The organism is Mesorhizobium sp. M1217, assembly GCF_040318275.1.
GTDB lineage: Bacteria > Pseudomonadota > Alphaproteobacteria > Rhizobiales > Rhizobiaceae > Mesorhizobium.
The window spans coordinates 167,334-224,512 of sequence record NZ_JAMYMA010000008.1 but is presented as its reverse complement, the minus strand read 5'-3'; the positions used below and the strand labels follow the sequence as shown (position 1 = coordinate 224,512).

Here is a 57,179-nt window from a genome sequence, read left to right as displayed (position 1 = left end):
GGCGCGACGATCACCGCGTCGCCCCAGCCCATATTGTAGAGGAACGAGCCTTGCGGGTTCTTCAGCGTGACCTTCACCGTCGCGGGATCGACGACCTCGACATTGCCGATGGCGGCGAACAGGCCCTTTTGCGCGTTGACGGAATTGTCGGCGCGGGCACGATCGAGCGAGAATTTCACGTCGTCGGCGTTGAAGTCGCTGCCGTCATGGAATTTCACGCCTGTATGCAGCTTGAAAGTGTAGACCTTGCCGTCGTCGGAAATGCTCCAGCCTTCGGCGAGATCGGGCAGCACTTCGCCGTTCGGTCCGATGCGGGTCAGGCCCTCGAAGACATTGGCGTAGAGCACTTCGTCGATCGCAGCCGCGGCACCCGCGGTCGGATCGAGATGCGGGGGTTCGAGCGGAATGCCGATGACCAGGTCGGTTCGCGCGGCCATCGCCGAGGTTCCGGCGGCCAACGCCAGCGCCGCTGCGGCCAGAATGGTTTTCCACAATTTCATCGTGCAACTCCCCATATGCTAAAACACGTGCTGAAACCCGGCGGATAGAAGCGTGAATTCGCTGCCGAGTAAATTGCGTTTCGTACGGTCCGCCGCCGCCGGGAGGAATGTTTTTCCGCCCATGGCCGGATCATTGCGGGCCGGCCCCCCTCAGCAGAACGCCGAGGCCGATTGCCATCACCTTTGCCGAGTCCAACATATCGGCAATGCCGACCCATTCGTCGGGTCGGTGGGCAAGGTCGAGAATGCCCGGCCCATAAGCGATGCAGTCATAGATGTGGCCGATGCGGGCGACGTGTTTCTGGTCGTAGGTGCCGGGCGAGATCACGTAATCCGGCTCGCGGTCGAATATCTCCATGATGCCTTGCGCGACCGCCTTCACCACCGGTGCGTCGCGCTCGGTCATCAGCGGCAGCACTTCCATCAGATCGCGGATTTCGTAATCGAATTTCTTGCGCTCGCGCTTCAGCCGCTCGAGGATATCGATCACTTCGCTTTTGACCGTGCCGAGATCCTCTTCGAGCAGGAAACGGCGGTCGATGGTCAGCCGGCAGGAATCAGGCACGTTGGGCGAGGGCAGGCCGGGCCGGAAATCCTCCGTCTGGCCGCCATGGATCGAGTTGATGTTCATGGTCGAGCGTTTTGCGCCTTCGGGCACGACCGGCATGCGCGTCATTTTGCGGTCGAGCGCCGGAAACAATTCGTCCTCGAAGGCCCGCAGCACGGCGCCCATATGGCGTACCGCATTGTCGCCGAGGAACGGCATCGAGCCGTGCGCGATCTCGCCTTTGGTCTCGATCTCCGCCCACCAGACGCCGCGATGGCCGAGGCAGATGCGGTCCTTGTTGAGCGGCTCGGGAATGATGACGTGGTCGACCTTCGGCCTGGAGAAATAGCCGAGCTTCGCCAGATGCGCGACGCCGCCAAAGCCGCCGGACTCCTCGTCGACCGTCCCCGAAATCTCGATGGCGCCGGGAAAATCGGGAAAGACCTCCATGAAGGCTTCAGCGGCGATGATCGAGGCGGCAAGCCCACCTTTCATGTCGCAGGCACCGCGGCCATAGACCTTGCCATCCCTGACGATGCCGGCGAACGGATCGAGGCTCCAGCCGTCGCCGGGCTCGACCACGTCGATATGCGAATTGAAGTGCACGCAAGCACCCGGCGCGCGGCCATCGAAGCGGGCGACGACGTTGACGCGCGGATAACGGTCAGTGTCGCCGGGCGTGCCTTCGGCACGGATGAATTCGATCTCAAAACCGCGCTTCTTCAGCCGCGCGCCGATAAATTCGGCACACGGCTGATAGGCTTCGCCGGGCGGGTTGATGGTCGGAAAGCGGATCAGATCCGCGGCCAGCGCAACCAGATCATCAGCTCGGTCATCGATCGCCTTGAGGAGCCGTTCGTTCGGTTCGTTCATTCGGCGAATTGAGCAGCGGATGAGGCGGTTTTGCAAGCCCGATGGCGAATTGCGAGGCGATTGCGTGTCGTTACGGCAACTATTGCGGGAAATCGTTCAAATTCGCTGCTTTGGATTGGTGAAATCGTCAGGGAGTAGGTGTTAGCTCGCTGGCTTGCCATCAAAATGCTGGAGAACAGCGTGAGGGCAGGCAGGCAAGGGGCATCAAAGGGGTTTGATCGCATGAAAAACACTGTTCTCATGGCAGCAGCATTGGTAGCGATGCTGTTCGGTTCGTCGTTCGAGGGCCGGGCGGCCAGCCTGGTCGCGAACATTGATATTTCCTCACAGACGATGACGGTAAGATACGGGCTTTCGTATTACCGGTGGAGCGTTTCCACCGCCCGCAAAGGCTACATCACGCCGCGCGGCAGCTATCGTCCGCAGCGGACGGCCAGGATGTGGTATTCGCGCAAATACGATATGTCGCCGATGCCCTATTCGGTGTTCTTCCGCGGCGGCTATGCCATCCACGGCACCGGTGCCGTCCGGCAATTGGGGCGCCCGGCATCGCATGGCTGTGTGCGCCTCCACCCCAGCAACGCCGCGGCCTTCTATTCGATGGTGCGCAAAGCCGGCTTCGGCAACACGCGGATCCTGGTGACGAATTAGGCCTGTCACTGGGCCCGAAAATAAAAAACCCGCCGGAGCGGCAGGTTCGTCGGCGCCAAGTAGCACCATACCGAAGTTAGTAGCATAGCTGCCGGCACAAAGCAAGAACAAAATACGTCAGTAGCGGAAAATGTTTGCTATGATTTCCGCTCAGGCGGCTTTGTCGCGCAATTTCAACGGCCGCCGCTTTCTGCGCTTGCTGATCTCCCAGCGCTTGTGGAACCACATCCACTGGCCAGGGTCTTCGCGCACCCAGCGCTCGACCACATCGTTGAGAAGCTGAGTGGTGGCGGGGACGTCGACATTGCCGCCTGCGGTGTGCGGCAAGGTGAGCTTGTCCTCGATTTCGAGCCGGAAACGATTGTTCGGCAAGCGCACGCAGCGCGCCGGGTAGACATCGCAATCGTAATGCCGGGCCAGCGTGCCTAGTACGCGGTTGCTCTCGCAGGGGCGGCCGAAGAATGTCGTCTCGAGCCCGCCCGTGAATTTCTGGTCGACCAGCACGCCGATATTGCCGCCGTTCTCCAGGATGGCCGCAAGCGCGAACGAGGCGCCGGTCGAAGACGGCAGCAGCGATCCCATGCTCGAGCGGCGGGTCGAGAGGATGTAGTCGGCGAGGTAAGGGTTGTTGGGCGGGCGAAACAGCGCCGTGATGTTCATGCCGAAGGTGGCAGCAGCCACCGGCAGCAGCTCGAAATTGCCGAGATGCCCGGTGAAGACGATATGCGGCTTGTCCTCGCCGGCGATGCGCACGAAATGCTCCACGCCCTTGACCTCGACACGGCCCGGCTTCGTCGCAGCAGGATCGTAGTCGAACAAAGCATCGAGGAAGATATATTCGGCCGCGAGGCGAGCCATGTTGCCCCACATGTCGGAGGCGATCGCCTCGATCTCTGTATCGCTCTTTTCCGGATAGGCCTTGCGCAGATTGTCGATCGCAACCTTGTGGCGCTGCACCCAAGGGCCGATGTGGCGGGCGGCGCTGTCGGCGAAATTGAGCGCCCTGTCGGGCGGCAGCAGGCGCAGCGCGGAGATGACGATCATCGCGACCCGCGCGACCAGCCAGTAGTTGAACCGTCGAAGCCGCCGGCCATGGCGGAATCCCAGGTCCCGGCTGATCTTCCTGAAAGTCTTGCCGACCATTCTCAGCCGACGCGCAGGATGATCTTGCCGAACACGTCGCGGCCTTCCATGCGCTTCAGCGCGGCATCGATGCCGTCGAAGCCGACCTCGGTGTCGATCACCGGCGCGACAAGACCCGCCGCCATCTTCTGCATGGCGTCGGCCATATTTTCCATGCGGCAGCCGAACGAGCCGAGCAGCTTCAGCTGCTGCTGGAACAACTGCATCAAATTGATTTGCGTCGACACACCGGAGGTCGAGCCGCAGGTGACCAGCCGTCCGCCGCGTTTCAGGCACAGCATCGAGGCGGCAAAGGTGTCGGCGCCGACATGCTCGAACACCACGTCGACGCCCTTCTTCTTCGTCAGCTTGCGCACGACGCCTTCGAAGCGGTCCTCGCGGTAATTGATGACGTGGTCGGCGCCGAGCGCCTTGGCCTTGTCGATCTTTTCGTTCGAGCCGACGGTGGTGATGACCGTGCAGCCCATCTTCTTGGCCAGCTGAATGGCGGCTGAGCCGATGCCGGAGCCGCCGGCATGGACGAGTATCGTCTCGCCGGGCTGCAGCCGGGCATTGTCGAACAGCATATGCTCGACCGTGCCGAAGGTAACCGGCGCCACCGCCGCGCCGATCTCGCTCACGCCGGGCGGCGCGGGGACCAGAAGGCGCGCCGGCAGGTTGATCTTTTCCTGCGCAAAGCCGTCGAGATGGAAGCCGTGCACGCCCGAAACATGCTCGCAGAGATTGTCGCGGCCTTCGCGGCAGGCGCGGCAAAGACCGCAGGTGCGGGCTCCATAGATCGACACCAATTGCCCGGGCACAAGGCTGGAAACGCCGGGGCCGACCGCCTCGACCTCGCCGGAAGCCTCGGCGCCGACGACCAGCGGCAGCTTGCGCTTGGCAAAAGCCATGCCGCGCCAGCCCCAGACGTCGATGTGGTTCAGCGCCACGGCCTTGATGCGCAGCGTCACCTCGCCGAGCGAAGGCGGCGGCGGTGGTGGCAGGTCCACCGTTTCAAGCCGGCGATCCTCGATAAGTTGCAATGCGCGCATGCCAGATCCCAGGTTGCGCATGACCCGAGAACCGTTTCGGAAAGGACCATGCGCACGACAACAGTGCTAGAGCGGAACGGTCGCTTAGACCGGTTCCCGCGCCATGACAAGGCAGGTGTTCTGGCCGCCGAAGCCGAAGGAGTTCGACAGGACCGTGCCGACCTCGGCGTTGCGCTTGGTGTTCGGCACCACGTCGAGCACGATCGCCGGGTCGGGATTGTCGTAGTTGATGGTCGGCGGAATGACGCTTTCGCGCATCGTCATCAGCGAAAATGCAGCCTCGACGGCACCGGCTGCCGATAGGGTATGGCCGATCATCGACTTGTTCGACGAGACCGGCATTGACGAGATACGCTCGCCGAACACCGTCGACAGCGACAAATGCTCCATCTTGTCGTTTTCGGGCGTCGAGGTGCCATGGGCGTTGACATAATCGATCCCGTCCTCGCTCAGGCCGGCATCGGCAAGGGCGGCGCGCACCGCCGCGATCGCCGGCGAACCGTCCGGCTTGGAGCGGGTGCGATGGAAGTCGTCGGCCTTTTCGCCGCAGCCGCGCAATATGCCGAGAATGGTGGCGCCGCGGGCAAGTGCTGCCTCCAGCGATTCCAGCACAAGGGCGCCCGAGCCTTCGGCCAGCACGAAGCCGTCGCGATCCTTGGAGAACGGCTTGGATGCCTTTTCGGGGATGTCGTTATGGGTGGAGAGCGCCGACAGAAGCGAGAAGCGGATCAGCGCCTCCGCGGTTGCCGATCCGTCGGCGCCGATCGACAGCGCCCGGTCGCATTCGCCGCGGCGGATCGCCTCGACGCCGAGCTGGATCGCCGTGGCGCCCGAGGCGCAGGCGGTCGACAGCGTGATCGGCAGGCCGCGCGTGCCGAAACGATCGGCAAGCCGGTCGGCGATCGAACCGAACTGGGTGGTCTCGAAAATGTCGAGTTCCCTCAGGCCGCGCGCCACCCGCAGGAGCCTCTCTGCACCGGTATCGTGCGTGTCGGAATTGTAGAGCGAAAAGCGCTCGCTCCAGTCGAGTTCGACCGGCGGCGAAGCGAGGAAAAGCGGTCCGCCGAAATCGCCGGCATCGAGGCCTGCCTCAGACATCGCTTCCTGGGCCGCGGTTTCGGCAAGCTCATAGGTGAGGAGACTGGCGCCCTTGGAACTCGACGGCAGGAAATCGACCATGCCGGAGATGCGGGTGTTGAGATGATCGACCGGGAAGCGGGTGATCGGATGGATGCCGGACTTGCCGGATGTCAGCGCCGCCCAATTATCGGCCTTGCCGACACCGAGCGAGGTCACCACGCCGATGCCGGTGACGGCGACGATCGGCCTGCCCATGTGGTCGTTCAGATTGGCCATTTGTTGTCCAAAAACCTGTTTCTCTTGGAGCATCGGATCGCCCGAAAACCGCGTCACGTTTTCGGTCCGATGCTCTAGGCGGCTTTGATCAGCGCCATGCCCTCGAATTGGTGATAGCCGATCGCCGTTGCAAGGACGGTCTTCGGGACGCCGGCAAACGGTTTTTCGACTGTGGCGTCGAAGACAGGGTAGGCGGCCTCGCGGTCGACAGCCAGGGCCGCCAGCGCGACGGCGAAGGGGAACTGCGCTTCCTTCATGTGGCCGGTGAGCGTCGAAAAGCCGCGTGCGGCGATCGCCGGATTGGCCTCGAGCGCCGATTTCTCGGCGGCGGTCGCGGCATGGGCGCCCGAAGCGCCGGAGATCGCCAGCAACTCGCCGTCCGGCAATGCGGCTTGCTTCAGCAGCATGGCGATCTCTCCATCGAGTTCGCCCCGCCGGCGCCTGGCGCGACCGGACAGGACCGGGCCAAGTTCCGCATAGATCTTCCGGCCACGGCTTGTCGCGTGCTCGCGCTGCTCCAGGACGAGAAACGCGCCGCCGGATCCGGTCACCACGCCGCCGCCCTCGGCACCTTGCCTCTGCCAGACCGGCCGCCACGGACCGCGATGCAGGTAGCCGGCCAGTTCATAGCCGAGCAGCATGTCGGAATGTTCGGTCTGGAAAGCGCCGCCGACCAGTATATGCGTCGACTGACCGGAACGGATGCGCGCGGCCGCGGTCTCGACGGCGGCGACGCCCGCACCTTCCTCGCCCATGAAGGTGCGCGACGACCCCGTCACCTTGTGGACAATCGAGATGTTGCCGGCGAGCAGGTTGGAAAGCTGTGCCAGAAACAGCGTCGGGCGCAATTCCGTGGTCAGCTTCTCGTTGAGCAGCACGTCGCGGTCATTGCGGCTTTCCGATGCCGCGAGAATGGCCGCGTCGACCGCTTCGTCGCGCTCGCCGCCGCCGGCGGCCACCACCATGTCCATGGTCGCGCAGAGTTCGTCATTGCCCTTGATGCCGGCATCATCGAGCGCAAGGCCGGCCGCATAGGTGCCGAGCCTCTGCCAGGTCTCCATCTGCCGCTGGTCGCCACGCTTGGAGATCTGCAGGTTCCAGTCGACCTCCGGCAGCGGGTGGACTGTATAGGGCGAGAAGCGCGAGGCCTCCAGAACCGGCTCAAGGCGCGGCTGGACGAGCTTTTGCCAATGCGCATCCGGACCCTCGCCCAGCGACGAGACTAGGCCGATGCCTGATATGACGACGTCGTGGGGGTTCATGGGCGGCTGTTCGGGTGAAGGCGCGTCAAGCGCTGTGCTTACGTGGCGTTCTTGGCGGCGACGAGCGCGTCGATCTTGGCGCACAGGTTCTTCATGACGAAATAGTCGTCGGTCGACGCCTTGCCGTCATTGACCTCCTGCGTCCACTTTTCCAGCGGCACCTTGATGCCGAATTCCTTGTCGATGGCAAAGACGATGTCGAGGAAGTCGAGGCTGTCGATGCCGAGATCGTCGATGGTGTGGCTTTCGGGCGTGATCGTCTCGATGTCGATCTCGCTGGTGTCGGCGATAATCTTGGCGACTTTGTCGAACGTGGTGGACAAGGGCTTTTCCTTCGATTGCGGGCGGAATCTGTCCGCATGTGTTTTGGGCTGTCTAATCGGTTTTTCCGGGCAGGAAAAGGCCTGATGCGCCGGCGGCAACTGGGATTGCTGTTCTGGCAGAGCAATAGGGGTCGCTGGCAACTCCTCCCGGCGATATGCCGAAACCGTCCCATCTCTGGTCATTGCGTGTACCAATGTACCACGAAGATCTATGACCATAGAACGCGTGCAGACCGGGTGCGCCTGGAAAAACGATTGGTGAAGGTGCTCAAGGCCTTGGCTAAGCATGGCGACATGAGCATGGGTGGGCGGCTGGCGCACCGCATCCGCTATGTTCGCGTTACGCCGGATTCGCGTGTCGGATTGTCGAGGTGGCCTGCCGACCGACCACTAACGGAGGCACGGAGGCGTCGATTACCTATGCGTTCACTGCCTGAGCCCGGCAGGAGCATCGTATCTGTCCGAACTGACGGAGGACGCGTTCGCGGACATGATCGAGGGATGGAAGCTCCATGTCGACGCTTGGCTGGTAGCGGTGAAAATCTGACGCCGGGTAACTTGAACGAATTGCCACCAACGGTGGAATGTTACCTTCGTCTCGTAGATGGGAACCAGCAAGTAGCGGACAAAGCGGTCGCTCAGTGAGTTTTCCTTCGTTCTGTGCCTTGATGGGACAATTCTTCGCCGCTGATCGGAGCAACACCCGTGGTCATGCATTCCTTCCACATCCACATCCCGGATGAACAGATCGAGTACCTCCAGCGTCGTATCCAAGCGACAAGATGGCCGTCGTCGATCTTCGCATACGGATGGGAGGACGGTACTGACGTTGATTTCCTCAGAAAGCTTTCACGTTACTGGGAATACGATTTCAGGTGGCGCGATCACGAAAAACGTCTGAACCTGTTGCCTCAGTTTAGGGTCACGATAGACGGGTGCGACATCCATTTCGTTCACCAGAAAGGAAAGGGGTCATCGCCCTTGCCGTTGATCCTCACTCATGGCTGGCCCGGCTCCTTCGCCGAGTTCGAGCATGTCATTCCGCTGCTCACGGAACCTGCCAAATACGGCGGGGATGCCGATGACGCCTTCGATGTCGTCGCACCGTCGCTTCCGGGTTTCGGCTTCTCGTCCCCGCCGCGTCAAGCCGGCGTTAGCTCAAAGCATGTCGCGAAGCTGTGGCGGGGGCTGATGCGCGAACTGGGATATGATCGCTTCGCCGCACAAAGTGGCGACATCGGCGCCGGCGTCTCGACCTGGCTCGCTCAGCTTTACCCGGAGGACCTTATCGGATTGCACCTGAATTACATTCCGGGCAGTTTCCGCCCGACCCTCGGTCGCGGCGACCCACCTGTCACGCCGGAGGAGAAGGCATTCCTCGACAGTGCGGCGAATTTCGTCGCGACGGAGGGGGCCTACGCTTTTCTGCAGGGGACCAAGCCCCAGACGCTAGCCTTTGCACTGACAGATTCCCCAATCGGGCTAGCCGCATGGATTGCCGAGAAGTTCCGCAGTTGGAGCGACTGCGAAGGCGAACTCGAACGCGCCATCCCTCTAGACACGCTGCTTACCGACATCTCGCTCTACTGGTTCGGTAACACGATCGAGGCCTCGCTCCGGATTTACAAAGAGAACCGGCTCTGCCCCCTGATCTTCGGGCCAAGGGAGCGAATAACACCGCCCCTCGGCGTTGCAGTCTTCCCCCGAGAGCTCCCTATGCCACCTCGCTCCTGGGTCGAACGAGTCTTCCGTGTCGAGCGCTGGACCGACATGCCGAAAGGAGGACATTTCGCGGCGATTGAGCAACCCGAACTCCTGGTCGAGGACATCCGGGCCTTTTTTCGGCCGCTGAGGCTCCGGCCGGCAAAGTAGAGGACGAAAACCTCGCCCGTTGTCACGGCTCGGAAGGCCTAATGAGACGTACCATCGCATTCGCTTTCGTTGAAAGCGCTCGTTGGTCCTGACTAAGGGTCAATGTCGACCTTGGACTCGATCAAGACCTCATCGCGGGTCGGAACCGGTATTCCGCTTAAGGTACCAAACGCTAGATTTCACTACTAGCGAACGCTTCAACCGGCTCCGGCGCAGTCAGAAAGTGACGCGGCCGAGTACTCGCAGGCCGTCGCCCTGCGGCTCGACGACCACCGCCTCGCCTTCACGCGGCGAGATCCCGGTCAATTCCTGGATGTTTTCGAGATGCGTGACCATGACCAGATTGTCGGAGCCGGAATAGCCGCGGATCTCGGCAAGGATCGCGGCAATTTGGTCGGCCTTTTCCTTTTCGTCGGTCTTCAGCAGGTCAAGCGGTGCGAACGGCTCCGGCTCGCTTTCGAAAGCGATGCGGGCGGTCTCGAGGCAGCGGCAATAGCGGCTGGACAGCACGCGCTCGACCGGTGCGGCGCGGGCGCCAAACAGCGCGCCGATCTTGCGCGCCTGTTGCTTGCCGCGCTCAGAGAGATTGACCTGGGTCGCGCATTTGCCGAGGTCGAAATTGGCCGCATCGGTGGTGCCGGTGACCATGGCATGGCGAAGCAGGACCACATGCCCGCCGTCGCGGAGCAGCGCCCAGCCGGCTTCCGTCGCATGGGCTGTGGCGGAAACGGCAAGCAACAGCAGCGCCAGCACAAATCGAAGCATCAGACATCCTTTCGGGTGACCGGCAGGCAGGTCCCCGGTGACCGGCATATAGGGACGGCAAAGCCGGCTGAAAGACAAGCCGAGTGCAACCTGCGGCCGAGACGCCTATTTCTTCGCTATCTGCTTCTTCACCAGATCGATCTTGCGGTCGGTCAGCGGGATGGGGAGTGTGTAGCCGGCTTCGGTAAAGCCTTGCTTGGCGTTCTCGAAGAATTCGATCGCCTTTTGGTATTCGGCATTGCCGCCGCCATAGCTGCCGCGGTTCCAGTGGACGTCGCCGAGATTGTTCTGCTCGAAGGCCCATTGCATCGGCTGGCCTTCGCGGGTGAAGACCTTGAGCGTCGCCTCGAAGGCGGCTTCGGCGTCGTCCAGATATCTGCCGGTCCGTTCGAGATTGCCCAGATTGATCAGGCTCATGCCGATGCCGTTCTGCGCGTTTGCCCAATCGACGGGGGAGGTCTCGAAGGTCAGCACCTGTAGCGCCGCCCGGCGCGCGGCGATAGAAGCGGCCAGTTTGCCGGGATCGGCCTCGCTCATGCTCAGCCATTGCAGCGCCGAGCCGAGGCCGGCCTGCGCCAGCGCCCATTGCCGCGGCGTCGTCTCGCGCTTGTATTCGCGCAGTGCATCGCGATAGGCCTCGATCGCGTCTTCGTAGTGCACCGGCTTGTCGGTCACGCCGCCGAGCAGTTGCAGCGTGTTGCCGAGATTATAGTGGGTCATCGCCCAGTCGAGCGGAAAGCCCTTCTTGGTATAGACGCGCCGTGCCGCCCGGTATGCGGCGGCCGATTGCTCAAGCCTGGCAGCATCGCGGGTGCGCTGGCCGAGCGTCTGGTAGATCGAGCCGAGATTGTTCTCAGCGGAAGCCCAATCCATCGGAAAGCGCTGGCGGGTGAAGATGGTCAGCGCATCGCCGTAGGCGGCAGCCGCCTCTTCGAGCAGGCCGGTGCCGAGATCGAAACGAGCAGCACTGCTCAGCGCGTTGCCGAGATTAAGGCGGCTGGTCGCCCAGGAGACCGGAAAGGTGGCGCGGGTGCGGATCTTGAGCGCAGCGCGAAAGGCATCGGCCGCTTCGTCGATTTTCGCCTTGTCGTTGCGTTGCGTGCCGAGAGACACCAGCGTGTTGCCCAGATTGTTCTGAAGCATCGCCCACTGAACGGGTGCTTTTTCGCGCGTGTACTCTTCAAGCGCCAGCCGGTAGGCAGTCTCGGCCTCGGTCAGGCGCTCGCCATTCGGTTCCCGTTCCGAAAGCGCATAAAGCGCAAGGCCGAGATTGTTTTGCGAGGCGGCCCAGTCCAGCGGGACTTTGTCCCGCGGACGCTTCTCCAGCGTGGCGCGCATCGCCACCACCGCCTCGTTCAGGCGTTTCGGGTCGCTCTCGCGCTCGCCGATCTTAAGCAGCACATTGGCCAGGTTGTTCTGGGCGGCGGCCCAGTTGAGGTCGTCCTTCTCGCGCTCGAACACGACAAGCGAATCGCGAAAGATCTTCGCTGCCTCTTCCAGCCGGTCGGTTTCGCGCTCGCGCTCGCCGATCGTCTGCAGCACCACCGCCATGTTGTTGCGGGTGATCGCCCAGTCGCGGTTCTGCTCGCCATTGGGGATGAAATTCAGGATGACGCGGTAGGCGTCGATGGCGCGCTGCAGCGCTTGCCTGTCGCCGGTGGCATTGCCATGGGCATTCAGCGCTTCCGCCTCCTGGTTCTTGTAGTTCCAGCGCAGTCTGTCGTCCCATTTCTCGACCAGCGAGAAGGCCTTGCCGTAATCGTTTGCGGCCGACAGATAGTCGAAGACCAGCGCCGAAGCGTCGGCGCGCCTGGTATAAATCGCCGCGTCGGCAAGACGTTTTTGCCTGACCAATTCCTCCGCCTGGTCGACGGCGCCGCTGGCCTGCTCGACCCGGCCCACCGCTTGGTCGAGGAAGTTGCGCGCGGTGACGATGGCGCCCTGGCCTATGGCCTTGTCGGCCGAGGCGACGAGGCGGCTTATCTCGGGGTCGTCGGTGCGCAGCGCGTCGCGCTCGGAAATCATCTTCTTCAGGCGCTCGGCCTGGGCGTCGAGCAGCTTTTGCAGGTCGGTGGGGTCTTCCGGCATCTTTTCGGTGCCGAGCGCCTTCAGCACGCCATAAAGCGCGTCGAGCGGCACGCCGTCCTGCAGCGAGGCCAGTTCCACCTGTGCCCGCTTGGGGTCCGGCAACTCGGCAATCGTCAGCAGCAATTGCCGCCGCTCGCCGGTGATCAGCCCGTCGTCGCCGGTCGGTTCCTGCGGTGCTACGCCGAAATAGAGCAGCCGGCGCAGGCTTTCATTGACCCATGGCCGCTGCTTTGCCTTGGTGTCGAGATAGACCTCCTCGGTCACCATGCGCATGACCGAGCCGAACTCCGTGCCCTTCATCGCCGCGAGATGGCGCAGAAGTGCCGCTGCGTAGGGGCTGTTTTCGCCGACGATACCGTCGAGTGCCGGCCGCCCCGGCTCGGCGGCAAAGCCGATCACCGTTCCCAGATTTTCCGTCGCGGTCGCGTCCGCCAGTGCCTTGGCGCCGCGCACCGGCTCCAGTCCGCCGGCGCCGATCGGCGAGGCCGAGGCCGTGGGCGTCCGGCGCAGCACCGCGTCCGCCGGAAACGGGTTGGTGCGGCAGGCATCGAGCAGCATGATCGTTACCGGCACGGTCGTCTTCAATTCGTCCATGACGGCGGAGATCGGCACCAGGGCCTGATCGGCGTCCTTCAATGAAGAAACGTCGGCGTCGACCGGCACCAGATAGTTTTCGCCGCCGGCCTCGATGCCGTGGCCGGAATAGTAGATCAAGGCGACGTCGGCGTCCTCGGCATCCTCGGCGAAACGCTCGAGATCACGCTTCAGCTTTGCCGCGTCGCGGTCGGTGACGCTGCGCGCGTCGAAGCCGAGATCGGTCAGCAACTTGGCGATGTCGCGGGCGTCGTTGGCGGGGTTGGGAAGAGCCGTTATGTGCCGGTATTTCGACTGGCCGACGATCAGCGCCACGCCCTTGAGGCTTGCTGGCTCCGCGGCATGAGTCGAGGTCACCACGAGACAGAGCAGGGCGGCGACGAAAGCCGTCAGCCACGCCTGCTTGAAGAAGTGCTGATTTCCGACAAGGCCCATTCGCCGCGTGTCCCCCGACAACCCTGTATAGCGCTGCCATCCAACCATGAGCAAATTCGGGCAAGATCCGAGCGGCCGGATTGTTGGCTGGTACATTCGCGAGGGAAGGGCGATTGCGCCGCGATCAGGGCTCGCCTATCACGGCAAAAATGTCTCCGCTTACCGAAACCGTCCTCTTCGTCTTCAGTCTCGTCGGGCTCGGCTATCTTGCCGGGTTGACCGGCTATTTGAAGCCGGCGAGCGGCGAGGGCGTATCCGAATTCGCCATCAACGTGGCAATGCCGCTTTTGCTGTTCCAGACCATGATAAAGGCGGATTTCCACGGCGTGGCGCCGTGGTCGCTGTGGGGCGCCTATTTCGCAGCGGTGGCGCTTACCTGGGCTGCCGGCCATCTGGTCATTACGCGCATCTTCGGACGAGACGCACGCGCCGGCGTCGTCGGCGGCGTGTCGTCGTCCTATTCCAATGTCGTCCTGCTCGGTGCTCCCTTCATCATCGGCGTGTTCGGCCCGGCCGGGTTCGAAGTGCTGTCGCTGCTGGTTTCCATTCACCTGCCGGTGATGATGATGGCCTCGATCATCCTGTTCGAAATGTTCGGCCGCGGCGGCAGCGAGCCTGTGCATCCGCTCCGCGTCATCACGAGCTTTCTCAGGAGGGTATTCATCAACCCGCTGATCATCGGCATACTGGCCGGGCTCGCGTGGCGCTTCACCGGTACGCCGCTGCCAGCGCTTGCGACGCGGTTGAGCGACGCGCTGGCCGGCACGGCCGCCCCGGTGGCGCTGTTTGCCATGGGGCTAAGCCTGCGCCGTTTCGGTATTTCCGGCAATGTCCGCCCGGCGCTGGCGCTGTCGGCGCTGAAACTGTTCCTGATGCCAGCACTGGTTCTTTGCCTGGTCTGGCTGATCGGCCTGCCGCCATTGACCGCCAAAGTGGCGGTCATGGTTGCGGCGTTGCCGTCCGGCATCAATTCCTATCTCATTGCCGTGCAGTTCAACACCGGCCAGGCGCTGGCATCGAACCAGATGACCATCGCCACCGCCAGTGCGGTCGTGACCACTGCGTTTTGGCTGACAGTGGTCGTCCATATTTTTGGATAAGAGCCCGGCGGGATCGCTCTCGCTTTGGCTGGCCTAAACCCTATATGCCATCTTGTGATTGCTTGCGGGGCTTGCCCTGGGCTAAGAGCAGTGGCTCTAGCGATGCTATCGCGCACGTCCATTCACGAAATCAGCGACCGGCCCGCCAGGTGCCGAACGGAGGCGAGATCATGCTTCAGAAAACCAGCCATTTCATGCGGCAGGCCAATCTCATCAATGGCGAATGGGTGCAGGCCGATTCAGGCCAGACGGTCGACGTCAACAATCCTGCCACCGGCCTCAAGATCGGCACCGTGCCAAAATCGGGCAAGGCCGAGACCCGCCGCGCCATCGAAGCCGCCGACGCTGCCTTCAAGACATGGCGCAAGACCACCGCGCTCGAACGCTCGAAGCTGCTGCGCAAGCTGCATGACGCGATGATGGACAATCAGGACGTGCTGGCCGAACTGCTGACCATCGAGCAGGGCAAGTCGCTGTTCGAATCGAAGGGCGAGATCGGCTCGGCCGCGTCCTACATATTGTGGTTCGCTGAAGAGGGCCGCCGCACCTATGGCGACGTCGTTCCGTCACCCTGGGCGGACCGCCGCATTCTGGTGACCAAGGAGCCGGTCGGCGTCATCGCCGCCATCACGCCATGGAATTTTCCATCCTCGATGCTGGCCCGCAAGCTTGGTCCGGCGCTTGCCGCCGGCTGTACCGCCGTGGTCAAGCCGGCGTCGCAGACGCCTTATTCGGGGCTTGCCTGGGGCGCACTTGCCGAGGAAGTCGGCTTCCCCAAAGGTGTGATCAACATCCTGACCGGCGCCGCCGGCGAGATCGGCGACGAGGTCTGCGCCAATCCGCTGGTCAAGAAGATCACCTTCACCGGCTCGACCGAGGTCGGCAAGATCCTGATCCAGAAGTCGTCGGTGACCGTCAAGAAAGTGTCGATGGAACTCGGCGGCAATGCGCCGTTCATCGTCTTCGACGACGCCGACATCGAGCGGGCAGTCGCTGGTGCCATCACCGCCAAATACCGCAATTCCGGCCAGACCTGTGTCTGCACCAACCGCTTCCTGGTGCAGGCAGGCATCTACGACCAGTTCGTCCAAAAGCTGGCTGCTGCGAGCAACGGGCTGAAGGTCGGTTCCGGCCTCGAAGACGGCGTCCAGCAGGGACCGCTGATTGATGAGAAGGCGGTGGAGAAGGTCGAGGAGCTGATTGCCGACGCTACTGCCAAAGGCGGCAAGGTCGTCGCCGGCGGCGCGCGCCACGCGCTCGGCGGCTCGTTCTTCCAGCCGACGGTGATCGCCAATGCGACGCCGAAGATGCGCTTCATGAAGGAAGAGATCTTCGGCCCGGTAGCGCCGGTGTTCAAGTTCGAGACCGAGGAAGAGGCCGTAGCACTCGCCAACGACACGGAGTTCGGCCTGGCCTGCTATTTCTACACCGGCGATCTCGGCCGCGCGTTCCGGGTCATGGAAGGGTTGAAATACGGCATGGTGGGCGTCAATGAAGGGCTCATCACCACCCCTGAAGCGCCGTTCGGCGGCGTCAAGGAATCGGGCCTCGGCAAGGAAGGCGGCCATCAGGGCATCGAGGATTATCTCGACACCAAGTATGTCTGCATCGGCGGACTTGGTCTTTAGAAGCCTCATGCGGTAATACCGAAAACGATCCTGGGCCGCTTCGGAAAGGCCAGGCTGGCGTCGAGCAACGAACTTGCGAGCATGGCAATGAAGGACGGCGAGGTTTTCGGCACGACGCAGGCGGGCGAGGAAGTCCGCCGTTTCACCATCCGTGGCGGCGGCCTTACCGCCAACATTATCGGCCTGGGCGCGATCATCCAGGATCTGCACCTGGCCGGGCACGAGGCGCCATTGGTGCTCGGCTATGATCGTTTCCAGTACTATGAGACGGACAAGGCCTTCTTCGGCACTGTCGTCGGGCGCTACGCCAACCGTATCCGCGACGGCCGCTTCACGCTTGCCGGCAAACGCTACCAGACCGAGCGCAATTTCCTCGAAAAGCATACGCTGCATGGCGGTTCGCAAGGTTTTTCGCGCCGGGCCTGGGCGGTTTCGCTGCATGGCAGGGATTTTGTCACGCTGACCCTGCATGACCCGGACGGCACGATGGGCTTTCCCGGCGCGCTCGACGTGACCTGCACCTACCGGCTGAAGATCCCCGGCACGCTCAGCGTCGAACTGACCGCCACCTGCGAGGAGCCGACGCTGTGCAACCTCACCCAGCATTCCTATTTCAACCTGGATGACGGCGGCGCCGGCGACATTCTCGACCACCGGCTGATGCTGAATGCCGGCGCCTATCTTCCTGTCGACGCCGATTTGATTCCGACAGGCACGGTCAAGCCGGTCGACGGCACACCTTTCGACTTTCGCCAGGCGCGGCCGCTGCGCATGGAGACCGAGGGCGAACAGCTCCCCTACGACCAGAATTTCTGCCTTGCCTCGACGCGCGGGCCGCTGAAGCAGGCGTCGTGGGCGCAAGGCGCGAATTCCGGCGTCGAGATGGAGCTCTGGACCACCGAGCCGGGTGTCCAGCTCTATACCGGCCAGTATCTGGCGCCGTCCTCGCCTGGACTGGGCGGACGCCAGTACAAGGCGTTTTCAGGCTTCTGCCTGGAACCGCAAATCTGGCCGGATGCGCCCAACCGGCCGTATTTCCCGCAAGCCACTCTGTGGCCCGGGCAGATCTACCATCACGTGACCGAATACCGGTTCAGGCTGCCTTAGGGTGTGACCCCCGGAAACCGGCATGGTTTTGCTGCGCTGACCTCCGGTTCGGAAAGGATCATGCAAAATTCAAAGTGTTATAGCGTCCTTTGCGCGTCCAATGACGCGCGGCGCTCTGGAGTCAAAACGCAATCACTCTGAACGACCGACTTCGAACCCTCTCGGACCTTTGACGCCGAGAGCCCTGACGACGCAAGTTGACCCTGAGCTGCCCTTCGTCAGCCCATTTCACTGCGCGATAGCCGACATTCGCGGCACTCGGCACTGACCCCTTGCTGACCTTCTCCAAGACGAGCCCCAAGCGCAAGTCGTGGCCCCAGTGGGGACAATCGACAGGCGCGATCACCCTATGTAGCTGCTTGGCGATCGAGCTTCGAAGTCAACCTGATAGACTTTTGAAATGGGCGGCATAAAATTCGCTTTTCTGCTTTCAATGAAAGCAACGCGAAATGGCCGAAGAACGCGCCCAACGCCGCCTTGCCGCCATATTGGCTGCCGACGTGGTGGGCTACAGTCGACTTCTGGACCTGGACGAGCAAGGAACGTTGGCCGCTTTAAGGAGGAGGAGGAAGGAAATCCTCGAACCACTCGTCCGCGACCGTCATGGCCGTATTGTGAAAGTGATGGGTGATGGCGTTCTGGTCGAGTTCGGAAGCGCGGTGAACGCCGTGTCATGCGGCGTGGACCTTCAGAAGCGGATGGCGGCCGCAAACGAGGGTGTGACCGCCGACCGGAGAATCTACCTGCATATCGGCATCAATCTGGGCGATGTCGTTGTCGAGGACGGCGATCTGTTCGGCGACGGCGTCATTGTCGCAGTGCGGCTCCAGGCAATGGCCGGGGCAGGAGATGTCTGTGTGTCCGGCAGCGTCTACGACCAAGTCAAGCGGAAGCTCGATTGCGGCTTCGACGAACTTGGTCCGCAAGCGATCAAGAACGTCACCGAACCAGTGTCTGTCTACCGGATCCGGCTGTCGACCGCATCGGACGATGGCGGGCTCGCGGAGAAAGCGCCTCTGCAGCTCCCCGCCAAGCCCTCCATTGCCGTCCTCCCCTTTACGAACATGAGCAATGATCCGGAGCAGGAGGCATTTGTCGATGGCCTCACCGAAGACTTGATCACGGATCTGTCGAGGACAAGCGAGTTGTTCGTCATCGCCAGCAACTCGGCATTTGCATACAAAGGCAGGCACGTGGATGTGCGTCGCATCGCGCGAGAACTGGGAGTTCGCCATCTTCTTGAAGGTAGCGCACGGCGGGCCGCTGGACGGGTGCGTATCAACGCCCAACTGATCGACGCGATCGCGGGTGACCACCTTTGGGCCGAAAGATTCGACCGGAGCCTAGAAGATATCTTCGCCGTTCAGGACGAGGTGACCGGCAAGATTGTCGAGGCTCTGGTTGGCCGCCTGACCACCGCGCCGGCGCGCAACAGACCGAGCAACCTGGAGGCCTATGATCTCTGTGTGCGTGCCCGGGTCCTTGGCCTGCAAACGGCGCTCACCGCGAAAGAGGCCATTTTGCTGCTAGACCGGGCAATCGCGCTCGACCCGGAATACGCGGAGGCGCACCGTTGGCTGGCACTCAACCTCTGGCTGGGCTGGGAGTTCTGGGACGAACCGATGGACCCCAACCGCGCAAGAGCGCTCGCCGAAGCACAGCTGGCGGTCGAACTCGACCCGAACGACGCCGGGAACAGATGGGTATTGGGCGTCATACTTGGACATGAGAGTCGCTGGGTGGAATCGGATGCCGAATTCGATGCTGCCCACGAGTTGGACCCCAACCACGCCGACGCTTGGGCAATGCAGGCCGAGTTGACGACGGAAAAGGGCCGACCTGCCGAAGCCATAGAGCAGGTCCGCAGGGCACTGCGACTCAACCCTCACCCGCCCGGTTGGTATTATTGGATGTTGGGCCAGGCCCAATATGCCCTGGGCGACTACGAATCCGCGATCCTAACGCTGCGCAGGCCCGAAACCTATCGCACGACTTCACGACGCCTGCTTGCAGCAAGCCTTGCGCAACTTGGCCGTTTGGAGGAAGCGCGCTGGGAGGCGAAAATGTTCATGATAAGCAATCCGCACTTCACTATCCGGCATTGGTCGGATTCGCAGCCATTCCCAGCCGAAGACGTGCGCCGGCATATCGTGGAAGGTTATCGCATGGCGGGGCTGCCAGAATGACTGTCATTGGTCATTGGTTATACCTTCGGCTGCCGTCGACAGGCGTCCCAAGGCTGCCGCAGCAGCGAATATTTTGGTCTTCTGACGGAACGAAATTCGCCATATCGTGCGTTTGTTCGCCTCATGGTGTGCTTGAACATGGCCAGTGAAGACTTTCGGCACCGGATAGCGCGACGCGAGGACCTCGCCTCCATGATTGCGCTCATGGATGCAGCGATCTCCGAACTCCAGAAACCGTTTCTCGACGATGACCAGATCCGATCCAGCCGCGCAATCATGGGGCTGGACACGCAGCTTGTCGATGATGGCACCTATTTCGTCGTGGAGCACGACGGCGTCCTGGCAGGCTGCGGTGGTTGGAGCCGGCGCACGACCATGTATGGTGGTGATCAGTCACCGGGACGCAACGCGGCACTGCTTGATCCAGCCACGGACGCGGCGCGTATCAGAGCCATGTATACGCATCCGGACTTTGTCCGGCGAGGCGTCGGCCGCCTTATCCTTTCGCTGTGTGAACGTGCCGCTAAGGCTGAGGGCTTCCGCCGTGCCGATCTGGCAGCCACGATGGCAGGAGAGCCGCTCTATCGAGCCTGCGGCTACCAACCCGCCGAGAAATTCGTCGATGACCGTGGCGGCGCTCCGGTTCCGATCCTGATGATGAGCAAGACGCTCTGAGCTACGCTCAAAGGCCACTCGCTCGCGGCCGGCACTCGCTCCGGCCAGTATGGCAGGAGGAGGATGCTGGAGATTGAACCAGGCCATCTCGAACGAAACAGTACTTCGCCTGTACTTCCGCTCCATGGTCGAGTCGCGACCGACGTGGAGGTTTTCGGGAACGTCTCGAGATGGCGCATGTGGTCGGGTGGCGCGTTGAGTTTAACCGGATCAAACGACCATCCGCTTCGGGTCCGCATCAGGTCGTAGCGAGAACGAGCGCAATGCTGAAGCGCCATGATTGTCAGCAAATGGCGCTCTGTGCTCATTCCCGCCGACTAATTCAAACGGCAAGTTCCGCCCATCTGGGCCATTGGCGGCAGCCAGTCTGATTGAGTTTTGACCCTAATCCTCAAACGCCGCCCTCAGCGTTTCGAACGTCGCAAACACGCCCAATGCAGCGCCCTCGGGATTCTTGGTCGGTGGCAGAGCTTCAGCTATCCGGCGCACCAAGGTCGTCTCAGAACCGGCTGGAGCGTTCTTTCGGCTGAGGCGACTTCAAGCCCTGACAGGAGCATTCCGGGTCAGCGGGAAGTCGCGCGGCGGTCTCCAGCGCGACCCGCGAGGCTGTCATGGAGAGATTGGGCAGTACGTCTTCCTGCAGCAATTTCTGGCGATTGCGATCCATATAGTCGTTGAAGCCCGCCGTCACGAATGCGCAAGGCACGAAACACGCGCCGATCTCGCGCGACAAGGTCGCCTCAGGGGCGATGGAATGGTTGAGGACATCCGCACCCATGCCCCGATACGCCAAGGCTTCGGCTGGCGTTGTCAGTCGGGGCCCATAACAATGGGCAGCCACCAACTGCTGTTCGATGCCGTAAACGCGGCATTCGGCTGGCCAATGACGGCGGGCCGTTTCGACCAGAACCGCCGCACATCTTGGACACACGATTTGCTTGCCCGAACAGTCAAAGCTCTGGCGGTCAGGAAGCAGTGAAAACGGGGTCTGCGTCAGTTCAATGATGTCGGCGGTCACCACCATGTCGCCCGGCTGGATCGCCTTGTTGACGGCGCCTACAGTCGAGCAGGCGAGAACTTGCCGTACACCCGCCCGCATCAATACCCAGAACGCGCGGCGATGGCAGGAATGGTCGATACGGTCGCGGGGATTGCCGTGCGAATACATGCACAACGCACGTTTTGCTCTCCCTTCGGCTGTGATCGACGCATCGAACTCGAGCAGCTTCCAGTTGTCGGTACGACCGAAAGGCGTTTCAAAACTCATGTCGCGCCGCAACGTGCGCACACCATCGAATTCGACATCTTCCGGGAAGGCAAGCCCCCAGTTTGCCGACCCGGTGATGATGGCCAACCCTACCTGAGGGATGTCCGTCGAATGATCCGTCAGATCGTCGGCTGCATGGTGATTGGTGGGCATGTTTCCAGTCTCGGTCAGGATTTTTGGCGAAGGGTCACAATCAGGACCACGGCCACGACGATGACGGTCCACAATGTCGAGATCGCCGCAATGGTCGGATCGATCTGATCGCGCAGCGACAGGAACATAAGCTTCGGCATCGTGCTGTTGCGACCGCTTGCGATGAAGATCGAAATCACAGACTCGTCGAGCGAAGTCAGGAACGCCATCAATGTCGCCGACAGCAAGCTGATCCGAAGTTGCGGAACGATTATTCCGCCAATGGCTCTGGCCCAGTTTGCACCGAGGCTGCGCGCCGCCTGGACCTGGTTCCAGTCAAAGCGGGCGAGAGCCGGCAGCAACACAATGCAGGCGACCGGAACGGCCAGCACCACATGTCCGACCAGCACACCGAATAGCGTTCCGATCAGATGTTGTGCAGCCAAGACAAAGAAGAGACCGATCGCAAGCAGGATACCTGGGGTGATCGAGGGGGTTAGCAGGACGCTCTGGATGATCGCAGCGGTTTTTCCGCCCAGCCGATTCATTGAAATGCAGGCGAGCAGCGCAAACGGCACCGCGATCAACGCCGTCAATGTCCCAAGGATCAAACTCGTTCTGAGCGCAGCCATCCACGTTGCCGAGCCGAAGAAGTTCTCATACCAACGCAACGAGTAGGCGTGCGGCGGAAACTCGAGGAGATTCGACGCCGAAAAGGAAAGCGGCACCACCACGAGCGTTGGCAGCATCAGAAATGCCATGACAAGAGCGGCAAAGCTCCAGAGCAAAATGCGGGCGAGCCTGTTTTGCGGATAGGCTTCAAGCATGGGGGGCTTCCACTGTGTTCTGGGCCACCAGGCGGCGTGCCGCCAGCAACATCACACCGATCAGCGCCATAAGAACGAGGAGCAGAATGCCCAGGACGCTCGCCGACCCCCAGTCCTGAAAGGTCGATAGTGTACGCTCGATCCGGGTAGAGAGAGGATTTACCTTGCCGCCGCCAAGCACCGCCGGCGTGATGAAAAAACCTATGGCGTAGATGAGGACGATGATCGAACCGGAGAAGATGCCGCCCGCCGATAGCGGCAAAATGACTGTGCGGATGACCTGCCTGAGAGTGGCTCCCATGCTCGCTGCCGCGCGAATGAGATTTGGGTCGATATCGCGCATCGCAGCATAAACAGGCAGCAGAAAGAGTGGCAGCATGTAGTGCACCATGCCGATGAGCGTTCCCGTGAAGTTGTAGACGAGCGGCAATGGCTCCGCCGTCAGGCCTGAACCGGTCAACGCCGCGTTGATCAGGCCATCGCGCCGCAAGAGCACGAGCCAACCATAGGTACGCACCAGAATGGAGGTCCACAGCGGCAGCATGACGAACGCCATCAGCACGTTGGCCACCCTTGGTCTGACGCTGGCCAGAGCCAGCGCCAGGGGGGTGCCGAGAAGAATGCAGGCCGCCAGCGTACCCAGGGACAGTTCGAGGGTCGTGACGAGCGCCGACCATGTCAGTCCGCTTGAAAGGACCTTCTGGTAATTGCCGACGGTGTACTCACCCGCGGTGGTCAGGAAGGACTGCCGGATGATCCAAAGGATGGGCAGTATCGCCGCCAGCCCAACGATGAACAGCGCCGGGAGCGAAAGTGAAAGAAAAAACCGCCGCTCGCGCCGTGCATCCGCAGCGAGCGCCGGATCCCGGACGACGGTCACGCCGTCGCTCCCGGTATGGCGTGAACCTTCGCTGCTGGTGCATATGCGGTCATCCGCTGACCGGCGGCAAGCTCGGCGCAGCCGCCGGCCAGCGCTGCCGGAATGCAGACAAGAACCTCTTGCCCACCGTCAAGCGCCAGCGTCAAAAGCCAGTTTTCGCCGCGGAACGCTTTGGCGCGCAGTATTCCTTCGAGAGCCACTCCGTTTCCCCCGACGAGCTTCGCATCAAGATGGAAGCTTTCGGCGCGGATCATCAGAGTTTCGCGTGATGGTTCGGCGCCGTCGATTCTGCGTGCTGAGCCTGGCGCCACAATGTTAGCCTCGCCCATGAACTCCGCGACGAAGCGGGTCGATGGACGATCATAAATTCGCTGCGGCGTATCTATCTGCTGGATGCGGCCAGAGTTCATCACCGCAATCCGGTCAGACATAATCAGCGCTTCGCGCTGGTCATGGGTCACATAGATTGTGGTGATCCTTAGATGATCATGCAGGCGCCGGATCTCATACTGCATGGTCTCGCGCAGATTCTTGTCGAGCGCCGACAGCGGCTCGTCCATCAACATCACGCGCGGTTCGAAGACGATAGCCCGCGCCAATGCCACCCGTTGACGTTGGCCGCCGGATAGTGCGGCAACATTGCGCTCCGCCAGGCCATCCAGCTTCACGCGGGCCAAGGTATCAAGCGCCCGCTGACGCGCCTCCGCTCTCGGTATCTTGCGCAGCACCAGCGGATACGCGACGTTCGCCAGGACATTCATGTGGGGAAACAGGGCGTAATTCTGGAATACTATGCCAATGTCTCGTTTGTTGGGCGGCAGGCGGGTGATGTCTCGATCGCCCAAGAGAAGTTTACCGGAATCCGGCCGGACAAAACCGGCCAGAGCCATGAGTAACGTGGTCTTGCCCGATCCCGATGGCCCTAGCAGCGTGAGGAATTCGCCAGCCTGAATGTCGAGCGAAACATCATCCAGTGCGACGTAGGATCCATAAGCCTTGTGCACGCTTTCGATGGTGATCGCGAGCGACTTCATCATGTGCTCCAGCCTTAAGGCGCGTCGCCTTCGACCGGCCTCACGCGACACGCTTTAGGTTCTTGTTTTCATGCATGTTGTTGTCGCAAAACCGCTGCACACTTTTGCGCGATATGCATTAGAGCTGAGAGTCAGCGGGCCATCATTTCATCGAAGGCTCTTTGGGCAGCCTCGCCATTCTTGACCCACCATTCTGAATTCGAAAACACCGACGTGCCAGCATTTTCAGGCGCGGTCGCAAGGGTCTTCAGACGGTCCTCGGGAATAAGGCCACCCTCATATGCCGCAGGATTGACTGGGCCGTAGGCAATGAAATCGGTCAGCTTCGCAACTCGCGCAGGCTGCGTCATCGCTGCGATGAGCTTCATCGCGGCTTCCTTGTTCGGCGCTCCCTTCGGCACCCCAAGGCAGTCCGTGCCGATGACCGAACCCTTGAACGTGTAGTCAGCCGCGCCGCCATCTGCTTTCACGGTTTGAGCCCGTCCGTTCCAGGTAATGACCAAATCCGCCTCACCATCTTTCAGCAACTGCGCGGACTGAGCTCCCGAGGTCCACCACACGGCGACGTTTGGTTTAATCGCTTCAAGCCGCTTGATGGCGCGCTCTAGCCCTTCCGGCGTGCTGAGCACGGAATAGACGTCCGCCGGTGCCACGCCATCGGAGAGAAGCGCGATCTCGATCGAGTCTTGCGCATTGGCGCGCAACGCGCGACGGCCAGAAAATTTGGCAACATCCCAGAACTCCGCCCACGTCTTCGGCGGGTTCTCGCCATAGGTCTTGGTGTTCCACGACATGACGGTGCCATAGGAATCGAACGGATAGCAGTAGTCGGACTTTGCACCCTCCGGCACGGATTTCGGATCGATGATCTTGTAATCGAGCGGCTCCAGCAGCGACTGTGCGGCAGCCTGCGCGCCTTCCGGCGAACCCAGGTGGACGATATCGGTCGTGACTGCCCCCGAGGTAACCTGCATCTTCAGGGCGGCCAGGCCGTCGCTCTGCGTCTCCTCGCGGACATCATAGCCAAGCTCTTTTGCAGCCGGGCCCCACATGGCCTCCTTGATGGCGTTGCCATAGTCGCCGCCCGCGGTCGTGATGGTGACCGTCTGCGCATGCACGGGCAGGGCAGCCGAGATTGCGAATGCTGTTAAGGAAATGCGTAGCCAGGACATAGGTTCTCCTCCCCAACTTTTATGGAATATCGCTTGAAAGAGCCATTATTTTGTAATCGTAACGTTACGATTACATCTGAATGCGCTGGAGTCAAGCTGCCTCCTGCGGGAGTTTGGATTGACCGGGGTGTCGAATCCGGTAGCGTTGGCGGTCAGCAAAATCAGCCGGCGCTTTCGCAAACGAAGTCGGGCGAACAATGGCCAATCTAAAGCAGATCGCGGCGGAACTTTCCCTCTCGGTGACCACGGTATCCCGCGCTCTGAAGGATGGGCCGGAAGTGCAGCCCTCGACCATAGCCCGCGTCAAGGAGGCGGCTAAGCGGGTCGGCTATTTACCAAATCATCATGGTCGCGCGCTCAAAACCGGTCGAACGCAGACGCTGACGGCAGTACTCCCGATGGAGACACGGGACCATCTGTCCGATCTGTTGAAGCTTCCTTTAATCGAAGGCATGACGCTGGCGGCGCGGCAAGCCGGTTATAGTCTGTCCATCTATTCCACCACTCCCGACGACGATCCCGTCGAGAGTGTGGAGCGGCAGCTCCAGGCGCGCAGCGCAGACGGCCTGATCATCACACGCCTGGTGTCGGCTGATCCGCGCGTCAAGCTGCTGCTGGATAAACGCATGCCATTCGTCGCGTTTGGAAGAACCGACCTGGATATCGCGTATCCTTATGTCGATGTCGACAATGAACAGATTGCCTACGAGGCGACCCGGCGGCTCATGGATAAGAGCTGTCGACGCATTGCGCTGCAACTTCTCGTTCCGGAGGACCAGGCGAGTGCCATGCGTCTTTCCGGGTATGGAAGGGCAATGGCCGAGGCCGGTATTCCGATCGACCAATCGCTGATCGGTCATGGCATGTTCACCATGGAATCGAGCGCAGGCTGGTTCGATCGCTTGCTGGCGTCATCAGATCCGCCGACGGGCTTGGCGTGCGCCAACGAACTGGGCCTGCTGGGAGCGTTGCACGCCCTCGGCAAGCTGGGCCTTACACCAGGCCGCGACGTTCACATCGTCACCCGTGACAGCACGCGGCTGGCACGTTTCCTGCCGGCAAAGATCGGAGTTCATTCCGTGGATATGGCGGGTGTTGGACGCAAACTTATCGAAGTCCTGGAGAGCCGGATCATCAATCCGCTTGGACCGGTGGAGACTGTCTTGGTGCAAGGCAGATTCGAGCCGGCCGAATAGTCCGGGCTGCCCTCAGGGGGCCACCTCGTCTTGAACCGGCCGGATCAGCGCCTTTGCCGCAGCTGATCCCGCCGCAAGGATGCGATCCGACAATTCCGTCCCTTCCAGGGCGCGGGCCAGTTGAAGCGCGCCGATGAGCGTTGCAAACACACCCAACGCAACGCCCTCTGGATCGTTGGTCGGCGGCAGAGCGTCGGCTATCTGACGCACCAGGGATTGGGCGCGTTCGGCATAGAGGGCCCGCGTTTCAGGCGGCTGCCGCGCTATTTCCGGCAGTAGCGCGGCCGAAGCGCAGCCCTTTCCAGGATTGTCCCGGTGCTCGGCCGATAGATATGCCTCTATGGCCATTTCCGGACCGCCGGCGGCCAACGCTTCCTGCACTTGCTGCGACTGCGCGTCCAGGGCCGCCGCCACGCTTTCACGGACGAGCTCCGCCTTGGACTGAAAGTGCGGATAGAAGGCCCCGTTCGTCAGCCCGGCGTCGCTCATGATGGTCGCCAGCCCGGACGCCGCGATGCCGTCAGATCGAAAACGTTCGGCGGCGACCTCCATGATCCGGCTGCGTGACGCGTCTTTTCGGCCCTTTTCGTAGCGCATGTTTTCTTTCCTGTCCTGCTATTGCATTATGCTCATAATCTGATATTACGACCATAATTCAATTCGTGGAAATAAGCTAGACCTCTCGAACCTGGAACATCAAAAATGAATGGGAATTCTGAAAAAACCGCAATCGTGACCGGAGCCTCCTCGGGCATCGGCCGCGCCAGCGCCGAGGCCTTGGCGCGGGCGGGGTTCACTGTCTTTGGCACAAGTCGCCGCAAGTCCAGTAATGGCCCGGAAGGGGTGACCATGCTGGCATGCGACGTGACCGATGATGCGGCCGTCACTGCGCTCGTTGCCACTGTGCTCGCGCAGACCGGCCGGATCGATCTCCTGGTCAACAATGCCGGGGTCGGCCTGCTAGGGGGTGCCGAGGAATCCTCTGTCGCACAGGTACAAGCCCTGTTCGACGTCAATCTGTTCGGCGTCATGCGGATGACCAACGCAGTGTTGCCGTCGATGCGGCGGCGCGGCCAAGGGCGCATCATCAATATCGGCTCCATTCTGGGATTGGTACCCGCGCCATACTCAGCGCATTACTCGGCAGTCAAGCACGCGCTCGAAGGCTATTCGGAATCGCTCGACCACGAGGTGCGCGCCTTCAACGTCCGCGTTTCCGTCATCGAGCCGGCATTCGTCCGCACCGTCTTCGACCAGAACGGCATCGAGCCGGATTCGCTGTTGAAGGAATACGATCGGGCTCGAGCCGGGCTCAAGGCGTTGCTGGGCGATGTGATGCCGATAGCCGATCGGCCGGAAGTGGTGGCGAATGTGGTCGTCACGGCGGCGACCGATGCCCGTCCGCGACGGCGTTACACCGCTGGCAAGGCAGCGCGCCAGGTCAGCCTGCTGCGCCGCTTTGCCCCCGCGGGGATGTTCGACAAGAGCCTGCGCAAGCAGTTCCGCTTGCCGGTCTGAACAACAGCGAGGCAGAGGATTTCACGCACATGCGACTAGCAACCACAACACATTTGGCCAGGCCCTTGTGCGCAAACTCATCGTAGCTGGCACGGGGCCGGCCGGTGGCGAAGGCATCGACAAGGTGACGCCGCTGACGATCGTGGACATGATCAAGGGCGCGCTGACTTTGCGGGATCCGAAATACTATCTCTTCTTCACAACGACGCCGAATGGGCGCCGCGCCGCAAACGCATTTCTGCAACGGCTGAAAGAGCGCCGGTCCAACCGGGACAAGGCGGTATCGCTGAGCGCCTTCGGCGCAACTCAAGGCGATCAAGGCCTACGGACTCCAGGCGCCGCAAGACCTGAGCGCTATCCGCATTCCCACTTTGGTTGCGAATGGCGACCAGGACAGGATGGTGCCGAGCAGCAATACCTACGATCTCGCCGGGCGTATCCCAGGGGCGCATCTGGTTATCTATCCGGATGCCGGGCATGGCGGGGTAGTTCAGAACTACGCCGATTTCGTCCCGAAAGCCCTGTCCTTCCTCGAGGCTGAGGTCTTGCCGCAGGGCGGCCATGCAACTGAAAACGTTCGGCTTGTTTTGTCGCGGAACACCAACAGACATTCTTAGAAAGTAACTGCCATGAAGGCATTCGTTGTCGATAAATATAATAAAAAGGGCCTTCTGCGGCTGGCCGAAATGCCGGAGCCGCAGCTCCAGGACAGCGATGTCCTGGTCGAGGTCCATGCCGCAGGGGTGAACCTGCTCGATTCCAAGGTCAGAACCGGAGAATTCAAGCTCATCCTGCCCTATCGCCAGCCCGTCATCCTGGGCCACGACGTGGCCGGGACGGTTATTCGCGTGGGATCGAAAGTCCGCAAGTTCAAAGCCGGCGACGATGTCTATGCGCGGCCGCGCGATGGCCGGATTGGGACATTCGCCGAATTCATTGCCGTGAATGAAGCCGACGTGGCCTTGAAGCCCGAGAATCTCAGCATGGAAGAGGCGGCCTCGATTCCCCTGGTCGGTCTCACCGCCTGGCAGACGCTTATCGACAGGGCAAACCTGAAGAAGGGACAGAAGGTCTTCGTTCAGGCTGGTTCCGGGGGCGTGGGAACATTCGCCATTCAGTTGGCCAAACACCTCGGCGCGACCGTTGCGACAACAGCGAGCGCAGCGAGTGCCGATCTGGTGAAAAGTCTCGGCGCCGATGTCGTCGTCGACTACAGGCAAGAAGACTTCGAGAAGGTTCTGTCGGGCTACGATGTCGTCTTGAACAGCCAGGATGCCAAGACGCTCGAAAAATCCCTGAGCGTGCTGAAACCGGGTGGGAAGCTCATCTCCATCTCGGGTCCACCGGATCCCGAGTTTGCCAGGGAAAAGGGACTGAATTTGATGCTGAGGCTGGTGCTGCGCCTCCTGAGCCGCGGAATTCGGGCCAAAGCCAAGCGCCGTGCCGTGCAGTTTTCGTTCCTTTTCATGTGGGCGCAGGGCGATCAGCTGAGCAAAATCGCCGCTCTAATCGAATCCGGCGCGATCCGCCCGGTTCTGGATCGGGTCTTTCCATTCGAAGCGACCAATGAGGCTCTGGCCTATGTCGAAACAGGACGCGCCAAGGGCAAGGTCGTCATCAAGGTCAGATAGCAGTTGCCTCGAACGCAGCCCTGAGCGTCTCGAACGGCGCCAGGGCGCCGCGCACCTGTACGACGGCGGCGGCGACGCGATGGGCGCGCTGCACCGCCTCAGTCGGCGCATGGCCGGCAAGGCGGGCGGCGAGATAGGCGCCATTGAAGGAGTCGCCGGCGCCGGTGGTGTCGACCGGGGTGGCGACGTGTACCGCCGGCACGGTTTGCAAGGTTCCATTTTGCGCGATCAGCGCCGGTTCCTCGCCGTTCTTGACGACGACCTCGCCGACCAGCTTTCGCAGCCGTTCGGCTGTTTCCTGCGGTGTCGTATCACCAAACAGCATCTGCTCGTCGGGAAAGGTGGGCAGCGCGATGTCGGCGACGGCGAGCGCCTCGAGGATCGCGGCCTGCGCTTCCTCGCTTTGGCGCCACAGCCGCGGCCGGTAATTGGGATCGAAGGCGATCAGCGAGCCGGCCGCGCGCGCCTTGGCCACGGCCGTCAGCAGTACCTTGCGCGCACCCTCGTCGAGGATTGCCAAAGTGATTCCGGAAAAATAGACCAGCGCCTGGTTTTCAAGGCTTTTCTGTAAAGCGGCTGGGTCCGAAGCCAACTGCCTCGCGGCCGCATCGGCCCGCCAATAGGTGAACGAACGTTCGGCGCCGGTCAGCGTGATCGCATAGAGGCCGGGGCGGGCGCCCGCTATGACCGGGCTGGCGCCGACGCCGATGCCGTTTTCGGCGAGGAATTTGATCTGGTCGCCCGAGAACGGGTCGTCGCCGAAGGCCGAGACATAGGTCGCCGGCCGCTCGCCGCTCAAGGCATGCAGCGCCCATAAAGTGTTGAACGTGTCGCCGGCAAAGCCCATGCGCCAGTTCGGCCCGGCCTGGCCCGAAAGCTCGAGCATGCACTCGCCGATCGAGGCGACGCCGTTTCCTGCCATGAAGTACTCCTCCATCCGTGCAATTGCGGTGCTGTAGCTTTTTGCGGCCGGCAGCGCCATGCTTGGCGACGGCGGATTCTTGCGCTGGGCGCGATTTCCCACAGGGGCGTGGGACGCGATCTGCCCAGCGAAACGTTATCCGCAGAACAGGAACCGGTTTGGCATCGTTATGGCGTTATCTTCTTGGAGGCCTCGGCCTGGCTGCCTTGCTCGCCGGTGTGCTGGCCGTCGTCTATCTGACGGCGCCGCATGCGCCGCAACCAAGTTCGGACGTCGGCCGTTCCAGGACGACGGCGAACAAGCTGTTCGTGGCGACCTTCGAGCCCGAGAAAGGCGTCATCCGGCAGGGCGAACTGGAGTCCTGGCTGCTGACGCTGAAAACCGTCGAGGGTGCGCCGGTGGAAGGTGCTGCGATAACGATTTCCGGCGGCATGCCGCAGCACAAGCACGGTCTGCCGACCAGCCCGCAGGCGACCGATTACCTCGGCGAAGGACGCTATCGCATCGACGGCGTGAAATTCACGATGAGCGGGTGGTGGCAATTGCATTTTGCCATCTCCGCCGCGGCCGGTTCGGACACTGTCGTCTTCAACGTGGTGCTGTGAGCCAAAGATGAGCCGGTTTTCCAGTCTTCTCGCGTTGGTGATGGTGGCCGTGCTCGCCGGCTGCGGCAGGCCGGAGTTTTCCGACGCCGAGAAGCAAACCGTCGCCTCATTGGCGCTGTCCAAGCTGCCGCCGCTGAAACCCGACACGACCAATCGCTTTGCCGATGTGCCGGCCGCCGCGGCACTCGGTTCGACGCTGTTCTTCGACACCGGGATGAGCGGCGGCGGCACCGTATCCTGCTCGACCTGCCACAAGATCGACCGCCAATTCCAGGACGACCTGCCGCAAGCGGTCGGCGTCGGCCGCACCAACCGGCGCACCATGCCGTTGGCCGGCGTCGCGCACGATCCCTGGTTCTTCTGGGACGGGCGGCGCGACAGCCTGTGGGCGCAGGCGCTGACACCGCTCGAAAATCCGCTGGAGCAGGCCGGCAACCGCGCCGCCTTCGCGCATTACATCAAGGCCCGTTTCGGCGAGCGCTACGAGCGCATCTTCGGGCCGCTGCCGGACCTTTCGGGCGTGCCGGCCAATGCCAGCCCGCTCGGAACCGATGCAGAGAGGGCGGCCTGGAACGCCATGCCCGCCAGCCGGGCCGAGGAGGTTGATCGCGTCTTTGCCAATATCGGCAAGGCGATTGCCGCCTTCGAGCGCTCGATCGCGCCGCCGCAGACGCGCTTCGACCGTTTTGCCACCGATCTTGCGGTGGGCGCCGAGCCGCAAGGCGACGCCGTCTTTTCGCCGGAGGAAATCCTCGGCCTGAAGCTGTTCATCGGCAAGGGCAATTGCGTGACCTGCCACAACGGCCCGCGTTTTACCGACGGCAGTTTTCACAACACCGGCGTGCCGCCGGTCGTGGGCCTGCCGCCGGATCGCGGCCGTGTCGATGCGGTGATGCAGGTCGAGGCCGATCCGTTCAACTGTTTCGGCACCTTTCGCGACGGTGATGCCAGCGCCTGCCGCGAGTTGCGCTTCATGGTCAAGGCCGGGCCGGAACTCATTCGTGGGTATAAGACGCCGTCGCTGCGCGGTGCCGCCACCCGGCCGCCCTACATGCATGCCGGGCAGTTTTCCTCGCTGGACGAAGTGGTGGCGCATTATTCCAAGGCGCCGGCCAGTGTCGAAGGCGTATCCGAGATCCACCCGCTGCAGCTTTCGGACCGCGAACGCGCGGCTCTGGTGGCGTTTTTGAAGACGCTGGCGGAGTGAGACCGGGTTTGTCTGCGACAAGAGCGGACCACCGTCTTGGGCCGCCAAATAACGTTGACACGATGCAGGGTCGCTGCTCATGATAACCAAGGCGCAAAGTGCGATACCTCAGGCTGTGGGAGGATAAAATGCAGCCACTTGAAATCGACGCCAAGCCTCAACCTGTTTCAATTGACCCCGCCAAGACCGCAGTTCTCGTCGTGGACATGCAGAATGACTTCGGCTCGAAAGGCGGGATGTTCGACAGAGCCGGCATCGATATCTCCGGGATTCAGCGGGCTGTCCGCCCTACCGCAAGTGTTATAGCGGCCGCCCGCAAATCGAGACTGCCCGTCATCTATCTGAAGATGGGATATCATCCCGACCTTTCGGATCTTGGGACGTCGGACGCCCCCAATCGTCTCCGACATCTCCAGATCTTTGGGGTCGGTGAGAACATGACAGCGCCGGATGGCAGTGAGAGCCGGATTCTGATCCGCGACACCTGGGGAACAGATATCGTCAACGACCTAAGGCCGGAGGCGGGGGATGTTGTCCTCTACAAAACCCGGTTCAGCGGTTTCTACGAGACCGAACTCGATGCGGTTCTGAAGACCGCAGGCGTCAAACACCTGATCGTGACAGGGTGCACGACCAGCGTGTGTGTGGAGTCGACAATTCGGGATGCCTTCTTCAGGGACTATCACTGTATCCTGCTGACGGATTGCACGAGCGAACCGATCGCGTTGGAGGCCCCACGGAGCAATCATGACGCCTCGATTACGCTCGTGCATACTCTTTGGATGGACATCGACGTCCGACCATTTCCTGAGGGCGATCGAGGAGCAATGTCAGGAGCGTCTTGAACGAGCCGGATGAGCTGACGAGATATCAGTGAGCGCCTACCGATCCTTCACCGTCTCCATCGCCACGAAGGTCGAGGTCTGCGCGACGTGCGGCAGGGCCGAGATGCGCTCGCCGAGCACGCGGCGGTAGGCGGCGATATCGGTGGTGCGGACCTTCAAGAGATAGTCGAAGCTCGATGCCATCATGTGGCACTGCTCGATCTCCGGCACCGTCTGCACGGCGCGGTTGAAGGCGTCGAGCGCGGCCGAGCGGGTGTCGGACAGTTTCACCTGGACGAAGGCAACATGGCCTTCGCCCATGCGCTCACGGTCGATGATCGCCTGGTAGCCCCTGATGAACCCGTCCTTCTCCAGCCGCTTCACCCGCGCCTGAACCGGCGTCTTCGACAGGCCGACTTTTGCCGCCAGTTCCGACATGGAAAGCCGGCCGTTGCTGCCCAGGGCCGACAGGATGTTCCTGTCGATGCGGTCCAATTGGTCTTCTCCCATCGGATTCCTGGTCGAATTGGAGGCGATCAGCCATAATGATAGATCAATCGATCTGTTCTGTCGATTTCTTTGGACCGACTGGAGTCGCTACTTATGTTAGCTTGCGCCATTCGGTCCGGTGACCGCCGGCCCGCTCCCTTGTGCTCGTTCTACAGGTCCGCCATGCCAGCGCTCGACACCATCCGCCAGCAGATCCGTGCCAATTATTTGCCCGACGAAGACCAGGCGGTGAAGCGGCTGGCCGAGGCGGCCGGGCTGTCCGTGCAAGACCGCAAGGCGATTTCGGCCCGTGCCGCCGATCTGGTGCGGGCGGTGCGCGGCTCGTCCGATCCCCGGCTGATGGAAGTGTTCCTGTCCGCCTACGGCCTCTCGACCAAGGAGGGCGTGGCGCTGATGTGCCTGGCCGAGGCGCTGCTGCGGGTGCCCGACACCGAGACGATGGACGACCTCATCGCCGACAAGATTGCGCCGCACGACTGGTCGGCGCATTCGGGCGGTTCGAGTTCGATCTTCATCAATGCATCGACCTGGGCGCTGATGCTGACCGGCCGCGTGCTCGACGAAGGCGAGGGCGGCATCGAAGGCACGCTGCGCGCGATGGTGCGCCGGCTGGGCGAGCCGGTCATCCGCAAGGCAGTCGCCGCCGCCATGCGCGAGATGGGCGAGCAGTTCGTGCTCGGCCGCACCATCGCCGAGGCCGTCAGGCGCGGCCGGCCGATGACCCAGAAGGGCTATCTCTATTCCTTCGACATGCTGGGCGAAGCGGCCCGCACCGAGGCCGACGCGTTGCGCTATCTCAAGGCCTATGCCGACGCCATCTCTTCGCTCGATGCCGGCGCCAACGGCCCCGACATCCGCCAGAACCACGGCATTTCGGTAAAACTGTCGGCGCTTCATCCGCGCTATGAGGTGACACAGAAGGAGAAGATGCTGCCGGTGATGGCCGAGCGGCTTTTGTCGCTGGCACTGGCGGCGCGCCATTCGCGCATGGGACTCAACATCGACGCCGAGGAAGCCGACCGCCTCGATTTGTCGCTCGACGTCATCGAGCGGGTGTTGGCCGAGCCGGAGCTTGCCGGCTGGAACGGTTTTGGCGTCGTCGTCCAGGCCTATGGACCGCGCGCCGCCTTCGTCATCGACTGGCTCTACGCTCTGGCCAGGAAATACGACCGCAGCATCATGGTGCGGCTGGTCAAGGGCGCCTATTGGGACACCGAGATCAAGCGGGCGCAGACGCTCGGGCTCGACGGCTATCCGGTCTTTACCCGCAAGGCCAACACCGACGTCTCCTACTTGGCCTGCGCGAAGAAGCTGTTGTCGATGACCGACCGTATCTATCCGCAATTCGCCACTCACAATGCCCACACCGTCGCCGCCATCCTGTCGATGACGACGGAGCGCGATACATTCGAGTTCCAGCGCCTGCACGGCATGGGCGAAGCGCTGCATGAGACGGTGCGGCGGGCCGAAGGCACGCGCTGCCGCATCTATGCGCCGGTCGGCGCGCATTCCGACCTGCTCGCCTACCTGGTCCGCCGGCTGCTGGAGAACGGCGCCAATTCCTCCTTTGTCCACCAGCTCACCGACGAGGAGGTCGAGCCCGAGGACATTGCCCGCGACCCGCTCGAAACGGTGGAGAAACAAGGCCCCGCCGCCAATCCGGCGATCGTGCCGCCGTCGGCGATCTTTGGCCCCGGCCGGCGCAACTCCAAGGGTTTCGATATCACTGACACGCTGACGCTGGCGGCGATCGACAAGGCCAGGGCCGAGTTCGCCGGGCCGGAGCGCTGGCACGCCAAGCCGGTCAGCCGCGCCGCCGGCTACGGCAAGCAGCGTCCGGTGGTCAATCCGGCAAAACCTTCGGAAGTGGTCGGCACGGTCAGCGAGGCCGGCGCCAAGCAGGTCGAGACCGCCGTGCGCATCGCCGTCGAGGCACAACCGGCATGGGCAAGACACCCCGTCGCCGAGCGCGCCGCCATCCTCAACCGGGCGGCCGATCTCTATGAGGCGAACGCTGTCGAGTTCTTTGCGCTCGCCGCCCGCGAGGCCGGCAAGTCGCTGGCCGACGGCGTTGCCGAGGTGCGCGAGGCGGTCGATTTCCTGCGCTACTATGCGGCCGAGGCCGCCAATGCCGAGGCGGGCACCGAGGCGCGCGGCGCCATCGCCTGCATCTCGCCGTGGAATTTTCCGCTCGCCATCTTCACCGGGCAGATCGCGGCGGCACTCGTCACCGGCAATTCCGTGATCGCCAAGCCGGCCGAGCAGACGCCGCTGATCGCTTTCCGCGCTGTCCAACTGCTGCGCGAGGCCGGCGTACCGGAAGACGTCATCCAGCTTCTGCCCGGCGACGGTCCCTCGGTCGGCGGCCCGCTGACCGCCGATCCGCGCATTGCCGGCGTCTGCTTCACCGGCTCGACCGATGTCGCCAAACTGATCGAAAAGCAGCTAGCCGAGACCGCCGCGCCCGACGCCATGCTGATCGCCGAAACCGGCGGCCTGAACGCCATGATCGTCGATTCCACGGCGCTGCCTGAACAGGCGGTGCGCGATATCCTGGCCTCCGCCTTCCAGAGTGCCGGCCAGCGCTGCTCGGCACTGCGCATTCTCTACGTGCAGAAGGACGTCGAGAAGAAGATGCTGGAGATGCTGAAAGGCGCTATGGAAGCGCTCAGCCTCGGCGACCCCTGGCGGATCTCGACCGATGTCGGCCCGGTCATCGACGACGAGGCACAAGCGTCGATCCGCGACTATTGCACGAAAATGGGCCTGCAGGGCCGGCTGATCGCCAAGCTCGAAGCGCCGAAGGACGGCCGCTTCGTCGCGCCGCACGTCTTTCGGGTCAAGAGCATCGAGGAGTTGGAACGCGAGGTGTTCGGCCCGGTGCTGCACGTCGCCACCTTCGATGCCGACGAGATCGATGCGGTGATCGCCGCGATCAACCGCAAGGGCTACGGCCTGACCTTCGGCCTGCACACCCGCATCGAAGGCCGCGCGCAGCATTTCGTCGACGGCATCCATGCTGGCAACATCTACGTCAACCGCAACCAGATCGGCGCCGTCGTCGGGGCGCAGCCCTTCGGCGGCGAGGGGCTTTCCGGCACCGGACCGAAGGCGGGCGGGCCACATTATCTCCGGCGCTTCCGCAAGGGGCCGGAGGCCGGCACCCATCTTGCCGAAGGCCGCAAGGTGACGGCGACCGAGCTCGCCGACAATCTGCCGGACCCGGCCTTTGGCGGCTGGTCGACGCGGCCGGATCGCGTCGCCATCCTGAGGAAACATCTGCGCGGCAAGGGTGCCGCGGCCATCGGTGCCGCCGCCGGCATCGATTTCGGCCAGGTCGACCTGCCCGGGCCGACCGGCGAGGCCAACACGCTGTCGCTGTCGCCGCGCGGGCGCGTGCTGTGCCTCGGTCCCGACGCGGATACCCTGCTTGCGCAGACGATCCAGGCGCTGGCCGCCGGCAATGCCGTGCTCGCCGTCGCACCTGGCGCGCCTGCGGCACTGTCGGCGCTGACCGGCAAGGGCCTGCCGCTGGCGGCGATCGACGGCCGTCCGGACCCGGTCGAAGCGCGCTCGCTGCGGGTCGATGTCGTCGCCTTTTCCGGTACGCCCGAGGCCGCGCGCATCGTGCGCAAGGTCATCGCCGACCGCGCCGGCCCGATCGTACCGCTGGTCAGCGAAGTGTATTATCCGGCCGCCTATGCGCACGAGCGCGCCGTCTGCGTCGACACCACGGCGGCGGGCGGCAATGCCAGCCTGCTGGCCGCGGCATAGGGTTTCGCCAGGGCTCGCTCATCGCGGGCAGGGCGGCGCCGACTCTGCGTGGGGACGGTCGCTACCTGACACCGAGCGGCACCTCGAACTGCCAGGCCGAGCGACCGGCTCCGTCTGGAATCGGGGGAAACGGAGAAGCCCGGCGGACCGCGTCGAGAGCGGCCTTGTCCAGCGCGGCAACGCCTGAACTGCCCGTCAGCCTGGCCGACCGGACGCTGCCGTTCGAACCGACGGTAAAGGCAACCGTGGCTGTGCCCGTGGCGCGCGTGCGTGTCGAATTGAAGGCCCGCACCAGCTTTGATCGGATCTTGCCGGGGTAGTTTGTGACGGCTGCATTGCCGATGCCGGACTTGCCGCCCCTACTGGCAGTCAGGATCTTGCCGTCCTTCTTGCCGTCGGCCGTGCCGCGCGCGACATCCATTTCGTCACGGCCGCCGGAGCCGGTCTTTTTCTTCTTGGAATCGGCTTTGGCAAGTGCCTTGCCCGCCTTCTTGCGCGAGACCGGCTTTTCAGGCTCGTTTGGTTCGGCTTTCCTGGCCGGCTTGTTCTTTGCGGTTGCCTTCTTCGGCTGCTTGGGCTTCGGCCTTTCCGGCTTCGGTTCTTCCGCCGCGACGACGGTCTCGACCGTCTGAACCGTTTCGGCCGGCGCCGGGTCGGCTGGTGCCGGAGCACTCGTCTCGGCAGGATCGGCCCTTTCGACCGTGCTGACTGGCGGCGGCACGGCATTGTCGTCAGTGGGCACCAGCCTGTCGGTCGCGAGAATGTCGGGCGATGGATCCGGGCGCGCCGGCTCGACAGGCTGGGCAGGCGCGGGCTCGGGGCGATCGGCAAGAGGAGCAGTTTCCGTGACGGCCTCGCTGACCGGCTCGACCACATCTTTTTCCGATGCTTCCGCCACATCGGTGACCGGCTGGAGCGCCTCCTCTGCCGCGGTTGCCTGCGCCTCGACCGTTTCGACGGGCTTGGCGTCGAGCATGGTCACCATCGTTACGCTGGTCACTTCCGGGTCGTCTCCGACATCGCCGGCCGCCTGCTGCGGATCGGCGCCGAGCAGCATTTCGCCTTGCTGGTCGGCACCTTCGATGCTTGGCCTGTCGTCCGGCAGGGTGAGAAAGGCCAGCGCCACCGCTGCGTGAAATGCGCAAGAGCAGGCGATCGCCACCGTCCAGTTGTGGCGCCGCTGCATCTGTCGTGCCTGCCGCAATGGCTCCGCCGGCACCGCAGTCAATTCGCCGTCGGCATCGGCGATGCAACTGTCTTCCGGTCTGTCGCGCGGCGAAACATGCAGCACCCCGCGAGGGATGGCGAAATCGGGATCGTCCGGTTCCGGCGGCAGGAAACCGGCCAATGGCCACGCCAGGGTGTTTCGCGCGAATGCCGGTTCCAGTCCCAAATTCAGACCCCGAAGGCGATGCCGGTCCTGGTCTGCGTCTTCAGCCCGCGCATGCAGGCATTCGGCTCAGCGCCGGCGCATTCCGTGGCGCTGTTGATCAACACGCGGCTGACCTTGCCGCAATCGGTGCCGGCAAGGTCGAAACGCGTCACCTTGGTCTTGCCTGCAGGCAGCTCCTTGAAATCGAGCACGGTCAGCCGGTCGACGACGCCGGCCTCGTTGAACAACGCGATCTCGAACGCCGCCTTGGAAAGACCGGCGCCGAGATTGTTGGTGACCACGAAGGTTAGGCGGCAGCCCTTGTCGGATGGCTGCGCGCCGTTCAGCTCGAGGATCAGCGCCGGCGCTTGCTGCTGTGTCCATGCCGGAGCCGCCGCAAGCGACATAGCCACCGCCGCGGCCAACAGACGAAGGGATGCTGTCACGCCTTGCCTCATCGTCAGCCTCCAAACCGCATGGTCGCCGCCAGCTTCAGGGTGACGCCGGGCTCGTAGACGATACTCGTGGTCGACGCGTTCAGTGGGTTGGCGTATTTGACGTCGAACAGATTGTCGGCGCGGAAATCGACTTTGAAATTGTCGGTCGCCTGGTAGCTGGCGAAGGCATTGACCAGCGTATAGTCCTTGGCCACCGCGTTGCCCTGCGGCTTGCCGTTGTATTGCACCTCGCCGCCGACAGTCAGCCTGTCCTCGAGGAAGCGAAAGCCGAGTTGCCCGGTGACCTGGGAGGAGGGGACGGTGACAAGGTCCGCCCGCTCGCCTTCATAGGAAATCGTGTGGCCATCGGTGAACGACGCCGAAAGCCCGGCAAAGCCCCAGGCTGCGTCATAGACGCCCTCCATCTCGAAGCCGTGGATCTTGGCCTTGGCGAAATTCTGATACTGGAAGCAGATCGGGATGCCCGGACCGAACGGGCAGCCGCTGGTCGGGTCGAACGCCGATAGCGTCACGCCGTCGATGTAATCGTCGACATTGTTGTTGAAATAGGCCGCCTTCAGCCGCAGCGCGTCGTCGGCCTCGATGACGCCGTTGGTGCTGTAGTTGACGCCAAACTCCACGGTCTTGCCGGTTTCGGGCTTGAGATTGGGATTGGGGAGGAACGGGAAGCTGACGCCTGCCGGATGATTGCCGCTGATCAGGGTCTCCGATAGCGAAGGGGAACGGTAGCCTTCTGCGTAAGTGCCGTAGAATTGCAGGCCGGAAAGGCTGGCGCTTTCGAAGGGCGAAATGCCCACTGTGATGCGTGGCGACAGCCGGTCGCCAGAGGTTTCGCCGACATCGCTGTCTAGCTTGTAGCTGTCGTAACGCAGCCCGGCGATGACCTCGAGCCAGTCCCAGGTGAGCTTGTCCTGGACGTATGCGCCGGAGACGTTTCTATCGCCCGAGGGCGTGTAGAAACTGTCGCCGCCCGCCGTGCCGCCTGTCTCGACATCGTCGCCAACCCAGTCGCCGCCATAGGTCAGCTCATGCGCGATCCCAACGGTCTCGAATCTCGACGTGTTCCAGATGTCGATGCCGGAGGTGCCGATGTCGAACGTCGATTTCGAACCCGCCGGCAAAACCACGGGCAGACCGGTGACCGGATCAAACCGGTTTTGCGCCACAAGAGTCGTCAGATCGAGCTTGGTCTTGTTGTAAGAGGCGTTGATGTGGAGATCGAGCCAGCTCATGTCTTCGTCAGTGATGTTGTAGCGGGCCGTGAAGGTATTCGCCTTCAGGTCGGCGTCGTTCACCGGCGCGCTGCCGCTGGTCTCGGTCCATCCGTCGTTCGAGCCGATCCAGCCGAGCTTCAACTCGCTGTTTTCGCTGAGGCGGATGGTCGTCTTGAGGAGGCCGCTCAAGACATCGAAGCCGGTGCCTGCTACGGTGTCGCCGCCGCCATGCTTGTAGTCGTCATAGTCGCGGTAGACGATGTTGCCGAGCACGTCCCAATTCTCGTTGATCCGGTAGGCGCCGGTGGCGCTGGTGGTCCAGCCTTCACCGTTGGTTTCGTAACGCCCGGTCGCGGATGCCGCCCAGGTCTCGTCGGGCTTGAGGAAATCCTGAGCATCCTTGGTATCGAAAAAGACGACGCCGCCGATCGCCCCGGAGCCGTAGGTATTGGCGACCGGACCGCGGATCACGTCGACGGATTTGATCAATTCGGGATCGATGTAGAAGGTCGATTGCGTGCCGTGATCCGAGCGCTGGAAATTCTGGCGGGCACCGTCGACGATGACGGAGACGCGGCCGAAGTCCTGCAGGCCGCGGATGTTCATGCTGGAGCTGACACGCCTTGCGTCGGCCTGGACGGCGACACCCGGCACACCGAACAGCATGTCGTTGGGCGTCGTCGCCATGCGGCGCTCTAGCTGTTCCTCGTCGACATGGCTGGCTGAAGCAAGCGACTCGATCGCCGTCTCGCCGGTGCGGCTGAGGATCAGGATCTTGTCGAGCAGCGTGGCACCGGCCGGGGCGGGCTTTGCCTGTTCTGGCGGTTGAGACGGGTCAGTCTGCTGCTGGTCGGCTGCCGGTTGGGCAGCCTGCTGGGCGCCGGCCGGTGCGGCGAGCAGCGGGATCGCCGCGGCGCCGGCCAGCAACGCGGCCATTTTGCTTGTCATAAAACAGTGTGCCAGGCCGCTGCCCGCCGGCCATCCCCAATTCGCCAACCCCATGCTGCAACTCCAAGAATCCATGTTCGATGCTGGCTGGCTTGGGGCTCGCTGGCATTTTTCATCGCGTCCGGCGTCTTAAATGTTGACTCATTTACTCCGGTATTGCACTGCTAGATAACATGACCATTCGAGTCAAGAATTGAATCGGCATTTCACGCAGGCGCCGAGCCAGATGCCCGGCACAGAACAGGGAGCGAACCCATGAACACGCACAATCCCAGCGACTTTCGCTATCGCGTCCGCCGTTCCGACGAAAATTCCGTCCGTTTCGAACGGGTCCAATCGGCCGTGAGAACGCTGTCCAGCAACACGCTGTTCCAGGGCGAGCACGAGATCGGCATCGAACATCACGGTGCGCTGTATCGGCTGAAGATCACCCGGCAGGGCAAGCTCATCCTCAACAAGTAGGTGGTGGAAATGGACCAGCGCGTAAAACCCGCCCCGCACGAGATCCGACGGGCACGGGTAGACAATCCGAAAATGCGCGAGCGCGACCTCGCCGCCCAACTCGGTATTTCGGAGGCCGAACTGGTCGCCGCGCATTGCGGCGACGGGGTCGTGCGGGTCGAGCCGCGTGTCAACGACCTTTTGACTGGTCTCGAAGCTGTCGGTGAGGTGATGGCGCTGACCCGCAACGAAAGCGCGGTGCACGAGAAGATCGGCGTCTACGACAAGGTCGTCACCGGCAATCACAATGCCATGGTGCTCGGCGAAAACATCGACCTGCGCATCTTCCCGAAAGTCTGGGCGCACGGCTTTGCGGTGGAAAAGCGCGACGGCGCCGACATCCGTCGCAGCCTGCAGTTCTTCGACGCCGCAGGCGAGGCGATGCACAAGGTGCATCTCAGACCCGCATCCAACCTCTATGCCTATCAGAAGCTGGTGGCCGGGCTGGAATCTCCGAACCAGGAACCGACGGTGGCGATTTCAGCGGGCGCGGCTGACGACGAGATCGAGACTGCGGACAATTCGGCCAGCGTCGAGGATCTGCGCGACCGCTGGAGCCAACTAACCGACGTGCATCAGTTCTTCGGCATGCTGAAGACACTGAAGCTCAGCCGCCGGCAGGCGGTGCGCTTGGTCGGCCAGGATTATGCCTGGCTGGTCGATAACGATGCGGTGAGCGCCATGTTCAACCACGCCGCCGCTGGCGCCATGCCGATCATGTGCTTTGTCGGCAATCGCGGCTGCATCCAGATCCATTCCGGCCCCGTCGCCTCGATCAAGCCGATGGGACCATGGCTCAATGTGCTCGACGAGACCTTCCATCTGCACCTGCGGACCGACCACATCGATGAGGTCTGGGCCGTGCGTAAGCCGACCAAGGACGGCCATGTCACGTCGCTCGAAGTCTATGGCACCGACGGCAAGATGATCATCCAGTTCTTCGGTAAGCGGCCTGAGGGCGAAAGCGAGCGCGAAGACTGGCGCTTTCTGGCCGAAAACCTGCCGCGTATCCCAAGCCCGACCGCAGCCTGAGGAAACGATGATGGTTCTTTTCTCCAGGCTGGTCTCCAGGTCGGCGCTTGGTCCTGCGGCCGCTGTTTTCCTGGCGTTCGCCGTGCTGATGCCGGCTCAGGCCGCCGAAGGCATCGCGACTTTTGCCGACCGCTCGAGGATCGTGGCCATCGGCGGCTCGATCACCGAGATCGTCTACGCGCTCGGCGAACAGGATCGCCTTGTCGCGCGCGATTCGACCAGCCGCTATCCGCAAGCGGCGGCGGAACTGCCGGATGTCGGCTACATGCGCCAGCTGTCGCCGGAGGGTGTGCTGTCAGTCAATCCGTCGGGTATATTGGCCCTGCACGGAAGCGGACCGAAGGAAGCCGTCGACGTGCTGAAGAAATCGAGCATCCCGTTCATCGAGGTGCCCGAGCGCTATGATAATCAAGGCATTCTGGAAAAGATCCACATCGTCGGCAAGGCGCTCGGCGTCGAGGCCAAGGCCGATGCGCTGGCAGCCCAGATCGACGCCAAGCTGAAGGCTGCCGAAAAGCAGACCGCCTCGATCAAGGAGCGCAAGCGCATCCTGTTCGTGCTGTCGATGCAGGGCGGCAAGCTGCTTGCCGCCGGCAGCGACACCGCAGCCGACGGCATCATCAAGCTTGCGGGCGGCATCAACGCCATCGACGGCTTTGCCGGCTACAAGCAATTGTCGGACGAGGCAGTCATCACCGCCAGGCCTGACGTGATCCTGATGATGAACAATGCCGGGCCGGCCACCGCGGATGACGAATTGTTTTCGAACCCTGCCGTGGCTCCGACGCCGGCGGGTGTCGCCCGCAAGCTGATCCGCATGGACGGCGGCTATCTGCTCGGCTTCGGTCCGCGCACGGCCGACGCTATCCATGATCTCGCCGTCTCGCTCTATGGCGGCCAGGTCACGGATTGAGCGCGATGGCGGATCATTCGATCGCTGATGCGGCGGGCATCATGGCGACGGCAGCCGAGGGTGACCGTTCGCGGCGCGCCCGCCTCGTCATCGTGCTGCTCTGCGTCGGGCTGGCTATCGCCGTGCTGTTGTCGCTGACCTCCGGCGCATCCGATGCCTCGGCCATCGGCGTCATGCACGACTGGCTGTTCGGCGCGTTGCCCGGCGACGCGGCATTGAGCGCCCGCGACCATGTGATCATCCATGACATCCGTCTGCCGCGCGTCATTCTGGGCGTACTGGTCGGCGCATCGCTTGCCGTCTCCGGTGCCGTCATGCAGGGGCTGTTCCGCAATCCGCTGGCCGACCCCGGCCTGATCGGCGTTTCGGCGGGATCGAGCCTCGGTGCGGTCGCCGTCATCGTGCTTGGCTCAACCATGCTGGCGCCGCTGACCTCGGCGCTCGGCACGCTGGCTCTGCCGCTGGCTGCGTTCTGCGGCGGGCTGGCGACGACATTGCTGCTCTATCAGGTCGCGACACGGCAAGGCCGGACCTCGGTCGCCACCATGCTGCTCGCCGGCATCGCGCTGGCGGCGCTTGCCATGGCGCTGACCGGCATCCTGATCTTCATGGCCGACGACCGGCAATTGCGCGACCTGACCTTCTGGCAGCTCGGCTCGCTGGGCGGCGCAACCTGGCAAAAAATCGGCTCCGTCGGGCCGATCATCGTGCTGGCGCTGACGGCAATGCCGTTCCTGGCGCGCGGCCTCAACGCGCTGGCGCTTGGCGAGGCCACGGCCGGCCATCTCGGCATTCCGGTGCAGCGGCTGAAATACACCGCGATCGTCGGCGTCTCGGCAGCGGTCGGCGCGTCGGTCGCCGTCAGCGGCGGCATCGGTTTTGTCGGCATCGTCGTGCCGCATTTGCTGCGCCTGCTGATCGGCCCCGACAACCGTTACCTGCTGCCGGCATCGGCGCTGCTCGGCGCCGCGCTGCTGCTGTTGGCCGACGCCGTTGCCCGTACCATCGTCGCCCCTGCGGAATTGCCGATCGGCATCGTCACCGCGGTCGCCGGTGCCCCGTTCTTCCTGTGGATCCTGCTGCGCAAGCGCGGCGTCATCGACCTGTGAAAGTTTGCCTATGATCGAAGCGCGCGATGTCTCGGTGGCGATCGGCGGCAAGCGCATTGTCGCCAATGTCGATTTCGAGGCGCGGCCGGGCGAAATCGCGGCCATTGTCGGCCCCAACGGTTCGGGCAAGACGACCTTCCTCAGAGCACTGTGCGGCGATCTTGGCTATTCGGGAGAGGTCACCATCAACGGCCGCAATCTATCGGCGATGAAGCCGGTCGAGGCGGCGACGGTGCGCGCGGTGCTGCCGCAGGCGACGACGCTGTCCTTCCCGTTCACTGTGCGTGAGATCGTCAGGCTAGGCCTGGTCGGCGGGCGTTCCGGCGCGCTGCCCGGCGAGGACCAGCGCCTGCCCGAACGCGCGCTGGCGCGCGTCGACCTCGACGGCTTTGCCGGCCGCTTCTACCAGGAGCTGTCCGGCGGCGAGCAGCAGCGCGTGCAGCTTGCCCGCGTGCTCTGCCAGGTCTGGGCGCCGGTGCTCGACGGCAAGCCGCGCTATTTGTTCCTCGACGAGCCGGTGTCCAGCCTCGACATCAAACACCAGCTGATCATCATGGACATCGCGCGTGATTTCGCCAGACGCGGCGGCGGCGTGGTCGCCATCCTGCACGACCTCAATTTGACGGCGATGTATGCCGACCGGATTTTCGTCATGCATCGCGGCAGGCTCGCCGCTACAGGTTCGCCGCAACAGGTGCTCAGCGACGAGCTGATCGAAATGGTCTTCGATTGCCGGCTGAAGGTCGGTGTGTTGCCGGCAGGAAACATGCCGTTCGTATTGCCGCAATCGGCAGCTTAGGCAATCAGAGAAATCAGGCGGCCGGCGCCCGTTGCACCAGCATGTCGATGCCGAGCAGGTGTCGCACATTCGGGCGCGCCGCCACCAGATCGGCGATCGTGTAGCGCGACAGCACGGCGAAGAAGGCGTTGAGCGCCTCGCGCAATGCCGAATTCAAGGCGCAGCTGTCGACCAGCGGGCATTCGGCGGCGTCGTTCTCGAAGCACTCGGCCATGGCAAAGCTTTCCTCCGTCACCCGCACGACATCGAACAGGCTGATCGTTTCGGCCGCGCGGCCGAGCCTGACGCCGCCATTCCTGCCGCGCACCGTTTCGATCAGGCCGTTTTCGACCAGTGGCTGCAGGATCTTGAACAGAAAAAGTTCCGATACCGAATAGGCGGCGGCGATCTCGGGGATGCGGCTCAGCCGTTCGGTATTGGCGGCGCAATACATCAGAATGCGCATGGCGTAGTTGGTCTGACGGGTAAGCCGCATTGTGTCCTCACATAACAGTGGTTGGCGTCAATATGGCCTATAGTTTGGAACAATTCCAGACTGGCGCTGCATAATAGATGAATTCCGGCGTCAAGTTTGCGTGCGCGATTGCGCGCACCGGGATCTGCGGCGCGCTTTCTGAGGGAAGCGACACTAGATAAGTTCACATAATCGATCAGGAGCGGCCCACCATGTCACGACCAGCCCCGGTTCTTGCATCCGTCGCGTTCGCCCGGTTCGACACCGACGCCGATGCCAAGCTTTCGGCGCTCAGGCGCACCAAGTTCGCTGCCACCGCAGCACTTGCGTTTTGCGTGCTGATCTTTGCGGCGGCGAAATCGTTCGAGAGCCGGCATGCGTGGTTGGGCTTTGTTGCCGCTTTCGCCGAGGCGGCGACGATCGGCGGGCTGGCCGACTGGTATGCGGTGGTAGCGCTGTTTCGGCGGCCACTCGGCCTGCCGATCCCGCATACGGCTATCATCCCGGAGAACCAGAACCGAATCGCCGACAATCTCGGCCGCTTCATCGAGGTCAATTTCCTGGCGCCGGAGCCGGTGCGCGAAAAGCTCGCCGAAGTCGATTTTTCCGCGCTGGTCGCGGACTGGCTGGCCGACCCGAACCGCGCCGCCGACCTGTCGCGTTTTGTCGGCCGGCTGGTGCCGCAGACGCTGGCGGCGGTCGAGCAATCCGGACTGCGCGGCTTCGTCACCAGCCGTATGCTGGAGCAGATCGAAAAGGTGCCGCTGGCGCCGCTCGCCGCCGAGCTGCTGTCGGCGCTGACTGACGATCGCCGCCACCAGAAATTATTCGACGAGTTCACCAAGGTGGTCGGCCGCTTCTTGAGCGACGAGCAGGCGCTGGCGACGATGCGCGAGAAGATCCGCGAGGAACTGCCATCGCTGTTCAACCTGTTTCGCGCCGACGCCTATCTGTTGAAGAAGATCGTTGCGTCGGCCGGCTCGCTGCTCGATGAAGTGCGCGCCGATCCGCACCATTCAATGCGCGCCGAATTCGACCTTTTCGTCGCGACTTTCGTCGAGCGGCTGAGGACATCCAAACAATATGCCAGGCGCGCCGAAAAGCTGAAGCGAGATTTCCTCACCCGGCCGGAACTCAGCGCTCTGGCCGGCGACATGTGGGAGAGCCTGCGGCTGTTCATCGAGCAGGACGCCAAGGCGCCGAATTCGATGATCCGCGACCATCTCGCCACCATGTTCGTCGAGGTCGGCCGCCATCTTGCCGATGACGCGCAGATCAGGGCCGACATGAACCAGGGGTTCATCGTGGCGCTGGCATCCTTCGTCGAAAGCCAGAAGAGCGGCGTGTCCAAATTCATCGCCGACCAGGTCAAGCGCTGGGACCTCGCGCAACTGACAAGGCTGATCGAGATGAACATCGGCAAGGACCTGCAATATATCCGCTTCAACGGCATGATCATCGGTGGCCTTGCCGGGCTCGTGCTCTACACCGCCGAACGGCTGTTTCTCGTCGGCTGACCTCGTCTGAATGGACCGCTGAGCTTCGCTGCACTATCTTCCGTGCAGTGGCGGCGTTCACGGCAACAGGGGAGAGTACCAGCATGGCAAAACGACCGGATTCCGAGTCCTTTATCGACATGTTCGGCAAGTTCGGCCGCGACCTGAAGCTGCCGAATGTCGATGTCGAGGCGATCCTCGCCCACCACGCCAAGAACCTGGAAGCGCTGGAGAAGTCGGCCAGGGCGAGTGCCGCCGGAGCTTCGGCGCTGTTGTCCAGGCAACGCGAGATGCTACAGGACACGCTGCGCGAAATCACCGACATGGCACAAAACTACAGGGCGCCCGGCAATCCCCAGGAAATGATGCAGAAGCAGGCGGCGTTCGCCAGGAGATCCTTCGAGACCGCGCTGAAGAATGCCGGCGAGATGGCCGAACTGGCGAGGGCGTCCGGCACCGAATCCATCGAAATCCTGCGCAGCCGCATCAAGGAGGCGATGGAGGAGATCCGCGCCGGCCACGACAAGAAATAAGCTGTTCCCCAGCAGCACGCTTGCCGGCGGCGAAGACTGGCGGTTCGCGGCCGAAGATTATGGGCTGGAATCGCACTGGCGAATTGACAGGGGCGGCCCGTCGTGGTCCGGAACAGGCAAGCGATCGGGAAAGCAGGAATGACGCAGATACGGCCCACGACGCCGCCGACCTTCGAGCAACTCAGGGCGATGGCCGGGCAGGAATTAGGCGTCTCGGACTGGACGCTGGTCGATCAGCACCGCATCGACCAGTTTGCCGAATGCACGGGCGATCATCAATGGATCCATGTCGATCCCGAGCGGGCGAAGCGGCAAAGCCCGTTTCGCACCACGATCGCGCATGGCTATCTGACCCTGTCGATCATCGGCGCGCTGGCGCTTGAGATGGGCATCGTACCCGAAAACACGCAGGCCGCTTTCAACTACGGTTTCGACAAAGTGCGTTTCGTGGCGCCAGTCAGGGTCGGCTCGCGAATCAGGCTGCGCACCACGCTGTTGTCGATGGAAGACAAAGGCCCGGGGCAATATCTGATGAAGGCTTTCAATACGGTCGAGATCGAAGGCGAGCAGAGGCCGGCGCTGACCGCCGAGACGCTCGTCATGCTTTACGCACGCCGCAAGCGGGCCGGCACCTGAGAGACCGTTTGGAAACTCTACTCTGGCGGCCATCTGATCGCGTTTTCTGCGCTTCCGGCCTTCGCCGGCCGAAGCACTGATCAGCGGTCGTGGCAGTTAAGGCTACGGCCGGCGTAGGCCGGTGCTCACGGACCTAAATGTCCGCTGCGCTCCGGTTCTCGAAACCACCACCATATGACTCGCCAGAGCGAATTTCGAAACAGTCTCCGAGGACACGGGCTCAGACAGGCGTGCGGCGGTGCAAATCAGCGCGACATCGCCTGTTCAAGCGCCCTGAAAATCCGGTCGTCTCCGGACTGGGCGACGTTGAAGCGCATGAAACGGCTGGCCGACCGAGACAGGCTGAACGCATTGCCGGGCGCAAGCACGACGTTGGCCGACAAAGCGTGACGGGCGACATCCGCGGCATCTATCCCCTCCGGCAGCCTGCACCACAAAAACATGCCGGCCGGCTGATCTATCCATGGCACGATGCCGATGGCCTTCAGGCGGGCGCTGGTTTCTTCCACGGCGCGCGAGAGCCGCGCGCGCAGCAGATCGACGTGCTTGCGATAGAGGCCGTCCTTCAGCAGCGTCAGCACCAGTTCGGATGCAAGCCGCCCGCTGCCAAAGGACGTGGCGATCTTGAGATCGGTCAATCCTTCCATCCAGTCGCGAAGAGCGGCGATGAAGCCGCAGCGCACCGATGCCGAAAGCGTCTTGGAGAAGCTTCCGATATGGATGACCCGGCTGAGACCGTCGAAGGCCGCCAGCCGGGGCGCGGGCGTATGTTCGAAATCGGCGAAGATATCGTCCTCGATAATCGTCAGCCCCGACTGGTCGGCGAGCTTCAGCAGCCGATGGGCGGCGACGGGCGACAATATCGCGCCGGTCGGATTGTGGAGCGCGGAATTGGTGATGTAGAGGCGCGGCCGGTGCTCGTTCAGCGCTTGCGCGAACAGCTCGATGTCCGGCCCCGAGCGTGTGTAGGGAACGCTGATCACCTTGGCCCGATGGGCGCGCAACAGGGCATGGAAGTTGAAATAGCAGGGATCGTCGACCAACACGGTGTCACCCGGTTCGAGCAGAAACCTACACAGCAGGTCGATCGCCTGGGTGCCCGATTCCGTCAGCATGATCTGGTCCGGGGAGGCTTCGATACCGTGCTCGGCCATGCGCCGCGCCAGCAGATGGCGCAGCGCCGGCAAGCCGAGCGGCGTGCCGTAATCCGTCAGCGCGGCATCGTCGGCGCGGGCCATGGTCCGCAGTGCCCGGCGCAATCCAGCCTCGGGCATCCATGCCGCCGGCAACCAGCCGCAACCGGGTTTGAGCACATTGTCGCCAGCTTCCAGCGATTGGCGCGAGACCCACAGCGGGTCGACAGCACGGTCAAGCCTGGGGCCGATCTCGGCCAGTGACAGCGGAGCCAGCGATCCGGCGGCATAGAAACCCGAGCCCGGCCGCGAGCGGATCATGCCTTCCGCCGCAAGACGCTCATAGGCTTCGACCACGGTGGATTTGGAAACCTGCATGGCCTTGGCGAAAGCCCGGATCGAAGGCAGCCGCATTCCCGGTGTCAGGCTGCGCGCGGCGATCCTGTGCCTGATCGTCGCCATGACGATTTCGACAAGCGTCCGGCTGCCCTCATCTGTTGTCGTCTGCTCGTCCATCCGTACTGCTCAGCCTACCATTACGGTTTTGTCGAACTGTACCTCATTGTCTCTGGCGGAGCCATACGCCCGGCCCGATAGAGGGCGAAACGAGCGGGGCATCGATGGACAAGGCGGTGAGTGGTGGGGCGGCGAGTAGCTGGGCGGCGAGCGGCTGGGTCAACGGGTTCATAGGCGTGCTGATCTTCAGCGGTTCGCTTCCGGCGACGCGCGTGGCGGTGATGGATTTCGATCCGGTGTTCGTGACGGTCGCCCGTGCGGCTTCGGCGGGCATTCTCGGCCTCGCGCTGCTGCTCGTTTTTCGCCAGAAGCGACCGGAGCGGCAAGATCTGTTCTCGCTGGCGATCGTCGCGCTTGGCGTCGTGGTCGGCTTTCCCCTGCTGACGGCGCTGGCGCTCAAGCACATCAATTCGGCTCACTCGATCATTTTCGTCGGCCTGTTGCCGTTGGCGACCGCGATCTTCGGCGTGGTTCGAGGCGGTGATCGCCCGAAACCGGCGTTCTGGCTGTTCTCGTGTCTCGGCAGCGCCCTTGTTGCCGGTTTTGCAGTGACGCATGGCCTCTCGGTCTCGCCGCTCGGCGACATCTTGATGCTGGCCGCCATCATCGTGTGCGGATTGGGCTATGCCGAAGGAGCGGCGCTGTCGCGCAAGCTCGGCGGCTGGCAGGTGATCTCGTGGGCGCTGGTGCTGTCGCTGCCGGTCATGCTGGCGCTGACGTTCATCACCATGCCGCCGTCGCTCGAAAGTGCCGGCAGGGGCGCGTGGATAGGTTTGGCGTATGTGTCGCTGTTCAGCATGCTGATCGGTTTCGTGTTCTGGTATCGCGGCCTGGCGCAAGGCGGCATCGCCGCGGTCGGGCAGCTGCAACTGCTGCAGCCTTTCTTCGGCCTTGGGCTGGCGGCAGCGCTGCTGCATGAGCAGGTCAGTCCCGCCATGATCGCCGTCACCGCCGCCGTCGTGCTTTGCGTCGTCGGCGCCAAGAGATATGCGAGATAGGTGCGCCGGCGCAGTCTTGAACTCGATACAATCGCGTCCAGTTGATACCAAGAGCTGCCGACCTGGCGGAACGGCGTCTCCGAGGCGCCGAATCGGCCAGCGTGGCGCAAGGCGCGAAGTGGGCCTTGCGCGGCGTGGAGAAAAAGGGGCAATTTTGGTGCCTGGGATCCAGAAGATACGCTTGTCCTCGGGTGGCGAGGTGGCCGTCCGGACGGCTGGTGATGCTTCCGAACCCGCGCTCGTGCTGCTGCACGGCTTTCCTAGCTCGTCGCGGACGTTTCGCGACGTGATCGCGCCGCTCTCCGGCAGCGTCTATGTCGTGGCGCCGGACCTGCCGGGCTTCGGCGCATCCGATCTGCCGCCCGAGCCGTCGTTCGACATGCTGGCCAGCGCGATTGAAGAGCTGCTCTCGCGTCTCAACGTTGGCCGCAGGTTTCTCTATTTGCATGATTTCGGAGCCCCGGTAGCGCTTCATCTCGCCATGCGCGCCCCGGAACTCGTCGAAGGCCTTGTCGTCCAGAATGCCAATGCCCACCGCTCCGGCTTTGGTTCGCAATGGGCAGACACATTGGACTTCTGGGCTGAGCCGAATGCGGCGAATGAGCAGGCCGCCACCGCCCATCTCACCCTCGAGGGAACCCGCGACCAGTACGTCGCCGGCCTGCCAGCCGAGATCGCGGCGCAGATCGATCCAGGTGGTTGGATTGAAGACTGGCGGGTCATGTGCCTGCCGGGACGACTTGATCTGCAGAAGGCGCTCATTGCCGACTACGGCCGATATGTCGACCGGTTCGCGGCGGTGGCTGATTATCTGGCGAAGCGTCAACCCCGAGCGATGCTTCTTTGGGGTCGCCACGATGCCTTCTTCGACATTGCAGAGGTTCAATCGTGGCTTATGGATCTTCCCCGGATGGAGGCCCACGTCTTCGACGCAGGCCATTTCCTTCTGGAGACGCATGCGCTCAGGGCTGCTGAACTGATGCTGGAGTTCGTCGCTGGCGGCTCAGCTAAGCGCGCTGGCCGCGGCGACCAGAAATAATCGCAATGATCAAAGCCGCCACCACCAGGGCCGTCGCGACCTGGAAAGTGACCTGCATGCCGCGTGCGGCTGCCGCAGATGCCAATACCTGCCGACCGGTGCCTTCGCCTCCGCCAGCCGATGCGAAGGCAAACACCGCGCCCATCACCGACGCACCGGTGATCAGGCCGAGATTGCGCGACAGATTGAGCAGGCCGGAGACGACGCCGCGCTGGTCGGACGCGACGCCGGTCATCACGGCTGAATTGTTGGCGGTCTGAAACAGGCTGTAGCCGGTGCAGACGATGATGATTGGCACGACATAGCCGGCAATACCGAATTCCGCCTGCGACAGAATGAAGATACCAATGGCGAGATCGAGCAGGCCGACGATCATCATCCGGTGCGCCCCGAAACGATCGACCAGGCGTCCGGCCGGCAGCGCCGCCAAGGCCGTAACCAGAGGGCCGGCCGACAGAACCAGCCCGACCGTGGCTGCGTCCAGCCCAAGCGCGCGCGACAGATAGAATGGCGCGACCACCAGCGTCGCCATCATCACGGTGGCGACGACCAGGCTCATGGCGAGGCTTGCGTTCAAGGCGCTATCGCGGAACCTCGCAGGCTGGATCAAAGGGTTCTCGGCGCTTGTCTGCGCAATGACGAACAGCAGGCCACCCACGGCAGCGGCAATCAGCAAGCCGACATTGAGAGAACCAAAACTGCCGCGCCCAAGGGTCATGGCGAGCGCATAGGCGGCTAGCGTCAGCGCGAGCAAAGCCGTGCCGATGCCGTCGAAACCGCGGCGATCCGGTTCCGCTGACTTTTTTCCAGCCGGCAGGACGCGACGGGCGAGCGCGAAGGCCAGCGCCCCCAACGGCAGATTGATGAGGAAGATCGCTCGCCAGCCGAGACCGGCGATCAGCAGTCCGCCAAGCGAGGGGCCAAGCGTGGTGCCGATCGCGGACATGGCGCCGAGCAGGCCCATGGCGCTGCCGGTTTTTTCCCGGGGAACCGTGTCGGCGATAAAGGTCAGCGTCAGAGCCATCATGACGGCCGCGCCGAGCCCCTGTGCCGCCCTTGCGGCAATCAGCAGCCAGAGCGTCGGCGCGAGCCCGCAAAGCACCGATGCGAAGGTGAACAGGCCAATGCCGCCGAGCAATAGCGGGCGGCGGCCGAATATATCGGCGAGTCGCCCGGCGCTGACGATCAAGGTGGTGATGGCGAGCAGATAGGCAAGAACGACCCATTGCACGAGCTGGAACGATGCGCCGAATGCCTGCATCAGCGATGGCAGCCCGACGCTGGCGATGCTGGTGGCGAGCGACGACAGCAGCGTTGAAAGCGACAGGCTGGCCAACGCCCATCGGGCCGAGCGGACGCTCACCGGGGCCGTTTCATTCCCGATCTTTTCAGCCCCGGCCTTTTCAGCCCAGCTCTTTTCAGACCAAGTCTTTTCAGCGGTCGATGCCACGGTGAACTCCTCTGCCGGCAAGCCCCCAAAATCGGAGCTGTCGGAAGCTATTCCTCTGCTTGATGTGGCGGAAGGCGCAGTATTTGCATCTTATTCGTGCATGAAACGCCACGTCACCGCTGAGCTGTGTTATGGTCCTTCCATGTCGTCACCCGATCTCAATCTGCTTGTCGCCCTCGATGTGCTGCTGAGCGAGGGCAGCGTCGCCCGTGCTGCCGCGCGGCTGCACCTCAGTCCGTCGGCGATGAGCCGGGCGCTGGCGCGGCTGCGCCAAGCGACAGGCGATCCATTGCTGGTCCGGGCCGGCCGTGGCCTGGTTGCGACACCGCGCGCGCAGGAATTGCAGCAGCAGGCAGGCCGCGTCGTGCAGGAAGCTGAAGCGCTCCTGCGCCCGGCCACCTTGCTCGACCTCTCATGCCTCGACAGCGTTTTTACGCTGCGCGCCAATGAAAGCTTCGTCGAGGAGTTCGCGCCGCGTCTCGTCGCCCGTATCGAAGCGGATGCGTCTGGCGTGCAGCTGCGTTTTGCGCCGAAATCCGACAAGAACGACATGTCGCTGCGCGACGCAGGGATTGATCTCGAAATCGGGGTTGCCGGTGAAACGAGCCCTGAAATGCGTATTCAGGCGCTGTTTCGCGACCGCTTCATCGGTGCGGTGCGAATGGGCCATGAGCTGAGCGAGGGTCCGGTGACGCCGGCCCGCTATGCGGCCGGCCGCCACATCAGCGTTTCGCGGCGTGGTCGCGAAAAAGGCCCGATCGACGAGGCCTTGAAACTGCTGGGTCTCCAGCGGACGATTGTGTGCATGGTTTCCAGCTTCTCGGCCACGCTCGCCATGGCGCGCGCCTCCGATTTGATCGCCAGCGTCCCCGAGCGGCACACGCTAGGCGCGCGCACGGGCATGTTCAGCTTTCCGTTGCCGGTCGACGTTGCCGAGGTCACGATCTCGATGCTCTGGCATCCGCGGCTCGACGCCGATCCGGCGCAACGCTGGTTACGCGCCTGCGTGCGGGAAGTCTGCGCCTTTCTCCGCTAATCCAGAGTCGGGTCGCTGATCTAGAATCGGGTCACCACGCCGATGCCGATGCCTTCGAAGCCGCCCATAGCCATCAATGCGGCCGGCGCTTCCTCGAGGCTGATCTTCTTGCCGACCAGCAGTTCGGGCTTAAGCTTGCCGGTGCGGATCATCTCCATCATCGCCTGATAGCGGAAAGCCTGCATGCCGTGGCTGCCGCGGATCTCGAGCTCGAAGGCGATCACCTTGTCCATCGGTATCTGCGGCCTGGCATGCTCGCCGAGCATCAGGCCGACCTGCACATGGCGGCCGCGCCGGCGCAGGTTCGCGATCGAGTTGAACGACGTCGTCGGATGGCCGAGCGCGTCCATCGACATATGCGCGCCGCCATTGGTGATCTGCTTGACTGCCTTGACCACGTTCGGCGTCTTTGCCGCGTTGATCGTCGCCACCGCGCCGATCGTTTTGGCGAAGTCCAGCTTCTCGTCGGTCAGGTCGATGGCAACGACATTGGCGCCCATGGCGCTGGCGATCATGATCGCCGACAGGCCGACGCCGCCGCAGCCATGCACGGCCACCCATTCGCCGGGCGTCACCCGGCCCTGGTCGACGATGGCGCGGAACGAGGTGACGAAGCGGCAGCCGAGGCTGGCGGCGGTGGCGAATTCCATCTCGTCGGGCAAGCGCACGAGATTGGTGTCGGCGTGGTCGATGGCGACATATTCGGCGAACGAGCCCCAAGCGGTGAAGCCGGGCTGGAACTGGTGCTCGCAGACCTGGTGGTTGCCCGAGGTGCATTCGGAGCAGCGGCCGCAGCCGACGGCGAACGGCACGGTGACGCGCTCGCCGGTCTTCCAGCGGGTCACCTGGCTGCCTGTGGAGACCACGACGCCTGCCAGCTCGTGGCCCGGCACATGCGGCAGGCGGATGCCGTCGTCGTGGCCCATCCAGCCATGCCAATCGCTGCGGCAAAGGCCAGTCGCCTCGACCTTGATGAGGACGCCTTCCGGCGAAGGCGTCGGATCCGGCACGGTCTGGATCGTCGGCGCCTCGCCGAATTTTTCGAAGACGACGGCTTTCATCGGCAGTTCCTCATCACTTCATGCAATTTGCGGTCTACTCGGCATCGATCTGGTTCTCCGGCGCCGCCTTCTGGAACGCCGGCAGCGCCATGCAGGCGGCGTTGATGCGCGCGATCGTCGGGTAGGGCGTCATATCGACGCCGAAACGGGCATTGCTGGTGACCTGTGCGACCAGGCAGATATCGGCTAGCCCCGGCGTGTCGCCATGGCAAAAGGTCTTTGTCTCGGGCGAGGAAGCCAGAATCTTTTCAAGCGGCTGGAAACCTTCGTTCACCCAATGCCGGAACCAGTTGGCGACGTCCTGGTCGCCGGCGCCGAACAGCGTGCGCAACGAGGTCAGCACGCGCAGATTGTTCACCGGATGGATGTCGCAGGCGATCATCTGCGCCAGCATCCTGACGCGGGCGCGGCCAGGCGCATCCTTGGGCAGCAATGGCGGCTCGGGCGTGGTCTCGTCGAGATATTCGATGATCGCCAGTGATTGCGTCAGCAGCGTGCCGTCGCCCAGGATCAGAGCCGGCACCAGACCTTGCGGATTGACCGCGAGATAGGCGGGTTCGAGATGCTCGCCGTGGCGCAGATGATGCGGCACGTATTCGTAGGCGAGGCCCTTCATCTCCAGCGCGATCCGCACCCGGTAAGACGTCGAGGAGCGGTAGTAATTGTGAAGGACGATGTCGCTCATCGGATCACGGGCCCGGTTGGCCGATGGTCAGCTCGATTTCGCCGATGCCGTCGACGCCGCCGGTGATCTTTTCGCCCGGCCCGACCGCGCCGACGCCGGCCGGCGTGCCGGTGAAGATCAGGTCGCCGGGCTTAAGTTCTACCGCCTCGCTGCAAATCGAG

At 63.0% G+C, this 57,179-nt stretch carries 51 protein-coding genes and 1 pseudogene (2 of these 52 cut by a window edge); 26 read left to right on the top strand and 26 right to left on the bottom strand.

Translation table 11 applies throughout. From position 1 onward, the window contains the following. Window positions 1-500, bottom strand: partial view of an ABC transporter substrate-binding protein gene (locus NKH37_RS16205; RefSeq protein ID WP_353041222.1) — the beginning only. It extends 979 nt beyond the left edge of the window; only the first 500 of its 1,479 coding nucleotides appear in the window; it begins with the start codon at window positions 498-500; its stop codon lies off the left edge, out of view. Window positions 501-630: 130 nt separating this feature from the next. Next, complete coding sequence (locus NKH37_RS16200) at window positions 631-1,920, bottom strand: acetylornithine deacetylase/succinyl-diaminopimelate desuccinylase family protein (RefSeq protein WP_352495967.1); 1,290 nt, start codon at window positions 1,918-1,920, stop codon at window positions 631-633. Between the two features lie 222 nt (window positions 1,921-2,142). Between NKH37_RS16200 and NKH37_RS16195 the strand changes: the two genes are divergently transcribed. Further along, a complete protein-coding gene (locus NKH37_RS16195; protein ID WP_023719972.1) occupies window positions 2,143-2,571 on the top strand; it encodes a L,D-transpeptidase in 429 nt (142 codons plus the stop codon). 150 nt (window positions 2,572-2,721) lie between these two features. On the opposite strand, the gene NKH37_RS16190 is transcribed toward NKH37_RS16195, so the two are convergent. From NKH37_RS16190 to NKH37_RS16170, 5 genes are all read right to left on the bottom strand, one after another. Further along, window positions 2,722-3,714, bottom strand: a complete 993-nt coding sequence (locus tag NKH37_RS16190; protein ID WP_353005428.1) for a lipid A biosynthesis lauroyl acyltransferase — start codon at window positions 3,712-3,714, stop codon at window positions 2,722-2,724. A 2-nt stretch (window positions 3,715-3,716) separates the two neighbouring features. Further along, a complete protein-coding gene (locus tag NKH37_RS16185; protein ID WP_352484196.1) occupies window positions 3,717-4,745 on the bottom strand; it encodes a zinc-binding dehydrogenase in 1,029 nt (342 codons plus the stop codon). Window positions 4,746-4,829: 84 nt separating this feature from the next. Beyond that, window positions 4,830-6,101: a beta-ketoacyl-ACP synthase gene (locus NKH37_RS16180; RefSeq protein ID WP_023719975.1), complete on the bottom strand. Its 1,272-nt coding sequence runs from the start codon at window positions 6,099-6,101 to the stop codon at window positions 4,830-4,832. Window positions 6,102-6,175: 74 nt separating this feature from the next. Then, complete coding sequence (locus tag NKH37_RS16175) at window positions 6,176-7,363, bottom strand: beta-ketoacyl-ACP synthase (protein ID WP_352495968.1); 1,188 nt, start codon at window positions 7,361-7,363, stop codon at window positions 6,176-6,178. Window positions 7,364-7,401: 38 nt separating this feature from the next. Further along, window positions 7,402-7,686, bottom strand: coding sequence for an acyl carrier protein (locus NKH37_RS16170; protein WP_023719977.1), 285 nt, complete (start codon window positions 7,684-7,686; stop codon window positions 7,402-7,404). Between the two features lie 711 nt (window positions 7,687-8,397). Between NKH37_RS16170 and NKH37_RS16165 the strand changes: the two genes are divergently transcribed. After that, window positions 8,398-9,558: an epoxide hydrolase family protein gene (locus NKH37_RS16165; protein WP_353041229.1), complete on the top strand. Its 1,161-nt coding sequence runs from the start codon at window positions 8,398-8,400 to the stop codon at window positions 9,556-9,558. Between the two features lie 216 nt (window positions 9,559-9,774). On the opposite strand, the gene NKH37_RS16160 is transcribed toward NKH37_RS16165, so the two are convergent. Beyond that, complete coding sequence (locus tag NKH37_RS16160) at window positions 9,775-10,323, bottom strand: histidine phosphatase family protein (RefSeq protein ID WP_352495969.1); 549 nt, start codon at window positions 10,321-10,323, stop codon at window positions 9,775-9,777. Window positions 10,324-10,428: 105 nt separating this feature from the next. Next, window positions 10,429-13,440: a caspase family protein gene (locus NKH37_RS16155; RefSeq protein ID WP_023719980.1), complete on the bottom strand. Its 3,012-nt coding sequence runs from the start codon at window positions 13,438-13,440 to the stop codon at window positions 10,429-10,431. A gap of 149 nt (window positions 13,441-13,589) precedes the next feature. On the opposite strand from NKH37_RS16155, the gene NKH37_RS16150 reads away from it, so the two are divergent. The 5 genes from NKH37_RS16150 (at window position 13,590) to NKH37_RS16130 (ending at window position 20,136) form a co-directional block, all read left to right on the top strand. Beyond that, complete coding sequence (locus NKH37_RS16150; RefSeq protein ID WP_352495988.1) at window positions 13,590-14,540, top strand: AEC family transporter; 951 nt, start codon at window positions 13,590-13,592, stop codon at window positions 14,538-14,540. Window positions 14,541-14,710: 170 nt separating this feature from the next. Beyond that, entirely contained in the window at window positions 14,711-16,168 is a 1,458-nt protein-coding gene (locus NKH37_RS16145; protein WP_353005425.1) for an NAD-dependent succinate-semialdehyde dehydrogenase, read from the top strand. Window positions 16,169-16,249: 81 nt separating this feature from the next. Then, a complete protein-coding gene (locus NKH37_RS16140) occupies window positions 16,250-17,275 on the top strand; it encodes an aldose epimerase family protein (RefSeq protein ID WP_353005424.1) in 1,026 nt (341 codons plus the stop codon). A gap of 449 nt (window positions 17,276-17,724) precedes the next feature. After that, window positions 17,725-19,461, top strand: a complete 1,737-nt coding sequence (locus tag NKH37_RS16135; RefSeq protein WP_353005423.1) for an adenylate/guanylate cyclase domain-containing protein — start codon at window positions 17,725-17,727, stop codon at window positions 19,459-19,461. A 6-nt stretch (window positions 19,462-19,467) separates the two neighbouring features. Continuing rightward, window positions 19,468-20,136, top strand: coding sequence for a GNAT family N-acetyltransferase (locus NKH37_RS16130; RefSeq protein ID WP_353005422.1), 669 nt, complete (start codon window positions 19,468-19,470; stop codon window positions 20,134-20,136). A gap of 499 nt (window positions 20,137-20,635) precedes the next feature. Here the strand turns inward: NKH37_RS16130 and NKH37_RS16125 are convergent, their stop codons facing one another. The 5 genes from NKH37_RS16125 to NKH37_RS16105 form a co-directional block, all read right to left on the bottom strand. Then, complete coding sequence (locus NKH37_RS16125) at window positions 20,636-21,556, bottom strand: phosphorylase family protein (RefSeq protein ID WP_352640455.1); 921 nt, start codon at window positions 21,554-21,556, stop codon at window positions 20,636-20,638. A gap of 14 nt (window positions 21,557-21,570) precedes the next feature. After that, complete coding sequence (locus NKH37_RS16120; protein ID WP_023719987.1) at window positions 21,571-22,362, bottom strand: ABC transporter permease; 792 nt, start codon at window positions 22,360-22,362, stop codon at window positions 21,571-21,573. Then, the gene (locus NKH37_RS16115; protein ID WP_023719988.1) at window positions 22,355-23,242 is read right to left on the bottom strand and encodes an ABC transporter permease; all 888 of its coding nucleotides are present in this window, start codon (window positions 23,240-23,242) and stop codon (window positions 22,355-22,357) included. Before NKH37_RS16115 ends, NKH37_RS16120 begins: the two co-directional genes overlap by 8 nt. Beyond that, window positions 23,239-24,276 carry an ABC transporter ATP-binding protein gene (locus NKH37_RS16110; RefSeq protein WP_023719989.1) on the bottom strand — a complete coding sequence of 346 codons (1,038 nt, stop codon included), beginning with the start codon at window positions 24,274-24,276 and terminating at the stop codon, window positions 23,239-23,241. The genes NKH37_RS16115 and NKH37_RS16110 overlap by 4 nt, the downstream gene beginning before the upstream one ends. Window positions 24,277-24,407: 131 nt before the next feature. Then, window positions 24,408-25,448, bottom strand: a complete 1,041-nt coding sequence (locus NKH37_RS16105; protein ID WP_352778550.1) for an ABC transporter substrate-binding protein — start codon at window positions 25,446-25,448, stop codon at window positions 24,408-24,410. Between the two features lie 197 nt (window positions 25,449-25,645). Between NKH37_RS16105 and NKH37_RS16100 the strand changes: the two genes are divergently transcribed. Then, window positions 25,646-26,644 carry a LacI family DNA-binding transcriptional regulator gene (locus NKH37_RS16100; RefSeq protein WP_353005421.1) on the top strand — a complete coding sequence of 333 codons (999 nt, stop codon included), beginning with the start codon at window positions 25,646-25,648 and terminating at the stop codon, window positions 26,642-26,644. Window positions 26,645-26,656: 12 nt separating this feature from the next. On the opposite strand, the gene NKH37_RS16095 is transcribed toward NKH37_RS16100, so the two are convergent. Beyond that, a complete protein-coding gene (locus tag NKH37_RS16095; protein WP_352998896.1) occupies window positions 26,657-27,241 on the bottom strand; it encodes a TetR/AcrR family transcriptional regulator in 585 nt (194 codons plus the stop codon). A gap of 105 nt (window positions 27,242-27,346) precedes the next feature. On the opposite strand from NKH37_RS16095, the gene NKH37_RS16090 reads away from it, so the two are divergent. From NKH37_RS16090 to NKH37_RS16080, 3 genes and pseudogenes are all read left to right on the top strand, one after another. Further along, window positions 27,347-28,162, top strand: a complete 816-nt coding sequence (locus NKH37_RS16090) for an oxidoreductase (protein WP_353041220.1) — start codon at window positions 27,347-27,349, stop codon at window positions 28,160-28,162. 64 nt (window positions 28,163-28,226) lie between these two features. Further along, window positions 28,227-28,701: pseudogene (locus NKH37_RS16085) on the top strand (alpha/beta fold hydrolase); the annotation flags it as partial. Between the two features lie 90 nt (window positions 28,702-28,791). After that, window positions 28,792-29,793, top strand: a complete 1,002-nt coding sequence (locus NKH37_RS16080; RefSeq protein WP_353041218.1) for an NADP-dependent oxidoreductase — start codon at window positions 28,792-28,794, stop codon at window positions 29,791-29,793. Here the strand turns inward: NKH37_RS16080 and NKH37_RS16075 are convergent. Beyond that, on the bottom strand, window positions 29,786-30,715 hold the full coding sequence (locus NKH37_RS16075; RefSeq protein WP_023719996.1) for a sugar kinase: 930 nt from the start codon (window positions 30,713-30,715) through the stop codon (window positions 29,786-29,788). The genes NKH37_RS16080 and NKH37_RS16075 overlap by 8 nt on opposite strands. A 158-nt stretch (window positions 30,716-30,873) precedes the next feature. Between NKH37_RS16075 and NKH37_RS16070 the strand changes: the two genes are divergently transcribed. The 3 genes from NKH37_RS16070 (at window position 30,874) to NKH37_RS16060 (ending at window position 33,372) form a co-directional block, all read left to right on the top strand. Next, window positions 30,874-31,320, top strand: coding sequence for a FixH family protein (locus NKH37_RS16070; RefSeq protein ID WP_352894262.1), 447 nt, complete (start codon window positions 30,874-30,876; stop codon window positions 31,318-31,320). A gap of 7 nt (window positions 31,321-31,327) precedes the next feature. Further along, window positions 31,328-32,527, top strand: a complete 1,200-nt coding sequence (locus NKH37_RS16065; RefSeq protein WP_352894265.1) for a cytochrome-c peroxidase — start codon at window positions 31,328-31,330, stop codon at window positions 32,525-32,527. A 128-nt stretch (window positions 32,528-32,655) separates the two neighbouring features. After that, entirely contained in the window at window positions 32,656-33,372 is a 717-nt protein-coding gene (locus tag NKH37_RS16060) for a cysteine hydrolase family protein (protein WP_352484208.1), read from the top strand. Window positions 33,373-33,408: 36 nt separating this feature from the next. Here the strand turns inward: NKH37_RS16060 and NKH37_RS16055 are convergent, their stop codons facing one another. Next, the gene (locus NKH37_RS16055) at window positions 33,409-33,861 is read right to left on the bottom strand and encodes an Lrp/AsnC family transcriptional regulator (RefSeq protein WP_352484209.1); all 453 of its coding nucleotides are present in this window, start codon (window positions 33,859-33,861) and stop codon (window positions 33,409-33,411) included. A 162-nt stretch (window positions 33,862-34,023) separates the two neighbouring features. Between NKH37_RS16055 and putA the strand changes: the two genes are divergently transcribed. Further along, the gene (gene putA / locus NKH37_RS16050) at window positions 34,024-37,635 is read left to right on the top strand and encodes a bifunctional proline dehydrogenase/L-glutamate gamma-semialdehyde dehydrogenase PutA (RefSeq protein WP_352484210.1); all 3,612 of its coding nucleotides are present in this window, start codon (window positions 34,024-34,026) and stop codon (window positions 37,633-37,635) included. Between the two features lie 61 nt (window positions 37,636-37,696). On the opposite strand, the gene NKH37_RS16045 is transcribed toward putA, so the two are convergent. From NKH37_RS16045 to NKH37_RS16035, 3 genes are read right to left on the bottom strand one after another with little or no spacing between them, the layout of a single operon-like run. Continuing rightward, entirely contained in the window at window positions 37,697-38,983 is a 1,287-nt protein-coding gene (locus NKH37_RS16045; protein WP_353005419.1) for an energy transducer TonB family protein, read from the bottom strand. Between the two features lie 47 nt (window positions 38,984-39,030). Further along, entirely contained in the window at window positions 39,031-39,465 is a 435-nt protein-coding gene (locus NKH37_RS16040) for a hypothetical protein (RefSeq protein ID WP_031194295.1), read from the bottom strand. A 2-nt stretch (window positions 39,466-39,467) separates the two neighbouring features. Further along, window positions 39,468-41,681, bottom strand: a complete 2,214-nt coding sequence (locus NKH37_RS16035) for a TonB-dependent hemoglobin/transferrin/lactoferrin family receptor (protein ID WP_502895903.1) — start codon at window positions 41,679-41,681, stop codon at window positions 39,468-39,470. A 201-nt stretch (window positions 41,682-41,882) separates the two neighbouring features. On the opposite strand from NKH37_RS16035, the gene hemP reads away from it, so the two are divergent. Genes hemP through NKH37_RS16010 form a run of 5 tightly spaced genes read left to right on the top strand, consistent with a single transcriptional unit; the run spans window position 41,883 to window position 45,981 of the window. Beyond that, window positions 41,883-42,089, top strand: a complete 207-nt coding sequence (hemP, locus tag NKH37_RS16030) for a hemin uptake protein HemP (RefSeq protein ID WP_023720005.1) — start codon at window positions 41,883-41,885, stop codon at window positions 42,087-42,089. A gap of 9 nt (window positions 42,090-42,098) precedes the next feature. Beyond that, window positions 42,099-43,160: a hemin-degrading factor gene (locus NKH37_RS16025; protein ID WP_353005417.1), complete on the top strand. Its 1,062-nt coding sequence runs from the start codon at window positions 42,099-42,101 to the stop codon at window positions 43,158-43,160. Between the two features lie 10 nt (window positions 43,161-43,170). Then, window positions 43,171-44,073 carry a heme/hemin ABC transporter substrate-binding protein gene (locus NKH37_RS16020; protein ID WP_353005416.1) on the top strand — a complete coding sequence of 301 codons (903 nt, stop codon included), beginning with the start codon at window positions 43,171-43,173 and terminating at the stop codon, window positions 44,071-44,073. 5 nt (window positions 44,074-44,078) lie between these two features. Then, window positions 44,079-45,182: a FecCD family ABC transporter permease gene (locus NKH37_RS16015; protein ID WP_352495980.1), complete on the top strand. Its 1,104-nt coding sequence runs from the start codon at window positions 44,079-44,081 to the stop codon at window positions 45,180-45,182. Window positions 45,183-45,192: 10 nt separating this feature from the next. After that, window positions 45,193-45,981 carry a heme ABC transporter ATP-binding protein gene (locus NKH37_RS16010; protein WP_353005415.1) on the top strand — a complete coding sequence of 263 codons (789 nt, stop codon included), beginning with the start codon at window positions 45,193-45,195 and terminating at the stop codon, window positions 45,979-45,981. A 13-nt stretch (window positions 45,982-45,994) separates the two neighbouring features. Here the strand turns inward: NKH37_RS16010 and rirA are convergent, their stop codons facing one another. Continuing rightward, a complete protein-coding gene (gene rirA, locus NKH37_RS16005) occupies window positions 45,995-46,456 on the bottom strand; it encodes an iron-responsive transcriptional regulator RirA (protein WP_023720010.1) in 462 nt (153 codons plus the stop codon). A gap of 191 nt (window positions 46,457-46,647) precedes the next feature. Between rirA and NKH37_RS16000 the strand changes: the two genes are divergently transcribed. The 3 genes from NKH37_RS16000 (at window position 46,648) to NKH37_RS15990 (ending at window position 49,100) form a co-directional block, all read left to right on the top strand. Continuing rightward, on the top strand, window positions 46,648-47,952 hold the full coding sequence (locus NKH37_RS16000) for a DUF445 domain-containing protein (protein ID WP_353005414.1): 1,305 nt from the start codon (window positions 46,648-46,650) through the stop codon (window positions 47,950-47,952). 83 nt (window positions 47,953-48,035) lie between these two features. Then, on the top strand, window positions 48,036-48,464 hold the full coding sequence (locus NKH37_RS15995) for a phasin family protein (RefSeq protein ID WP_023720012.1): 429 nt from the start codon (window positions 48,036-48,038) through the stop codon (window positions 48,462-48,464). A gap of 138 nt (window positions 48,465-48,602) precedes the next feature. Continuing rightward, window positions 48,603-49,100 (top strand): MaoC family dehydratase, encoded by a 498-nt coding sequence (locus NKH37_RS15990; protein WP_353005413.1) that lies wholly within the window; start codon window positions 48,603-48,605, stop codon window positions 49,098-49,100. A 245-nt stretch (window positions 49,101-49,345) separates the two neighbouring features. Here the strand turns inward: NKH37_RS15990 and NKH37_RS15985 are convergent, their stop codons facing one another. Then, window positions 49,346-50,749, bottom strand: a complete 1,404-nt coding sequence (locus tag NKH37_RS15985; RefSeq protein WP_353041216.1) for an aminotransferase-like domain-containing protein — start codon at window positions 50,747-50,749, stop codon at window positions 49,346-49,348. A 104-nt stretch (window positions 50,750-50,853) separates the two neighbouring features. On the opposite strand from NKH37_RS15985, the gene NKH37_RS15980 reads away from it, so the two are divergent. Then, entirely contained in the window at window positions 50,854-51,747 is an 894-nt protein-coding gene (locus NKH37_RS15980; protein WP_352643872.1) for a DMT family transporter, read from the top strand. A gap of 181 nt (window positions 51,748-51,928) precedes the next feature. Further along, the gene (locus NKH37_RS15975) at window positions 51,929-52,786 is read left to right on the top strand and encodes an alpha/beta fold hydrolase (protein ID WP_023720016.1); all 858 of its coding nucleotides are present in this window, start codon (window positions 51,929-51,931) and stop codon (window positions 52,784-52,786) included. On the opposite strand, the gene NKH37_RS15970 is transcribed toward NKH37_RS15975, so the two are convergent. Further along, a complete protein-coding gene (locus tag NKH37_RS15970) occupies window positions 52,755-54,170 on the bottom strand; it encodes an MFS transporter (protein WP_353005463.1) in 1,416 nt (471 codons plus the stop codon). The genes NKH37_RS15975 and NKH37_RS15970 overlap by 32 nt on opposite strands. 208 nt (window positions 54,171-54,378) lie before the next feature. Here NKH37_RS15970 and NKH37_RS15965 point away from each other — a divergent pair, with 208 nt between their 5' ends. Beyond that, window positions 54,379-55,272 (top strand): LysR family transcriptional regulator, encoded by an 894-nt coding sequence (locus NKH37_RS15965; RefSeq protein WP_023720017.1) that lies wholly within the window; start codon window positions 54,379-54,381, stop codon window positions 55,270-55,272. A 20-nt stretch (window positions 55,273-55,292) separates the two neighbouring features. Here NKH37_RS15965 and NKH37_RS15960 read toward each other — a convergent pair whose 3' ends face one another. The 3 genes in view from NKH37_RS15960 to NKH37_RS15950 are tightly spaced (at most 34 nt apart) and all read right to left on the bottom strand, a layout consistent with a single transcriptional unit that may run on beyond the window. Beyond that, the gene (locus NKH37_RS15960) at window positions 55,293-56,333 is read right to left on the bottom strand and encodes a zinc-dependent alcohol dehydrogenase family protein (protein WP_353041214.1); all 1,041 of its coding nucleotides are present in this window, start codon (window positions 56,331-56,333) and stop codon (window positions 55,293-55,295) included. A 34-nt stretch (window positions 56,334-56,367) separates the two neighbouring features. Continuing rightward, a complete protein-coding gene (gene maiA, locus NKH37_RS15955; protein ID WP_352484220.1) occupies window positions 56,368-57,018 on the bottom strand; it encodes a maleylacetoacetate isomerase in 651 nt (216 codons plus the stop codon). Window positions 57,019-57,022: 4 nt separating this feature from the next. Then, a protein-coding gene (locus tag NKH37_RS15950; RefSeq protein WP_353005411.1) for a fumarylacetoacetate hydrolase family protein crosses the window boundary here: on the bottom strand, window positions 57,023-57,179 show its 3' portion. The gene runs 554 nt beyond the window's last position; only the last 157 of its 711 coding nucleotides appear in the window; its start codon lies off the right edge, out of view — the gene reads right to left on this strand; its stop codon occupies window positions 57,023-57,025.

Coding starts and splice junctions, on each gene's coding strand:
- NKH37_RS16200 (WP_352495967.1), bottom strand. CDS start 1,920: ATGAACGAACCGAACGAACGGCTCCTCAAGGCGATCGATGACCGAGCT.
- NKH37_RS16195 (WP_023719972.1), top strand. CDS start 2,143: ATGAAAAACACTGTTCTCATGGCAGCAGCATTGGTAGCGATGCTGTTC.
- NKH37_RS16190 (WP_353005428.1), bottom strand. CDS start 3,714: ATGGTCGGCAAGACTTTCAGGAAGATCAGCCGGGACCTGGGATTCCGC.
- NKH37_RS16185 (WP_352484196.1), bottom strand. CDS start 4,745: ATGCGCGCATTGCAACTTATCGAGGATCGCCGGCTTGAAACGGTGGAC.
- NKH37_RS16180 (WP_023719975.1), bottom strand. CDS start 6,101: ATGGCCAATCTGAACGACCACATGGGCAGGCCGATCGTCGCCGTCACC.
- NKH37_RS16175 (WP_352495968.1), bottom strand. CDS start 7,363: ATGAACCCCCACGACGTCGTCATATCAGGCATCGGCCTAGTCTCGTCG.
- NKH37_RS16165 (WP_353041229.1), top strand. CDS start 8,398: ATGCATTCCTTCCACATCCACATCCCGGATGAACAGATCGAGTACCTC.
- NKH37_RS16160 (WP_352495969.1), bottom strand. CDS start 10,323: ATGCTTCGATTTGTGCTGGCGCTGCTGTTGCTTGCCGTTTCCGCCACA.
- NKH37_RS16155 (WP_023719980.1), bottom strand. CDS start 13,440: ATGGGCCTTGTCGGAAATCAGCACTTCTTCAAGCAGGCGTGGCTGACG.
- NKH37_RS16150 (WP_352495988.1), top strand. CDS start 13,590: ATGTCTCCGCTTACCGAAACCGTCCTCTTCGTCTTCAGTCTCGTCGGG.
- NKH37_RS16145 (WP_353005425.1), top strand. CDS start 14,711: ATGCTTCAGAAAACCAGCCATTTCATGCGGCAGGCCAATCTCATCAAT.
- NKH37_RS16140 (WP_353005424.1), top strand. CDS start 16,250: ATGGCAATGAAGGACGGCGAGGTTTTCGGCACGACGCAGGCGGGCGAG.
- NKH37_RS16135 (WP_353005423.1), top strand. CDS start 17,725: ATGGCCGAAGAACGCGCCCAACGCCGCCTTGCCGCCATATTGGCTGCC.
- NKH37_RS16125 (WP_352640455.1), bottom strand. CDS start 21,556: ATGCCCACCAATCACCATGCAGCCGACGATCTGACGGATCATTCGACG.
- NKH37_RS16120 (WP_023719987.1), bottom strand. CDS start 22,362: ATGCTTGAAGCCTATCCGCAAAACAGGCTCGCCCGCATTTTGCTCTGG.
- NKH37_RS16110 (WP_023719989.1), bottom strand. CDS start 24,276: ATGAAGTCGCTCGCGATCACCATCGAAAGCGTGCACAAGGCTTATGGA.
- NKH37_RS16105 (WP_352778550.1), bottom strand. CDS start 25,448: ATGTCCTGGCTACGCATTTCCTTAACAGCATTCGCAATCTCGGCTGCC.
- NKH37_RS16100 (WP_353005421.1), top strand. CDS start 25,646: ATGGCCAATCTAAAGCAGATCGCGGCGGAACTTTCCCTCTCGGTGACC.
- NKH37_RS16095 (WP_352998896.1), bottom strand. CDS start 27,241: ATGCGCTACGAAAAGGGCCGAAAAGACGCGTCACGCAGCCGGATCATG.
- NKH37_RS16090 (WP_353041220.1), top strand. CDS start 27,347: ATGAATGGGAATTCTGAAAAAACCGCAATCGTGACCGGAGCCTCCTCG.
- NKH37_RS16080 (WP_353041218.1), top strand. CDS start 28,792: ATGAAGGCATTCGTTGTCGATAAATATAATAAAAAGGGCCTTCTGCGG.
- NKH37_RS16075 (WP_023719996.1), bottom strand. CDS start 30,715: ATGGCAGGAAACGGCGTCGCCTCGATCGGCGAGTGCATGCTCGAGCTT.
- NKH37_RS16065 (WP_352894265.1), top strand. CDS start 31,328: ATGAGCCGGTTTTCCAGTCTTCTCGCGTTGGTGATGGTGGCCGTGCTC.
- NKH37_RS16060 (WP_352484208.1), top strand. CDS start 32,656: ATGCAGCCACTTGAAATCGACGCCAAGCCTCAACCTGTTTCAATTGAC.
- NKH37_RS16055 (WP_352484209.1), bottom strand. CDS start 33,861: ATGGGAGAAGACCAATTGGACCGCATCGACAGGAACATCCTGTCGGCC.
- putA (WP_352484210.1), top strand. CDS start 34,024: ATGCCAGCGCTCGACACCATCCGCCAGCAGATCCGTGCCAATTATTTG.
- NKH37_RS16040 (WP_031194295.1), bottom strand. CDS start 39,465: ATGAGGCAAGGCGTGACAGCATCCCTTCGTCTGTTGGCCGCGGCGGTG.
- NKH37_RS16035 (WP_502895903.1), bottom strand. CDS start 41,681: ATGGGGTTGGCGAATTGGGGATGGCCGGCGGGCAGCGGCCTGGCACAC.
- hemP (WP_023720005.1), top strand. CDS start 41,883: ATGAACACGCACAATCCCAGCGACTTTCGCTATCGCGTCCGCCGTTCC.
- NKH37_RS16025 (WP_353005417.1), top strand. CDS start 42,099: ATGGACCAGCGCGTAAAACCCGCCCCGCACGAGATCCGACGGGCACGG.
- NKH37_RS16020 (WP_353005416.1), top strand. CDS start 43,171: ATGGTTCTTTTCTCCAGGCTGGTCTCCAGGTCGGCGCTTGGTCCTGCG.
- NKH37_RS16015 (WP_352495980.1), top strand. CDS start 44,079: ATGGCGGATCATTCGATCGCTGATGCGGCGGGCATCATGGCGACGGCA.
- NKH37_RS16010 (WP_353005415.1), top strand. CDS start 45,193: ATGATCGAAGCGCGCGATGTCTCGGTGGCGATCGGCGGCAAGCGCATT.
- rirA (WP_023720010.1), bottom strand. CDS start 46,456: ATGCGGCTTACCCGTCAGACCAACTACGCCATGCGCATTCTGATGTAT.
- NKH37_RS16000 (WP_353005414.1), top strand. CDS start 46,648: ATGTCACGACCAGCCCCGGTTCTTGCATCCGTCGCGTTCGCCCGGTTC.
- NKH37_RS15995 (WP_023720012.1), top strand. CDS start 48,036: ATGGCAAAACGACCGGATTCCGAGTCCTTTATCGACATGTTCGGCAAG.
- NKH37_RS15990 (WP_353005413.1), top strand. CDS start 48,603: ATGACGCAGATACGGCCCACGACGCCGCCGACCTTCGAGCAACTCAGG.
- NKH37_RS15985 (WP_353041216.1), bottom strand. CDS start 50,749: ATGGACGAGCAGACGACAACAGATGAGGGCAGCCGGACGCTTGTCGAA.
- NKH37_RS15980 (WP_352643872.1), top strand. CDS start 50,854: ATGGACAAGGCGGTGAGTGGTGGGGCGGCGAGTAGCTGGGCGGCGAGC.
- NKH37_RS15965 (WP_023720017.1), top strand. CDS start 54,379: ATGTCGTCACCCGATCTCAATCTGCTTGTCGCCCTCGATGTGCTGCTG.
- NKH37_RS15960 (WP_353041214.1), bottom strand. CDS start 56,333: ATGAAAGCCGTCGTCTTCGAAAAATTCGGCGAGGCGCCGACGATCCAG.
- maiA (WP_352484220.1), bottom strand. CDS start 57,018: ATGAGCGACATCGTCCTTCACAATTACTACCGCTCCTCGACGTCTTAC.